Origin of the sequence: Nitrosospira sp. NRS527, assembly GCF_018406445.1 — a bacterium.
GTDB classification, from domain to species: Bacteria; Pseudomonadota; Gammaproteobacteria; order Burkholderiales; family Nitrosomonadaceae; genus Nitrosospira; species Nitrosospira briensis.
Window position 1 is genome coordinate 1,326,446 of sequence record NZ_AP024515.1, and the last position, 56,841, is coordinate 1,383,286.

58 protein-coding genes (1 of these 58 running past the window's edge) are annotated in these 56,841 nt (G+C 51.9%); 24 read left to right on the forward strand and 34 right to left on the reverse strand.

Annotated elements, in window-relative coordinates:
• The 3 genes from KJS40_RS05885 to guaB form a co-directional block, all read right to left on the reverse strand.
• Positions 1-974: the 5' portion of an ATP-binding protein gene (locus tag KJS40_RS05885; RefSeq protein WP_244859716.1), read on the reverse strand. The gene continues 1,027 nt to the left of window position 1, outside the view; 974 of the gene's 2,001 nt are visible here — the first part of the coding sequence; it begins with the start codon at positions 972-974; the stop codon falls past the left edge of the window.
• 628 nt (positions 975-1,602) lie between these two features.
• Positions 1,603-3,165, reverse strand: coding sequence for a glutamine-hydrolyzing GMP synthase (guaA, locus tag KJS40_RS05890; RefSeq protein WP_213539435.1), 1,563 nt, complete (start codon positions 3,163-3,165; stop codon positions 1,603-1,605).
• Positions 3,166-3,366: 201 nt separating this feature from the next.
• Positions 3,367-4,827, reverse strand: coding sequence for an IMP dehydrogenase (gene guaB / locus KJS40_RS05895; protein WP_090459394.1), 1,461 nt, complete (start codon positions 4,825-4,827; stop codon positions 3,367-3,369).
• A 53-nt stretch (positions 4,828-4,880) separates the two neighbouring features.
• Here guaB and KJS40_RS05900 point away from each other — a divergent pair, with 53 nt between their 5' ends.
• Positions 4,881-5,018, forward strand: coding sequence for a hypothetical protein (locus KJS40_RS05900; protein WP_213539436.1), 138 nt, complete (start codon positions 4,881-4,883; stop codon positions 5,016-5,018).
• A 286-nt stretch (positions 5,019-5,304) separates the two neighbouring features.
• Complete coding sequence (locus KJS40_RS05905; protein WP_213539437.1) at positions 5,305-5,469, forward strand: DUF2945 domain-containing protein; 165 nt, start codon at positions 5,305-5,307, stop codon at positions 5,467-5,469.
• Between the two features lie 72 nt (positions 5,470-5,541).
• Here the strand turns inward: KJS40_RS05905 and KJS40_RS05910 are convergent, their stop codons facing one another.
• The 4 genes from KJS40_RS05910 to KJS40_RS05925 all read right to left on the reverse strand — a co-directional run bounded on the left by KJS40_RS05910 (position 5,542) and on the right by KJS40_RS05925 (position 8,744).
• Positions 5,542-6,459 carry a hypothetical protein gene (locus KJS40_RS05910; protein WP_213539438.1) on the reverse strand — a complete coding sequence of 306 codons (918 nt, stop codon included), beginning with the start codon at positions 6,457-6,459 and terminating at the stop codon, positions 5,542-5,544.
• A 206-nt stretch (positions 6,460-6,665) separates the two neighbouring features.
• On the reverse strand, positions 6,666-7,619 hold the full coding sequence (locus KJS40_RS05915) for a DUF6607 family protein (RefSeq protein WP_213539439.1): 954 nt from the start codon (positions 7,617-7,619) through the stop codon (positions 6,666-6,668).
• A gap of 386 nt (positions 7,620-8,005) precedes the next feature.
• Positions 8,006-8,320, reverse strand: a complete 315-nt coding sequence (locus tag KJS40_RS05920; protein ID WP_213539440.1) for an RnfH family protein — start codon at positions 8,318-8,320, stop codon at positions 8,006-8,008.
• Positions 8,307-8,744: a type II toxin-antitoxin system RatA family toxin gene (locus KJS40_RS05925; RefSeq protein ID WP_213539441.1), complete on the reverse strand. Its 438-nt coding sequence runs from the start codon at positions 8,742-8,744 to the stop codon at positions 8,307-8,309. The genes KJS40_RS05920 and KJS40_RS05925 overlap by 14 nt, the downstream gene beginning before the upstream one ends.
• Before the next feature lie 90 nt (positions 8,745-8,834).
• Between KJS40_RS05925 and smpB the strand changes: the two genes are divergently transcribed.
• Together smpB and KJS40_RS05935 are read left to right on the forward strand one after the other, a co-directional pair.
• Positions 8,835-9,278 carry an SsrA-binding protein SmpB gene (gene smpB / locus KJS40_RS05930; protein WP_213539442.1) on the forward strand — a complete coding sequence of 148 codons (444 nt, stop codon included), beginning with the start codon at positions 8,835-8,837 and terminating at the stop codon, positions 9,276-9,278.
• An 89-nt stretch (positions 9,279-9,367) separates the two neighbouring features.
• A complete protein-coding gene (locus tag KJS40_RS05935) occupies positions 9,368-10,381 on the forward strand; it encodes a COX15/CtaA family protein (protein ID WP_213539443.1) in 1,014 nt (337 codons plus the stop codon).
• A 305-nt stretch (positions 10,382-10,686) separates the two neighbouring features.
• Here the strand turns inward: KJS40_RS05935 and ccmI are convergent, their stop codons facing one another.
• The 11 genes from ccmI to KJS40_RS05990 all read right to left on the reverse strand — a co-directional run bounded on the left by ccmI (position 10,687) and on the right by KJS40_RS05990 (position 20,000).
• Positions 10,687-11,994 (reverse strand): c-type cytochrome biogenesis protein CcmI, encoded by a 1,308-nt coding sequence (gene ccmI / locus KJS40_RS05940; protein WP_213539444.1) that lies wholly within the window; start codon positions 11,992-11,994, stop codon positions 10,687-10,689.
• Complete coding sequence (locus KJS40_RS05945) at positions 11,991-12,461, reverse strand: cytochrome c-type biogenesis protein (RefSeq protein WP_213539732.1); 471 nt, start codon at positions 12,459-12,461, stop codon at positions 11,991-11,993. The genes ccmI and KJS40_RS05945 overlap by 4 nt, the downstream gene beginning before the upstream one ends.
• Before the next feature lie 11 nt (positions 12,462-12,472).
• Complete coding sequence (locus KJS40_RS05950; protein WP_025039519.1) at positions 12,473-12,997, reverse strand: DsbE family thiol:disulfide interchange protein; 525 nt, start codon at positions 12,995-12,997, stop codon at positions 12,473-12,475.
• Positions 12,994-15,039, reverse strand: a complete 2,046-nt coding sequence (locus KJS40_RS05955) for a heme lyase CcmF/NrfE family subunit (RefSeq protein WP_213539445.1) — start codon at positions 15,037-15,039, stop codon at positions 12,994-12,996. The genes KJS40_RS05950 and KJS40_RS05955 overlap by 4 nt, the downstream gene beginning before the upstream one ends.
• A 104-nt stretch (positions 15,040-15,143) precedes the next feature.
• Positions 15,144-15,593, reverse strand: a complete 450-nt coding sequence (ccmE, locus tag KJS40_RS05960; RefSeq protein WP_025039521.1) for a cytochrome c maturation protein CcmE — start codon at positions 15,591-15,593, stop codon at positions 15,144-15,146.
• Positions 15,577-15,741 (reverse strand): heme exporter protein CcmD, encoded by a 165-nt coding sequence (gene ccmD, locus KJS40_RS05965; RefSeq protein WP_231623614.1) that lies wholly within the window; start codon positions 15,739-15,741, stop codon positions 15,577-15,579. Before ccmD ends, ccmE begins: the two co-directional genes overlap by 17 nt.
• 29 nt (positions 15,742-15,770) lie before the next feature.
• Complete coding sequence (gene ccmC / locus KJS40_RS05970) at positions 15,771-16,517, reverse strand: heme ABC transporter permease CcmC (protein ID WP_213539446.1); 747 nt, start codon at positions 16,515-16,517, stop codon at positions 15,771-15,773.
• Positions 16,518-16,611: 94 nt separating this feature from the next.
• The gene (gene ccmB / locus KJS40_RS05975) at positions 16,612-17,271 is read right to left on the reverse strand and encodes a heme exporter protein CcmB (RefSeq protein WP_025039523.1); all 660 of its coding nucleotides are present in this window, start codon (positions 17,269-17,271) and stop codon (positions 16,612-16,614) included.
• A 1-nt stretch (position 17,272) separates the two neighbouring features.
• The gene (gene ccmA, locus KJS40_RS05980; RefSeq protein ID WP_036574353.1) at positions 17,273-17,893 is read right to left on the reverse strand and encodes a cytochrome c biogenesis heme-transporting ATPase CcmA; all 621 of its coding nucleotides are present in this window, start codon (positions 17,891-17,893) and stop codon (positions 17,273-17,275) included.
• Between the two features lie 507 nt (positions 17,894-18,400).
• Positions 18,401-18,880 carry a VOC family protein gene (locus KJS40_RS05985; protein WP_213539447.1) on the reverse strand — a complete coding sequence of 160 codons (480 nt, stop codon included), beginning with the start codon at positions 18,878-18,880 and terminating at the stop codon, positions 18,401-18,403.
• Between the two features lie 181 nt (positions 18,881-19,061).
• Entirely contained in the window at positions 19,062-20,000 is a 939-nt protein-coding gene (locus KJS40_RS05990; RefSeq protein WP_213539448.1) for a DUF5996 family protein, read from the reverse strand.
• Positions 20,001-20,611: 611 nt separating this feature from the next.
• Between KJS40_RS05990 and tadA the strand changes: the two genes are divergently transcribed.
• The 5 genes from tadA (at position 20,612) to ftsB (ending at position 25,520) form a co-directional block, all read left to right on the forward strand.
• The gene (tadA, locus tag KJS40_RS05995) at positions 20,612-21,100 is read left to right on the forward strand and encodes a tRNA adenosine(34) deaminase TadA (protein ID WP_090457486.1); all 489 of its coding nucleotides are present in this window, start codon (positions 20,612-20,614) and stop codon (positions 21,098-21,100) included.
• Positions 21,100-21,579 (forward strand): L,D-transpeptidase, encoded by a 480-nt coding sequence (locus tag KJS40_RS06000; protein WP_090457484.1) that lies wholly within the window; start codon positions 21,100-21,102, stop codon positions 21,577-21,579. Before tadA ends, KJS40_RS06000 begins: the two co-directional genes overlap by 1 nt.
• A gap of 284 nt (positions 21,580-21,863) precedes the next feature.
• Positions 21,864-23,558, forward strand: a complete 1,695-nt coding sequence (locus tag KJS40_RS06005; protein ID WP_213539449.1) for a CTP synthase — start codon at positions 21,864-21,866, stop codon at positions 23,556-23,558.
• 215 nt (positions 23,559-23,773) lie between these two features.
• Positions 23,774-25,057: a phosphopyruvate hydratase gene (gene eno, locus KJS40_RS06010; protein ID WP_213539450.1), complete on the forward strand. Its 1,284-nt coding sequence runs from the start codon at positions 23,774-23,776 to the stop codon at positions 25,055-25,057.
• Between the two features lie 136 nt (positions 25,058-25,193).
• A complete protein-coding gene (gene ftsB / locus KJS40_RS06015; protein ID WP_213539451.1) occupies positions 25,194-25,520 on the forward strand; it encodes a cell division protein FtsB in 327 nt (108 codons plus the stop codon).
• 290 nt (positions 25,521-25,810) lie between these two features.
• Here the strand turns inward: ftsB and KJS40_RS06020 are convergent, their stop codons facing one another.
• From KJS40_RS06020 to KJS40_RS06035, 4 genes are all read right to left on the reverse strand, one after another.
• A complete protein-coding gene (locus KJS40_RS06020) occupies positions 25,811-26,437 on the reverse strand; it encodes a DUF1292 domain-containing protein (RefSeq protein WP_244859717.1) in 627 nt (208 codons plus the stop codon).
• Positions 26,434-27,054, reverse strand: a complete 621-nt coding sequence (locus tag KJS40_RS06025) for an SCO family protein (protein WP_244859718.1) — start codon at positions 27,052-27,054, stop codon at positions 26,434-26,436. Before KJS40_RS06025 ends, KJS40_RS06020 begins: the two co-directional genes overlap by 4 nt.
• A gap of 113 nt (positions 27,055-27,167) precedes the next feature.
• Positions 27,168-28,688, reverse strand: a complete 1,521-nt coding sequence (locus KJS40_RS06030) for a hypothetical protein (protein WP_213539452.1) — start codon at positions 28,686-28,688, stop codon at positions 27,168-27,170.
• A 1,028-nt stretch (positions 28,689-29,716) separates the two neighbouring features.
• Complete coding sequence (locus KJS40_RS06035; protein WP_213539453.1) at positions 29,717-30,277, reverse strand: YaeQ family protein; 561 nt, start codon at positions 30,275-30,277, stop codon at positions 29,717-29,719.
• A gap of 315 nt (positions 30,278-30,592) precedes the next feature.
• Here KJS40_RS06035 and nikR (KJS40_RS06040) point away from each other — a divergent pair, with 315 nt between their 5' ends.
• A complete protein-coding gene (nikR, locus tag KJS40_RS06040) occupies positions 30,593-31,045 on the forward strand; it encodes a nickel-responsive transcriptional regulator NikR (RefSeq protein ID WP_213539454.1) in 453 nt (150 codons plus the stop codon).
• Between the two features lie 79 nt (positions 31,046-31,124).
• Here nikR (KJS40_RS06040) and KJS40_RS06045 read toward each other — a convergent pair whose 3' ends face one another.
• Together KJS40_RS06045 and KJS40_RS06050 are read right to left on the reverse strand one after the other, a co-directional pair.
• A complete protein-coding gene (locus KJS40_RS06045) occupies positions 31,125-31,760 on the reverse strand; it encodes a response regulator transcription factor (protein WP_213539455.1) in 636 nt (211 codons plus the stop codon).
• Positions 31,761-31,894: 134 nt separating this feature from the next.
• Positions 31,895-33,871: an ATP-binding protein gene (locus KJS40_RS06050; protein ID WP_213539456.1), complete on the reverse strand. Its 1,977-nt coding sequence runs from the start codon at positions 33,869-33,871 to the stop codon at positions 31,895-31,897.
• 422 nt (positions 33,872-34,293) lie between these two features.
• On the opposite strand from KJS40_RS06050, the gene KJS40_RS06055 reads away from it, so the two are divergent.
• From KJS40_RS06055 to yut, 9 genes are all read left to right on the forward strand, one after another.
• Positions 34,294-35,592, forward strand: a complete 1,299-nt coding sequence (locus KJS40_RS06055; protein WP_244859719.1) for a hypothetical protein — start codon at positions 34,294-34,296, stop codon at positions 35,590-35,592.
• A 360-nt stretch (positions 35,593-35,952) separates the two neighbouring features.
• Positions 35,953-36,894, forward strand: a complete 942-nt coding sequence (locus KJS40_RS06060) for an urease accessory protein UreD (protein WP_213539457.1) — start codon at positions 35,953-35,955, stop codon at positions 36,892-36,894.
• Positions 36,895-37,242: 348 nt separating this feature from the next.
• Complete coding sequence (locus tag KJS40_RS06065) at positions 37,243-37,545, forward strand: urease subunit gamma (protein WP_025039556.1); 303 nt, start codon at positions 37,243-37,245, stop codon at positions 37,543-37,545.
• 32 nt (positions 37,546-37,577) lie between these two features.
• Complete coding sequence (locus KJS40_RS06070; RefSeq protein WP_025039557.1) at positions 37,578-37,886, forward strand: urease subunit beta; 309 nt, start codon at positions 37,578-37,580, stop codon at positions 37,884-37,886.
• 36 nt (positions 37,887-37,922) lie between these two features.
• Entirely contained in the window at positions 37,923-39,629 is a 1,707-nt protein-coding gene (ureC, locus tag KJS40_RS06075) for an urease subunit alpha (protein ID WP_213539458.1), read from the forward strand.
• A 201-nt stretch (positions 39,630-39,830) separates the two neighbouring features.
• The gene (gene ureE / locus KJS40_RS06080; protein WP_213539459.1) at positions 39,831-40,367 is read left to right on the forward strand and encodes an urease accessory protein UreE; all 537 of its coding nucleotides are present in this window, start codon (positions 39,831-39,833) and stop codon (positions 40,365-40,367) included.
• Positions 40,368-41,051, forward strand: coding sequence for an urease accessory UreF family protein (locus tag KJS40_RS06085; protein WP_244859720.1), 684 nt, complete (start codon positions 40,368-40,370; stop codon positions 41,049-41,051). It abuts the gene before it with no gap.
• 21 nt (positions 41,052-41,072) lie between these two features.
• Positions 41,073-41,726 carry an urease accessory protein UreG gene (ureG, locus tag KJS40_RS06090; protein ID WP_213539460.1) on the forward strand — a complete coding sequence of 218 codons (654 nt, stop codon included), beginning with the start codon at positions 41,073-41,075 and terminating at the stop codon, positions 41,724-41,726.
• A 125-nt stretch (positions 41,727-41,851) separates the two neighbouring features.
• Entirely contained in the window at positions 41,852-42,814 is a 963-nt protein-coding gene (yut, locus tag KJS40_RS06095) for an urea transporter (protein WP_244859721.1), read from the forward strand.
• A 288-nt stretch (positions 42,815-43,102) separates the two neighbouring features.
• Here the strand turns inward: yut and KJS40_RS06100 are convergent, their stop codons facing one another.
• The 4 genes from KJS40_RS06100 to KJS40_RS06115 all read right to left on the reverse strand — a co-directional run bounded on the left by KJS40_RS06100 (position 43,103) and on the right by KJS40_RS06115 (position 46,789).
• Complete coding sequence (locus tag KJS40_RS06100; protein WP_244859722.1) at positions 43,103-43,762, reverse strand: trimeric intracellular cation channel family protein; 660 nt, start codon at positions 43,760-43,762, stop codon at positions 43,103-43,105.
• Between the two features lie 66 nt (positions 43,763-43,828).
• Positions 43,829-45,097, reverse strand: a complete 1,269-nt coding sequence (locus KJS40_RS06105) for a M20 family metallopeptidase (protein WP_213539462.1) — start codon at positions 45,095-45,097, stop codon at positions 43,829-43,831.
• 451 nt (positions 45,098-45,548) lie between these two features.
• Entirely contained in the window at positions 45,549-45,998 is a 450-nt protein-coding gene (locus KJS40_RS06110) for a DNA starvation/stationary phase protection protein (RefSeq protein WP_213539463.1), read from the reverse strand.
• Positions 45,999-46,147: 149 nt separating this feature from the next.
• Positions 46,148-46,789 (reverse strand): NAD(P)-dependent oxidoreductase, encoded by a 642-nt coding sequence (locus tag KJS40_RS06115; protein ID WP_213539464.1) that lies wholly within the window; start codon positions 46,787-46,789, stop codon positions 46,148-46,150.
• A 171-nt stretch (positions 46,790-46,960) separates the two neighbouring features.
• On the opposite strand from KJS40_RS06115, the gene KJS40_RS06120 reads away from it, so the two are divergent.
• Both KJS40_RS06120 and KJS40_RS15455 read left to right on the forward strand, forming a co-directional pair.
• Entirely contained in the window at positions 46,961-47,146 is a 186-nt protein-coding gene (locus KJS40_RS06120; protein ID WP_280520247.1) for an aldehyde dehydrogenase family protein, read from the forward strand.
• On the forward strand, positions 47,143-47,244 hold the full coding sequence (locus tag KJS40_RS15455; RefSeq protein WP_280520248.1) for an aldehyde dehydrogenase family protein: 102 nt from the start codon (positions 47,143-47,145) through the stop codon (positions 47,242-47,244). Before KJS40_RS06120 ends, KJS40_RS15455 begins: the two co-directional genes overlap by 4 nt.
• 323 nt (positions 47,245-47,567) lie before the next feature.
• On the opposite strand, the gene KJS40_RS06125 is transcribed toward KJS40_RS15455, so the two are convergent.
• The 4 genes from KJS40_RS06125 to KJS40_RS06135 form a co-directional block, all read right to left on the reverse strand.
• Positions 47,568-48,080 (reverse strand): carbonic anhydrase, encoded by a 513-nt coding sequence (locus KJS40_RS06125; protein ID WP_244859723.1) that lies wholly within the window; start codon positions 48,078-48,080, stop codon positions 47,568-47,570.
• Positions 48,077-48,199: a hypothetical protein gene (locus tag KJS40_RS15460; protein ID WP_280520249.1), complete on the reverse strand. Its 123-nt coding sequence runs from the start codon at positions 48,197-48,199 to the stop codon at positions 48,077-48,079. The genes KJS40_RS06125 and KJS40_RS15460 overlap by 4 nt, the downstream gene beginning before the upstream one ends.
• Before the next feature lie 164 nt (positions 48,200-48,363).
• A complete protein-coding gene (gene nikR, locus KJS40_RS06130; protein WP_025039571.1) occupies positions 48,364-48,825 on the reverse strand; it encodes a nickel-responsive transcriptional regulator NikR in 462 nt (153 codons plus the stop codon).
• 209 nt (positions 48,826-49,034) lie between these two features.
• Positions 49,035-51,218 carry a TonB-dependent receptor gene (locus KJS40_RS06135; RefSeq protein ID WP_213539465.1) on the reverse strand — a complete coding sequence of 728 codons (2,184 nt, stop codon included), beginning with the start codon at positions 51,216-51,218 and terminating at the stop codon, positions 49,035-49,037.
• A 395-nt stretch (positions 51,219-51,613) separates the two neighbouring features.
• Here KJS40_RS06135 and KJS40_RS06140 point away from each other — a divergent pair, with 395 nt between their 5' ends.
• The 3 genes from KJS40_RS06140 to KJS40_RS06150 are packed head-to-tail and all read left to right on the forward strand — an operon-like array spanning position 51,614 to position 54,301.
• Entirely contained in the window at positions 51,614-52,582 is a 969-nt protein-coding gene (locus tag KJS40_RS06140) for a metal ABC transporter substrate-binding protein (protein ID WP_213539466.1), read from the forward strand.
• Positions 52,554-53,411, forward strand: coding sequence for a metal ABC transporter ATP-binding protein (locus KJS40_RS06145; RefSeq protein ID WP_213539467.1), 858 nt, complete (start codon positions 52,554-52,556; stop codon positions 53,409-53,411). The genes KJS40_RS06140 and KJS40_RS06145 overlap by 29 nt, the downstream gene beginning before the upstream one ends.
• Positions 53,411-54,301: a metal ABC transporter permease gene (locus tag KJS40_RS06150; protein WP_213539468.1), complete on the forward strand. Its 891-nt coding sequence runs from the start codon at positions 53,411-53,413 to the stop codon at positions 54,299-54,301. The genes KJS40_RS06145 and KJS40_RS06150 overlap by 1 nt, the downstream gene beginning before the upstream one ends.
• 79 nt (positions 54,302-54,380) lie before the next feature.
• Here KJS40_RS06150 and KJS40_RS06155 read toward each other — a convergent pair whose 3' ends face one another.
• Together KJS40_RS06155 and KJS40_RS06160 are read right to left on the reverse strand one after the other, a co-directional pair.
• The gene (locus KJS40_RS06155) at positions 54,381-54,878 is read right to left on the reverse strand and encodes a hypothetical protein (protein ID WP_213539737.1); all 498 of its coding nucleotides are present in this window, start codon (positions 54,876-54,878) and stop codon (positions 54,381-54,383) included.
• 76 nt (positions 54,879-54,954) lie between these two features.
• A complete protein-coding gene (locus tag KJS40_RS06160; protein WP_213539469.1) occupies positions 54,955-56,622 on the reverse strand; it encodes an alpha-glucosidase in 1,668 nt (555 codons plus the stop codon).
• Positions 56,623-56,841: the final 219 nt, after the last annotated feature.

The window sequence follows — 56,841 nt, forward strand, 5'->3', positions numbered from 1 at the left end:
TTGAGCTCCTGGCGTGACACAAGCGTTTCGTCCAAATCGGGTTCATCGTCGGACTGAAAGAAAATTCTCGTTCGCTCTTGGTTGGCGTGATCGTCGAGATATTCCCCTGTAACGAGAATGATCAGTGTATAGGGCTCCTGATCGCCATCCAGCAGGCGTTCAGGCAGCTCGGGCAGAAGATCACGCAGCTTGTTTATTGTGACTTCTCGCCCGTTCGCGCATAAGTACAGGTCGTGCCGAGAGCGGCCATCACGGTGTCGATACGCTTGTAAAGCGAAGGTATGACCGAGTACATCAAAGAACCTTTCTTCAATGTGCGATAGCACAGTCGATTGAAAGAGAGCATGAAGGTCAATGGATGCATGCATAGGTGATTCCAACACCATAGGGGGGCAGGAACGCGCTGCGAACCGGATAAGAAAATGCGCGAGGATTCGCTCGGCAATAATGGCTGGATCATGAGGCCAGCCGCCCTTATATTTGGAAGCCATGCTACGCATTGAAAGCGTGGTTCCCAGTGATTCGGTGACAGACTTAACGTCATCCGCCCCTTTCAACTCATTTGCAATTGAGAACTCAAATTCACGCAAAAAAGTTTTGCCTAAACGCTGAAAGACGCTTCGAATTTGGACACTTGAAAATACCTTCAGAAAGGTAAAGCGACCGACTCCTTTACCGCCAACCTTAACCTTTGAAAGCGTGTGTGCCTCCTGAAATGAAGCCAAATTGGCATCATCAAAGCCAACCCCATCATCCGTGATATCAAAGCCATCAAACACTAATACATCATCACCTCCTTGATGAGCCAGATCCTGTGTCGCTACTAGCCGTATGCGAACCAAGTGGTTTGAGAAACCGTTTTGGTGTTCTTCAATGGCATCAATCGCATTCGATATGGCCTCAAAAAGCGGCATCATCGCTTTGGCCTGAGATAGTTCCAGTCGATCGACCAATCCCTTTATGTTTGCGAGCATTTTTTTTTCCTTGAGTTATTTGTATTTGTCTACTCGCAACACAACATCATCGCAGCAACATCATCGCAGCTAATATTAAAAGACCGCGTAGCAAGTGCCTAGGTAAGTTATATGCCATCTACAAAGAGGTTTCGCTGCTCGGCCCTTTCATATAGGCATCGAAGGAAGCTAATTCTCCTTGGATAAAGCAGCTCCGCATGTAGTGTTCCTTACGTCTCGGTCTCCGGTAAATTCGCCGATGGTTCCAGCCATTAATCCCGTGATGTGCATACCGTCATGGTCGGCGATCTTGTATGAGAGCTCGCTGTGGGCTTGAGTTTGCTAAGGCGGTCGGTAAGCATCTTGTTTTTCTCCTGTTCGAGATGGTTTTACCGTCAAAGGCCAGAAAACCTGAAGATGCCCGAAAACCTGCATGAATCCTAGGCTTTCAAGACGATTTTTATCGTGAAGACCAAAATAGAATGAGCGGTAAAAATCTCGGTCTGAATCTGAGGTTCCCGATTTACCGTCGGCTTTATCGATGTTTCGTTTTGCTTGGGGCCATAACCAATAGATGTTGTAGGGAATTAATTAATCAATGACGTACACTATTTTCAATAGCTCTTGATAATTTGCAAACAACCTCACATCATTCCCATTCAATCGTTGCGGGTGGCTTGCCCGAGATATCGTAGACCACGCGGTTAATCCCGCGTACTTCGTTGACGATACGATTGGATATCCTGGCTAGCAGGGGGTAGGGAAGTTCCGCCCAGTGTGCAGTCATGAAGTCTTCGGTTTGAACTGCTCTCAGGGCCACCACGTATTCATAAGTGCGTCCGTCGCCCATCACCCCTACGGATTTTACCGGCAGAAATACCGTAAACGCCTGAGAGGTTTTCTCGTACCAGCCCGACATACGTAATTCTTCAATAAAGATCGCATCGGCACGGCGTAGTAATTCAGCGTATTCACGCTTTACCTCGCCGAGTATGCGAACTCCCAGTCCGGGCCCGGGAAAGGGGTGGCGGAAGACCATGTCATGCGGAAGTCCCAGCGCCACCCCAAGTTCGCGTACTTCGTCCTTGAATAATTCGCGCAACGGTTCCAGAAGTTTCAAATGCAGCGTATCGGGCAGGCCGCCTACATTGTGATGCGATTTGATGGTCTGCGCTTTTTTCGTTTTTCCGCCTGCGGATTCGATCACGTCCGGGTAGATCGTACCTTGGGCAAGCCAATGCGCACTAGGAATTTTCGCAGCTTCGCGCTGAAACACTTCGACGAATTCCCGACCGATGATGCGGCGTTTCATTTCAGGATCGCTGACGCCTTGCAAGTGCTTGAGAAACTCTCCGCTGGCGTCTATGTGGATGACTTTTACGCCCAGATTTCTGCTGAAGGTATCCATTACCTGTTCGGCTTCGTTCATCCGCAGCAGGCCGTTATCCACAAATACACAGGTAAGTTGTTTGCCGATGGCGCGATGAATGAGTGCTGCGGCTACCGATGAATCGACGCCACCGGACAGGCCCAGAATAACCTCGTCCGCTCCTACCTTGGAACGGATTCTGCCGATCGCTTCTTCCATGTAGTCAGGCATGTTCCAGTCATACCCGGCCCCGCAAATTTCGTGCACGAACCGCGCGATAATGGCCTTGCCCTGCGGGGTGTGAGTCACTTCCGGATGGAATTGTATGCCATAGAATTTTCGCGCCTCATCCGCTATGGCAGCTAGGGGCGTAGAGGCATTGCTGGCCATGGATTCAAAGCCGGGAGGAAGCTTGGTGACAGCATCACCATGGCTCATCCACACGTCGAGCGTCTGTTTGCCTGCGGTATCGGCACGGTCGTATATGTCTCGCAGCAGAGCAATTCCGTTTTTTGCCTGCACTTCAGCGTAACCGAATTCGCGCACCTTGGAATTTTCAACCGCGCCGCCCAATTGGGCGGCCATGGTCTGCATACCATAGCAAATACCCAGCACCGGGACGCCCAGTTCAAAAACGATCTGCGGCGCCCGTGGCGTTTCAAACTCTGCTACAGAAGCCGGGCCGCCCGAAAGAATGATGCCTTTCGGCGCAAAATCCCTGACAAATTGCGAACTCACGTCGTATGCGTGGATTTCGCAGTAGACGTTGCTTTCCCGGACTCGGCGGGCAATCAGCTGTGTATATTGGGAACCGAAATCGAGAATGAGTATTTTTTGATGCATAGCCTGATGGGGTGCGCCGGGATATCCGGCAGCTTCAAGTAAAGCTTGAATGGAAAGTTAAAAACGACGCGGTCGGAGTCGTGCGGAGTGCGAGAAAGGCGTATCGTTATCCACTTGCAAGGACAGGCAGCGCAGCATGAGGGGATAATTTGAATCATTCAGGCAGCGATATTTTGATGTACTACATTGCTATATCAACAGCTATTCCACACGATAATTCGGTGCTTCTTTTGTGATCTGCACGTTATGGACGTGAGATTCGCGAATACCGGCAGAGGTAATTTCGATAAACTCGGCTTTGGCGTGCATGTCGTCAATGGTTTCACAACCGAGATAACCCATGCCGGAGCGTAGCCCACCGATAAGCTGATGAATTACGGCAATAACACTGCCTTTGAAGGGAACACGGCCTTCTACGCCTTCCGGTACGAGTTTTTCGGCATTCTGCTCAGCTTGCTGGAAGTAGCGGTCGCTCGAACCCTGCTGCATTGCAGACAGTGACCCCATGCCGCGGTAGGTTTTATAGGACCGTCCCTGGAATAGCTCGATTTCGCCCGGCGCTTCGCTGGTGCCCGCGAACAACCCGCCCAACATTACAGAGTTGGCTCCTGCGGCAATTGCCTTGGCGATATCGCCGGAATAGCGAATGCCGCCGTCGGCGATCAGCGGTACGCCGGTGTTTGCCAACGCTTCGGATACGTTCTTGATCGCGGTGATTTGCGGCACGCCGACGCCGGCAACAATGCGGGTCGTGCAGATTGAGCCAGGGCCTATTCCGACTTTTACCGCATCAGCTCCGTGGTCAACCAGGGCTTTGGCGGCCGCAGCGGTAGCGATATTCCCGCCGATAACCTGGATTTGCGGAAACCTTTTCTTTACCCACTGTACCCTGTCAAGCACGCTCTGTGAATGTCCATGCGCAGTATCCACCACGATTACGTCCACGCCCGCTTCGGCGAGTGCCTCCGCGCGTTCTTCACTGCCGTCACCGACGCCAATGGCCGCGCCTACGCGTAGACGCCCCAGGTCGTCCTTGCATGCGTTGGGATGCTCGGATGTCTTGATTATGTCCTTGACGGTAATCAGTCCACGCAATTCGAAGTTACTATTCACCACCAGGACTCGTTCCAGGCGATGCTTGTGCAGCAACGTCATCGCCTCTTCGCGGCCGGTGCCTTCGTTTACCGTTACCAGCCGCTCTTTCAGCGTCATGATGTTCTTGATGGGCTGATCCAGATTGGTTTCGAAACGAAGATCCCGGTTTGTGACGATACCGACGACTTTCGATCCTTCCACTACGGGTAAACCGGATATTTTGTATTTGCGGATGAGGTTGAGTACGTCACGGACTGTCATGTCCGGCGGGATGGTGATGGGATCTTTCACTATCCCGCTTTCGAAGCGCTTGACGTTGGCTACGTGGGCTGCCTGGGATTCCGCCGACATATTCTTGTGGATAATGCCGATGCCGCCCTCCTGCGCAAGCGCGATAGCAAGCGGCGCCTCAGTCACCGTATCCATCGCGGCCGAAACCAGCGGTATATTAAGGGAGATTTCGCGGCTAAGGCGCGTCGTCAAGGCAACGTTGCGTGGTAAAACCACCGAGTGGGCGGGAAGCAGCAGAACATCGTCGAAGGTTAGAGCTTTCTCAACCAGTCTCATGGCATTGATCCTTCACAAAGCGGCATTATAACGAACCTCATGGATTGTGGCGAATGAACTATATCAAGATGGACGAGCCTTCATATCCGAAGCGGTATTCCAGACATGCCGAATGGGTACGCAGCCAAACCTTTAATTCCGAAAGTTTTGGCGGACGCGTGCAAGAGCCAGTCCTTGACGATGTGCGTTGATCGATCTATAAAACAACTCTATCTTGTCGTTATGAAGGGGTGATGTTGGCAACATGTCGATTCCGGAAGTCCTGGTGGTTTCAAGCGGTCCTTGATTCTTTAAATCCGATAGGCTGCTAGCGATTTTTTGCCCGGCCCTCCCACACAAGTGGTGCTATAACAAGTCGCGAGGCCACTTATATAACCTGTGATATACCTCGACAGACAATTCTTACGGAGGGGGAAAAATTCGAATCAGCCGCCGTCCGTTTTAATCGTAAGCATTAGCCGTAAGGAGCCAAACATCGTGATAAGCAAATTCAAAGTCGACGATCATGTCACCTGGAACTCGGAAGCCGGACATGTCAGCGGAAAGATTATCAAAGTGCATACAAAAGACGTCGCCTACAAGGGCTATACGCATCATGCGAGCGAGGATGAGCCGCAATATGAGATCAAGAGCGATGCATAAAGGGTCGGCGTTAAAAAAATAAATGCCTGAGACACTACTGGTAGTTTCACCGCAAGCACGTTCAGCGGTCGGTTACGGTCCCTCGAATGACGGACGGCCGATCTCACCGCGGGATTCCAGGCGGGCGAGCAGCAAATAAAAGTACAGCATCCCCCTCTGCCGGCCAAGCGTATCCAGGACGCTCCCTGCATCGCATGGGGCAGTGCCCGAGACGAGCGCAATATTACTTGCCACGCTGGTGTCATTGGCGGGGAACACATCCAGCCGCCCCAAGCCACGCAATAGAATGACGGCGGCCGTCCATGGACCGATTCCCTTTATCTGCCGAAGGATGGCTGCCGCATCCTCGCTCTTGCATTGCTCCAGTTTGGCCGTATCAATTCTGCCGGATGTGAGCGCTTCGGCTACGCGCCGCAATGTTGCGATTTTGCTGGCGCTGAGCCCGGTTTTGCGCAGAAGATCGTCGGTTGCACGCAAAAAGCTTTCCGCAGCCGGAAATACATACAGTGGCACAGGTATACCCTCAGCTTTCACCGATTGTCCCAGGGCAACAATCAAGCGACGCATAATCGCAGTGGCGGATGCCAGGCTCAATTGCTGAAACACAATCGCGTTAACGCAGGCTTCCCAGAGAGTGGGATAGCGGGGCGGTTTTACACCGTACATGCGCTGGACCAAGGGGGCCAGCCATGGGATAGTCGCAGCCGAATGTTCGAAATCCATCAGATCGTGATCGCAGCCGAGTATCTTGCGCACGAGCCCGAACACATTCGGCTCGTTATTCGTATCGCCCTCGATGGTGGCGGACAATGAGTTCTGCCGGTTCTGCATGACCCGGACGATCACAGGCTCTGGCGAACCGAGGAGTGCGCGGACGTATTGTCCTTCCGGCGTGAGTAGATCAACGATATTTGTCGAGAGCCGCCGAAGCACACTTACCGTAAGATCAAGCCGGTAGGGCGCTACGACGGGAATCTCGTACATTTTCATTGGTATCCCGCCCGGGAAGAAAAAAGAAAGGGAAGGCTTTTCCTCCAGTTTTGCCGCGCTTCAAATACCATCATCCTCAATGGAAGCGCGTCCAATCATTTACCTCACCAAGCTTCTTTGGCTTACTTGCTCCGATCTGCGTTTACTTGCGTGACAATATACGACTGCCTCGCAGTGTACGGCTCGACGGCCAGTCGCGCATACGCTCAGCGCTTGATAGCTGGCGCAGTTGTATTCACATGGACGAATTTGCTGAAGGCATCGTCAAGCTGCTTCTGGTATAAATTAACCTGGGGGTTTTTCATGTATGCATCCCCAAGGTCGAGCAGTGTCTTGTTAAAGTTCTCGTCGCCCGTTTGAAGAGACAGCGTTATCGATCCGTTCGCGGCGAACCGGTTAGCCCAACGTGCGCGTACCTCCGACCAGAAATCAGACGTTCCCTTCCAATAGGCCAATGCGGGCCCGAAGTCGTAACCTTCAATGCGGCGATAGTCGTTGAAGCCGAACTCACGGACCAGCGGTATGTCCTTGCCATCTTGCATGCGTATGACTTTGGTATTGTCCTGCTCGTGCGCCCAGCCTTGCGGGGTAATCGTTTGACGGTTTTCGGCATTGATCAGCTGATAATCGCTGCGCTTGGTATATTCGCGCCGGGGTAGCGGCCGCCAAGTCCGCCCGGAGGTCCAGGTCGATATCCCGTATTTGTGATTCCATTTTCCGTTGCCGGCGTACCGCGGGCCATCATTGACTTCGTAAACCAGTTGCGTCCAGGTGCCAGGTATCTCGGCCGCATTGCGCTCTTGCTCCTCAAAGCGTTGGTCGCCCACAAATACCCAATGCTTTGGCGACTCATATATCCAGTCCTGACGCCAGTGTTTAGTAATGGCGCCGCCACCCATTACAAGAATGTGTTGCAGCGAGATCCGTCTGCCGGCATCTTCGACCAGCACCACGGACTCAAAACCCATGCTGCGCTTGGGTTCTTTACGCTCATAGCCTGGTTTCAACACCACCGTCTCCTCAAACCTGAACTGGACTTCGTATCCACCCAGCATTGCAAGAATGGCACGGCGATCGCAGTTGAAAGGGTCTTCACCAGCAGCACAACCGGCAACCGGACGTTCTACTGTCTGATACTGGGATGAGCCAGATTTTGCCAAACGGGGTTGACCTGCGCATGCAGTGAGGAGCGAAAGTGTGAGTAAGCATATTGCAAATGAAAACGAGCGTGTCATGAGTTCTCCATACTGGGCCCTGTTTGTCCCATTCTCGATTTGATATCCTTTTTTCCGCCGTGGTATCTTTCTACAATATTTGACGTCGGATACCCGGCCTGATCAGGCCGGTCGGGGACGAAAATCAGGATTGTTACGGCAGCAACGCGGTGCCGGTGATGATAATGATAATAATAATCACCGTCAACAAGATGGGAAAGTGCTTCGATGGAGCGGACCCCTGAAAGCAGGGGTCCGCTTATATTCTCAAGACGTGGAAAGACGAGGCGGGAGTTATTTTTTTGTGATAATGCGGTGAAGAACTTTCCCGCTTATGTTTCCATCTTGCGGATTGATTTGAATTCTTTTGCCCGTCTCCTGCGACTCTCTTTCGGATCCACCATCAAGGGCCGGTAGATCTCTACACGGTCGCCCTCACGCAGGACCGCTCCATGTTTGACCAGCCTGCCAAATATGCCCAGTTTGTTGTGGGCAAGGTCTATTCCAGGGAAAAGATCGATGATTGCGGAAAGCTCCACAGCCTGCCTCGCTGTTGTTCCGGATGGCACGGTTATTTGCCGCATAATCTGGTTTTCCGGCAGAGCGTAGACCACTTCGATCTCAATCTTGCGCTCATGAACTCCCATAAACCTCTTCCGCACGCTCGATGAATGCGTCCACAAGATTATTGGCGATTATGAAAAATACCGGACCCACCAGTTTTTCGAGAATCATGTGCGCGAACGTATAATGCAAACGAAATTCTATCTTGCAGGCATTCTCCGCCAAAGGGGTAAAACGCCAGTGGCCATCCAGGTTTTGGAAGGGGCCGTTCAGCAGCGTCATGGTGATCAGTTCCGGCGGATGCTTGATATTCCTGGTAGTGAAGCTATGCTTGATGTGGTGATAATCGATCTGGATCGTTGCATGCGTGGTCGAATCATTTTGCGGAGTGACGGATGAACCGCCACACCATGGCAAAAACTTGGGATAGTCTTCCACTGCATCCACCAATGCAAACATCTGGCTCGCAGAGTGCCCTATCAGTACTGACTTTTCGATTTCAGCCATAAGATAAACTGCCCGGATCGAACGAGACAGTATTGAAAGCTGCTAAAATACACGAAACCCGCATGGAACTCACCCTTTTTCTTCCAATACATGAGCATTGTTCAGAATAAAAAAGCCTTTCACGATTATTTTATCGAAGAGAAGCATGAAACAGGCGTAGTTTTCGAAGGTTGGGAGGTCAAAGCGATTCGTGCGGGGCGGGTTCAGTTAAAAGAAGCTTACGTTGTCATCCGTAATAGTGAACTGTTTCTGATCGGTTGTCATATCAGCCCTTTGTTGGCAGCTTCCACCCATATCCAGCCGGATCCGGTTCGTATCCGCAAGCTGTTGTTGCATGCCGAGGAAATTAAACGGCTTATCGGCAAGGTGGAGCGTGCGGGGTACACGCTGGTGCCGCTGGATATGCACTATAAGGCGGGTAAAATCAAGCTTGAAATCGGCTTGGCCAAAGGCAAGAAGCAGCATGACAAACGCGAGTCCGAGAAACAGAAAGAGTGGGTGCGCGACAAACAACGTCTAATGCGCGCGAAATAAATCCTCGAATCCCCTGGTTTGAAAAATCTTTAGACGGCGATTCATTCGTCATCGTTAATTTCCGCATACAGTTAACTTCCAATTTTATCATGCACAAACCCATTGCTATTTGGTTGCTTGTTTGCTGCGCTCTGGTATTTGCCATGGTGGTCGTCGGCGGCGTTACCCGGCTCACCCATTCCGGACTGTCCATTGTCGAATGGCAACCCATCGTCGGCACCATGCCCCCGCTCGGCCAGAGCGATTGGGACGAGCTTTTTGAAAAATACCATCAGACGCCTCAGTATAAAAAGATCAATGTCGGCATGAGCCTGGAGGAATTCAAAGGCATTTTCTGGTGGGAATATTTTCACCGTCTGTTGGGGCGAGTCATCGGATTGGCCTTTTTTGTGCCCTTCGTATATTTCCTTGCGAGAAAAGCAATCGACCGGCCATTGGGTCTGAAGTTGGCCGGCATTTTTGTTCTCGGAGGTCTGCAGGGCGCAATGGGCTGGTATATGGTAAAGAGCGGACTGGTGGATAACCCCCACGTTAGTCAATATCGACTGACAGCTCACTTGGGGCTTGCTTTCGCCATCTATGCCGCTATGTTTTGGGTGGCATTAGGGCTACTTTATCCGGTTGGCACATCATTAAGCAGCAGCGGATTAGGCGGCTTACGCCGTTTCTCGACTGCGCTGACCACCCTGATATTCATAATGATTTTATCGGGAGGTTTTGTGGCGGGTATCCAGGCGGGTTTTGCCTACAATACTTTTCCCTTGATGAATGGCCATATCATTCCACCCGAAATATTCATGCTGGAACCATGGTACCGAAATTTCTTCGACAACATGGCAACGGTTCAATTCGATCATCGCCTGATAGCCTGGATGCTCGCGATCCTTATTCCAGTTTTCTGGCTTAAATCCAGGAAATTGCCACTTTCAGGTTCGGCTCGCCTCGCATGCACGTTGCTATTGGTTATGCTTGGCATACAGATAAGCTTGGGAATTTCCACATTATTGCTTGTTGTCCCTCTGCCGTTGGCTGCAGCTCATCAAGCGGGAGCGGTGCTGTTGTTAACTGCAGCGCTCTGGGTAAATTACCAGTTACGTCGCTAGCCGATAGATGTTGCAAGCCTGCTTGCGGCTGCCTTTGGGTTGCTGCAGGCAATAGAGAATCGCTGACGAACGTCAGGGAAGTGATGGTGCTTTACGGCTGAGGAGCTTTACCAACGAATGGGGTTGGGGACGAACAGCTAATTCTCGTGGAGAAAGCCGGACAATACCAGAGGGATAGGGCGGCAGTAGGCGAATTGCTTCGCTACTGCCGCCCTACAATACCTTGTGCATCTTACGCTTAGACGTTCTGCGTCCAGCAGAGGCCGGGGAAACCCATACCTTGGTTGAACAGTTTTCTATCCCGGCTAGGGTAGCTGCTGATCAATTACAACATTGATACCCTTGTCGCCAATCCTGACGGGCTGGCTGAAACCTTGCAGATCGCCGCTTTGTGGCATAGGTGAGCCGGATTTCGAGATTCTGGCGCCTACCACCATTTCATCCGCAAAACTGGAGAGCTGCACGCCGGATCTGGCCATCGCATCGCTCAGCGAAAAAGTCGCTGGTAAATCTTTGACCTCCAAGCGCAGGGTCGCCAATGGCGCTTTTGGCCCCACCTTGGCGCGGGCAAAGATATACAGGCTATCGTTGGGCGAACTCTTGCCAGCGAGTGCGGGGCTCAACGTAACCTTACCGGAAAGCGTGCCTGACGAAGTCGAAGCTGCTGTACCCGCAACCGGTTCAGGCTTATTGGCAGGAGGAGGAGTCCGGTTGCTGGATGGCTGATCCTGCGTGCTTGCCATTAAACTGCCTTTTCCTGATGCCAGGGATTTCGCTTCTGCGATACTGTTTTTAACCGACTCCGTCAACTCCGACTCGGAGGGTGGAATAAGCGCCAGTAGTTTTTCCCAATAGGCGGCGGCGTCCTTGAATCTTCTTCTCTCAAACTCAGCCGTGCCGGCCAGCGCCAACGCCTTGGGGTTACCGGGATCCAGACGCAGTGCTTTATTGATCAGTTCGAGAGGTTCCCCCAACAAGCTGCCATTATTTGTCATTGCCAAGATGTCAGCATAATCCGTAATGACCTGGGAGTTGTCCGGGCTCAGGGCAAGCGTCTTCTCATAAGCATCCTTTGCTTCGTCGAAGCGCTGCATCATTGCATAGGTTCGTCCCAGCATGAGCCAGCCTTCCGGGTCATCAGGCTGGTTTTTGAGCCGCTCTATGAGGTTTTCCAGTACTGCTGAAAAATTTGGATGACCTTCCTCCGCGGACATGGCGGCCTGCTCGATCGGTGGCTGTGGTAATAAAGCCTTTGTATTGCCCAACCAGAGATAAAGCGAAACCGCCAGCAGCGGCACGGCAAGCGTTGTTAATGTGATGGTGGCAACATTGCGATTCCCGCCTGTTGCCGCTGCCTCCATAACTTCGCCGTCGGGAATATCCTGCAGCATCCGCTGCTGTAATTCGCGTTTGCTTTGTTCGTATTGCTCATGAGTCAGAATATCATTGCGCAAGTCGCTATCGAGTTCGGCCAGTTGATCGCGGTAAATGCTGACATTGGTCGCGTCACGCGCCACGCCAGTCTGGCGATTTCTTTTACTCAACAGCGTAGGAAGAACGAACAGCAAGGCCCCGACAATAAATATGCCGGCGACAACCCAAAATGACGTCATGCGTTATTACCCTTGCTTTCCTTTAGCAGGGACTCAGCCTGCTTGCGTTGTTGTTCGGATAGCATTGGTTCTTCAATCTGATTGCGGCGGCGCTTGAGATAAACGACCAGTAGTACTGCCCCAATCAGAAGAAAGATAAACGGACCGAACCATAAGAACATGGTCGAAGGCTTGACCGGAGGGCGATAGAGTACAAAATCGCCATAACGTGCCACTAGAAAGTCGACAATCTCCTTGTCGCTTTTGTTTGCATGCATCTGTTCGCGGATTTCGCGCCGCAGGTCATTGGCAAAATCAGCCCGTGAACCCGCCAGGGATTCATTTTGGCATACGAGGCAGCGTAGATCTTCGGACAACGCGATCATGCGCCGCTCGATCTCGGGATCTTCAGCCACCGGCGCTGCTTCCTTGGTCCAGCCGTAAGGCACCAGAAGCATCAGGGCGAACAACAAGGCGAGCTTTTTCATACTGACAAAACTCATCCCTGCAACTCCTTCACCAGCGGCAGAATTTTTGTTTCAAGTGCTTCCACCGTTACTGGACCAATCTGTTTGTAACGGATGACTCCGTTTTTATCGATGACATAAGTTTCCGGAACGCCATATACACCATAATCTATGCCTGTCCTCCCTTCCGGATCTCTGGCGCTAGCGGTATAGGGGTCGCCGAATTGCCTGAGCCACTGCAAGGCGAGGTCACGCTCGTCCTTGTAGTTGAGGCCGTAGACCGGGACTATTCCCGACTTGGCCAGCTCAACCAATACCGGATGCTCCTCGCGGCATGAGACACACCACGAAGCCCATACGTTCAGAAGCCATACCTTGCCAAGATTGTCTTTGGACGTCAGCATCTTTTCCGATTCGTGCAATTGCTCCAGGCGGAATTCAGGGGCCGGTTTTCCAATTAATGGCGAAGGAACCTGCCGGGGATTGAGATTCAGGCCAATAAGCAGAAACGCGACAAGGACAATGAATGCCGCCAGCGGCAGCAGGAAACGCGTCATGCCTTTCCGCTCCTGGTAATCAAAGGCGCAGGGGTGGCTGTTCCGGGCTTGCCACGCTTGCCGGCTTTGCCCACTGCTTTTTTGTCGTCAACAGGCTCGCGCTGTTTGCGTGGCGAAAGACGATAACGCCGATCGGTCACAGCCAGGGCGCCGCCAAATGCCATCAACAGACATCCGAACCAGATCCAGTCGACAAACGGTTTATGGTAAACACGCACCACCCATGCGCCGTTTTCCAGTGGTTCGCCCAGGGCAACATAGAGATCACGCAGAATACCGGTATCTATCGCTGCCTCGGTCATAGCCATTCCCGATGCGTTGTAGACGCGTTTTTCCGGTTCCATGACGGTCACTTTTTTACCGTCACGCAATACATCCATATTGCCGATATCCGCTACGTAATTCGGCCCCGTTCCCTTCTTTGCACCGTTGAAATGGAATGTATAGCCTCCTACTTCGACGGTATCGCCGACTTCCATGCGCACGTCTTTCTCGGTTTCATAACCGCCGACGAGCGTTACCCCGATAACGAACACCGCTATGCCCAGATGTGCGGCATGCATGCCGTAATAACTGCGTGATTGCGCGGCAAGTTTCGCGAACAAACCCTTCCTGCTACTGCTTTGCAGGCGATGTACCAGGCTGACAATGATACTGGCAATGACCCAGAAAGCCAGCAGCAGACCGAAACTTACGAAAGGTTTCCATTCGCCCATGACGAACGGCATCAATAGGGCGGTCACCACACTGATAACGAAGGCCCAGCGCAGACGTATCGCAAGTTCAGGCAGGTTTGCCTGTTTCCAGCGGGCGAGGGGACCCACGCCTATCAGAAAAATCGCTGGTGTCATCAATGGGACAAATACTGTTTCGAAGTAGGGGGGGCCAACCGATAATTTGCCGAGCTCAAGCGCATCCATGATCAACGGGTAAAGCGTGCCCAGCAGGATGCTGCCCGCTGCTACCACGAGCAATAGATTGTTGGCGAGCAGCATGGATTCTCTGGATACCAGTTCAAACTTGCCGCCCAATCCGATCTTTGGCGCACGCCAGGCAAAAAGCAGCAGTGAACTTCCGATGACGATAACCAGAAAAGCCAGAATGAAAATGCCGCGTTTGGGATCGGTTGCGAATGCGTGAACGGAGGTCAGTACGCCCGAGCGAACCAGGAATGTACCGAGCAGGCTCAAGGAAAACGCGCATATGGCCAGCAGTACGGTCCAGCTTTTGAAGCTGCCGCGTTTTTCTGTTACCGCCAGGGAATGAACCAGTGCCGTGCCAACCAGCCATGGCATGAAAGAAGCGTTTTCCACCGGGTCCCAGAACCACCAGCCGCCCCATCCAAGCTCATAATAGGCCCACCAGCTTCCCAGCATGATGCCGATAGTGAGAAACAGCCAGGCGACTGTAGTCCACGGGCGCGACCAACGCGCCCAGGTTGCATCCATTTGCCCGCTGAGCAGCGCGGAAATGGCGAAAGCAAATGCGACGGAGAAGCCTACATAACCCATATAGAGCATGGGTGGATGAACGACCATGCCCGGATCTTGCAGCAGAGGATTGAGATCGCTTCCCTCCATGGCGCCCGGCAACATCCGGTCGAAGGGGTTCGAGGTGAAAAGCATGAACAACAGGAAACCTACGCTCACCAGACCCATGACGCCGAGTACCCGCGCTACCATCTCATTCGGCAGGTGACGGCTGAACACGCTGACCGCGACCGACCAGGTCGCCAGCATTAATGTCCACAATAACAGGGACCCTTCATGCGAACCCCATGTTGCGGCAAACCGATATTCCACCGGCAGTTTCGAATTCGAATTCTGAGCGACGTTTATAACCGTGAAGTCGCTGTTGACGAATGAATAGGCAAGGCAGAAAAATGCGATGAGGACAAACACAAACTGTCCCTGAACCACCGGACGGGCCAGCGCAATCCATGAGGGAATGGCGCGGGCTGCGCCGATAATGGGCAGGGTACCTTGTATAAGCGCCAGCAGCAGGGCGAGAATCAGAGCGAAGTTACCAAGTTCTGGAATCATGGCTAAGGGTATCGGTTATGGTTTATGGATTTGGAATCGGAACTGAGGTCAGGTTTGAAGTTCAGGAAAGTTTTCCCGGCCTGCCCGGCCTTGCACTATCCGTGCTATTGCATCAGCACGGTTTTACGTGCCTTGTCCGCCTGATCGAGGGCACTGGCGGCTTCCGGCGGCATGTAATTTTCATCGTGTTTCGCAAGCACCTCATCTGCGCGAAAAACGCCATTCTGCGCGAGCTTTCCCTGGGCTACCACGCCCTTGCCTTCCTTGAACAGATCGGGAAGGATGCCCGTGTATACGACCGGGATAACCTTTGCGGTATCCGTTACCACGAAGTTCACTGTCACGCCATCATGCTGCCGCTTGACGCTTCCTTCCTCCACGAGCCCGCCGATGCGAAAGCTCTTGCCTACCGGCGCTTCGTTGTTTGCTACCTGGGTGGGACTGAAGAAGAAGACCAGGTTGCTCTGGAATGCATTCAAAACCAGTATCGAAGCAACGCCTAATGCAGTCACGCTTGAAGCGATAATTGCCAGTTTTTTATGACGTGGTTTCATTTCCCTTCTCTTGTTTAGTTGACTGATGAATCAGACTGAGATGTCTGAGCAAAGTTCGCTTGCGGTTAAAAACCAGAACAATTTCTCCGACAATACAGAGAACCGACACCAGATAGGATCCCCATACGTAGAATCCATATCCACCCATATCGAGAAAATCGGCCACGCTCGTCCAGTTCACGAAGCCACCCCTGCCCCTTGTAACTCACCTACCCACGCCGTGTGGCGCTCGCGTTCCAGAATGATTGTCCGCGTGCGGATCAGTACCACTGCGATCGCATACATCCAGCACGCGATCGACATGATGAGCATGCCGGTCAGCATGGTGGTAGCCATTTTCGGCGATTGCGTCACGCTGACGGAGGCACCTTGATGCAAGGTATTCCACCACTTTACGGAGAAATAGATGATCGGTACGTTCACCACCCCTACCAACGCAATCATTGCGCCGGCTTTGTCGGCGCGGCGCGGGTCATCTATTGCAGCCTGCAACGACATGAAGCCGATATAGAGAAACAGCAGGATTAATTCGGATGTAAGCCGCGCATCCCATACCCACCACGCTCCCCACATGGGCTTGCCCCACAGTGCGCCGGTCCATAAGGCAAGAAAGGTAAACATTGCCCCTGTCGGGGCGATCGCGGTGGCCACCATGGAAGACAGGCGGGTATTGAATGCGAGGCCGATACCGGACCACATCGCCATTATCACATACAGGAACATTGACATCCAGGCGGCAGGGACGTGAATGAAAATGATGCGATAAGCTTCACCCTGCTGAAAATCGGTCGGCGCAACAAAAAAACCGATATAAAGCCCCACCGCGAACAATACAATCGCGGCAACGGAAAAAATCGGGATCATTTTACCGGCAAGAAAATAGAAACTCGCCGGAGAGGAATATTTGAACCAGTTAATCGCCATGTCAAAAAATACTGAACTCCATATTCGAGGTTTTGCGCCTCAAGTGCTTAGCCTTAAATTTTAACCTAAAAACCTTGAATTCAGAATTGGTTTTTTATTCCATCGAAATCCGCAATGACACAGCCGCCGTCCAGGGCGCCAGTGCCAGAGATGCCAGCAGAAAAGCGCCCAGCAGCGACATATGCGCCGCAGCTCCCAAACCCGCCACGCTCGATTCCACTGCGCCGGCGCCAAATATCAATACCGGAATATATAGCGGCAGCACCAGCAGCGACACCAATACACCGCCCCCTCTCAATCCCAAAGTCAGCGCCGCACCAATGGCGCCTATCAGACTTAACACCGGGGTTCCCAGCAATAATGAAGCTGTCAGCACCTGCAACGCATCCGCCGACAAATCATATTGGATGCCCAGCACCGGCGCCATCAGCACAAGGGGTACACCCGTCACCAGCCAGTGAGACAGCGCCTTGCCCAGCACCAGCAGGGACAGTGACTGGGGCGACAGCAGCATCTGTTCCAACGTGCCATCCAGATAATCGCTGGAGAACATCCGCCCCAATGACAACATCGAAGCCAGAAGTGCGGCAACCCAGACGACGCCCGGCGCCATGGTTCGGAGCATACTCATCTCCGGGCCCACGCCGAGGGGAAAAAGGCTTACCACGATGATGAAAAAAAACAGTGTGGTCAACACATCTGCCCGCCGTCTCATCGCGAGCAGAAGGTCGCGCTGGATTATCCAGAAAAACATGTCAGGCGAGCTGCAACCGCTGGGTTGCAGAGGCAGTTATGTCGATCTCCTGGTGCGTCGTCATCACTATCATACCGCCGTGTTCCAGGTGCCGCTCCATTAAACCCTGCATCAGCTTCACTGCGGCGGTATCAAGCGCCGTCAAAGGCTCGTCCAGTATCCATAACACGGTATTGCATACCATCAAGCGCGCCAGCGTTACCCTGCGCCGCTGGCCTTGCGACAATACCTTGGCCGGCAATAGCTCGCGTCCGCCCAACCCCATGTGTTGCAGCGCTTCATGAGCTTTATGTTCATCGATCTCCGCACCTGCCAGTGCGCTGGAAATACGCAGGTTCTCGATGGCGGTCAAATCGTCCTTTACGCCGCTTAAATGGCCGAGATAAGTCATCGCGCCATAATAGTCTCCGCCTAGCGAACGAATTTCAGCGCCATTCCAGTGAATCTCCCCTTGGGCAGGTAGCGCCAGACCGCACAGCATGCGTAGAAGGCTGGTTTTTCCGCTCCCGTTGGGGCCTTGAACCTGCATCAATCCACCTGATTCGAGGGAGAAATTGATATCCCTGAATAATCTGCGGTCACCGCGCACGCATGTCAGGTTGTGTCCTTGCAGCGTTGGCATTGTCGAAGCAAAAGACCGGCATTATAGCGTATCGACGCGAACTTACACGATTACGACCGCAATGAAGAGATGCGAATGCCGCTTTGCTTCGAAATAAAGGGCTCAGAGCATGAAGATGCTCTCGGAAAACCACCCGAACTGTGGATAATGAAGGGATGAGTTAGGTATTGGTATTGGACCGTGGGGGTGAGTTGGTGTCAGGAGGTCTGGCAGCCTGTCAGACTTAAAGGAAATCGGCTGCAAAAGCGTCTGGCTGGTTCATATTTCGCCGCTTTTTCGGCCAATAGAATAACTATTGGCCATCAAAATCCGCAAAATCTGCCCTCAGCCAGTCACTTTTTCGCTGCGATTCTTCAAGTCCGACAGGCTGCTAGGCGGCGCGATGTGCTTCGCTTTTGGTATCGCTACTTTGACTCCTACTAACTCTGCCCAACCACCATGCGCAAGGCACATGTGCCTTGCGCATGGTGGTTTATTCCCGCGTATCCATTGCCCATACCGCTCAGACTAGGTATCGGCGCCGCCTTGCTTGAACATCGCCGCGGCACGCTGCTTGATTTCATCCAGGGAGAGATCTTCCTTATGAGTCGCAAGGAACCAGATATGCCCGAAGGGATCTTCCAACGTGCCTGTCCGATCACCGTAGAACTGATCCTGGACCGGCTTGATGACTTTGGCGCCCGCACTTGTGGCTTGGGCAAACATTGCGTCCACATCCTTGACATATAAATGGAGGCCCACCGGAGAGCCAGCCCCCGGTTGCGAAGTACGGAACGCGCTTTCACAGCCGAAATCGTCAGCCAGCATAATTCGGGAATCGCCGATTTGAATTTCGGCATGCCCGATTTTCCCACTGGGCGCGCCCAATCTATATAATTCCGCTGCGTTAAATGCTTGCGTGTAAAATTCGATGGCCTTGGCCGCGCCGTCAATCATCAGGTATGGCGTTAATGTATGGTAACCATCGGGTATGGGTCTGGTTGTCATATTTGCGCTCCATTTTTTTCCAGGATTCCAAATTGTGGCGGTATAAATATCCCCGGTACGTTATCCCTGTACCGCCACTCGTCAGATAACCAATAAAATCATCGGTTAACCAATAAAATTGATTGGCTGATTTCGAGTGTAGAAGATTATCATAGCTGCGTCCACACCATCGTGTTCCGTATCACGTGGACGGCATGTTGCGCTCCAGCGCCAACCGGTCCCAGTGCGCCAGCGTGGCGGCAGCATCGTAAGTGGTCTGAAGAAATGAGAGCAGCGCCTGTGCCGGGTTGTCAGTCGTTCGCACAGCTTCGTAGGGAAGAATGAATTCCCCAAGCTTGTCGTGGAAATACGCAGCTTTTGGCTGAACAGGATATTTACCGAAACCGGCAGGGGTGGGATAAGCATAGGCGTAAAAGGCAGCTTCGCCCAAACCTGTCCCCGGCCAAAAGCCCGCGCTCGACACCTCATGAGAGTAGGCCTCTTCCATTATCCGGTTAGCGACATTGGGTGCCCCGCCCGGATGCTTCGGTGCGGTTCGCCCCGAAAACCGGGTCACAGCGAGATCAAATCCGCCCCAAAATAAATGCACCGGGCTCACCTTGCCGATGAAGCGGGCGCAGAAATCCTTGAAAACCCTATCCACATGCACGAGCGCATGCCAGAATCGGGAAACGGCATCGGCATCATAGCTCGTATGTTGAGTATCTTTTTCGAATGGTATGGCTACTTCCACCTCAACCGGCCGGGCGAAAATCTTGACCTCGATACCCAACTCGGCGAGTGCTTCCATTATCTTGCGGTAGAAGCTCGCGACCGGCATGGGTTCCAGCATAAGCGCGCGATCCGCGCCTTCCGAGGTGGTGATGCGCAATACGTGGGCAATAAAGTCGAAGTCGATGGCAAACGTGAACTTTCCGTAAGGGATGGGTGAGGTCGTAAGGCCGCGCGTCGTGATATAGAGGGTAGAACCCCAGCCGTGGTTGATATCCGGAGAGAGCGCCAATCGTATCTTGCCGACAACCTGTGTCCACATGTGGAGCGTAGTGCAAGTGTCCTGCCAGTCCTCCAGCGCGGACAACCTGGGCCAATTATTCGAGTCAGCGATATAATTAGAAGTCATGTCGTCTCCTGTCGATGCCGGTGCTAAAGGTCCACTGCAGGGCAAGGACCGCACGTTCCGCCCTCGTGATCGTAGCATCCACATTCTCCGGTTTCTTCGTTGCACACCACTGTAATCACGAAAGGACCATTAGTGCCCGCCGCGCCTGAAGACGATATCCGAAATTTTGTCCAGGACACGGGCGTGCCGTGCAAGCGATTCATTATCGTGCTCATCTCTTGCACGTTTCCGGTAATTTTTTCAAATAATCGAGCCATACGAACCCGATCTTGACCCTTGAGGGGCTTCAATTTTTTTTGCACGGATTGAGTAGATTGCACGGGTTGCGCCGGTTGTGCTGATTGCTCAGATTTCGCAGGTTTTGTGGATTTCGTAGATTTAGGCATACTCATCTCCTGAAAGGTTATTCAAGGTTTACCGGGACCGCTTGACCAGTATTAACTAACATTATTATTTTCATAGACTATTTTGCTTCAAATAGCAAGAAACCCTGGTAGCCGCCTCCTCTATTGCATAATGCCCAGCATGCATTACAAGTAGTACGATATGAAATATCAAGGTGCATTCTTACCCGCCGAGAATTTTTACGGTAACCTGATACGTGAGCAGTCATGAACAATAATGATTCCGACTTCATGCGCGCTGCGCTTGAGCTTGCAGCACAGGCGGAAGAGGCAGGCGAGGTGCCGGTGGGCGCCGTGGTGGTGAGCAATGGAGTCATCATCGGACGTGGTTACAATTGCCCAATCTCGGCAGCGGACCCAACGGCGCACGCGGAGGTGATGGCGTTGCGGAATGCGGCAAAAAATGTGGGTAATTACCGTTTGGCGGATTGCACCCTTTATGTAACGCTGGAACCCTGCGTCATGTGTGTGGGCGCAATTTTTCACGCCCGTATCGCGCGGCTGGTTTATGGCGCAGTGGACCTTAAGACAGGGGCATGCGGGAGCGTGATCGACTTGCCGGCGGAGATACGGCTTAACCACCATATGCAGGTGACCGGGAATATTCTGGCGGAAGAGGGAGCGGGAAAGTTGAAGCTTTTTTTTGGGAAACGCCGCAAGACAGCAGCGAAACGCCATGCTGATGAGAGTTGCTGATGAGAGTTGTAATCAGTATTCCATCACAAGAGCTTGATCTATGGGCCGAGAATCAGAATATCATCCGGAAATATCAAATTTCTTCAGCCGTCAATGGGGTAGGGCAGGAGTATGGCAGTTTTTGCACTCCGCTTGGCAAGCACATCATTCGTGCCAAAATCGGAACGAGCCAGCCGATCAACACAGTATTTATCAGACGCCGGCCCACCGGCGAAATCTATACCCCTGAACTAGGTGCGAGATATCCAGGTCGCGACTGGATTCTCACCCGCATTCTCTGGCTTTCCGGCTGTGAACCGGGCTTTAACCGTATGGGTAAAGTCGATACCATGCGCCGCTACATTTATATCCATGGGAGCCCGGATAGCGCAGAAATGGGCAAACCCGGTTCCATCGGCTGCATCCGCATGCATAACCGTGACTTACTTGAATTGTTTGACCTGGTGAATGCTGGAACAGAGGTTGATATCAAAGGCTGACGTTCTGGTTTGGAATCCGGGAGCGTATGGCAGGGAAACCGGGGGGCGGTTGAAACTATCTGGCAGCCTGCCGGACAGGAACGTCACCCTTTCCGCTCCACTGGCAAAGTTATTGCGCCTCTGGTTTTTACTCCCGATGAATCAGATTCGACCGGACACACGTGCTGTAATAAAGAGCGCGTCTAATTACACCGCTGAGCTATCAAGCTGTTTTTCCGGTAAAAGCCGCTTTACCATTGTCGCCAATTTGTTCGAATGAACCTTTTCCGGTATCATAAGCAGCCATGACAAAGTATGTATTTGTAACAGGTGGCGTAGTATCTTCCTTGGGAAAAGGCATTGCTGCGGCCTCGCTTGCAGCTATCCTCGAAACTCGCGGTATCAAGGTTACGATGCTCAAGCTGGATCCCTATATCAACGTGGATCCGGGAACCATGAGTCCGTTTCAGCACGGAGAGGTGTTCGTTACGGAGGATGGGGCGGAAACCGACCTCGACCTTGGTCATTACGAGCGTTTCATTACCGCGCGCATGAGCAGGCTCAATAATTTCACTACCGGTCAGATTTACGAGAGCGTAATAAAAAAAGAACGGCGGGGAGATTATCTGGGTGGCACGGTGCAAGTCATTCCGCACATCACCGATGAAATCAAGCTGAACATCAGGGCCGGGGCCGCCAATGCACAGGTAGCCATCGTCGAGATCGGAGGGACGGTTGGGGACATCGAGTCGCTACCATTTCTGGAAGCGATCCGCCAGATGGCGGTGCAGCTCCCTCGCGAGGATACCTGCTTTATCCACCTTACGTTACTGCCTTATATCCCATCCGCGGGAGAATTGAAAACCAAGCCAACCCAGCATTCTGTAAAAGAGTTGCGTGAAATCGGCATTCAGCCGGATGTGCTGCTATGCCGTGCTGACCGCGCGTTACCGCCGGAGGAACGCCGCAAGATCGCACTATTTACCAATGTTCGTGAAGAAGCGGTGATTCTGGCGCTGGATGTAGACAGTATTTATAAAATTCCGGCGTTGCTGCACGAACAAATGCTGGATGAAATCGTCTGCCACAAGCTGAATATGCTCGCCAAGGCGGCAGATCTGGGCATCTGGAAAAAACTGGTGCACGCGTTGGAGAATCCTCAACGAACAATAGAAATCGCGCTGGTCGGTAAGTACGTGGATCTGACGGAGTCATATAAGTCGCTATCGGAAGCATTGATTCATGCGGGCATTCATACCCAGAGCAAAATCAAGATCCATTATATGGATTCTGAAATTATCGAAAAAGAAGGAACCGATTGCCTGAAGCACATGGATGGGATATTGGTTCCCGGTGGTTTCGGCAAGCGTGGGGTGGAGGGCAAAATCATGGCTATCCGCTATGCCCGTATCAACCGGGTCCCTTATCTCGGCATCTGCCTGGGCATGCAATTGGCTGTAATAGAGTATGCCCGTGACAAGGCGGATATGGAAGGCACGCACAGCACCGAATTCAATCCCGATACGCTTTATCCCGTAATTGCCTTGACAACCGAATGGCGCACCCGCGAAGGTCATCTTGAAGTTCGGAGCACAGAGTCGGGCCTCGGCGGCAGCATGCGCCTGGGCGGGCAGGAATGTTTACTCAAGGAAGGATCGCTTGTCCGGAAAATTTATGGGGCGGATAAAATCATCGAGCGCCATCGTCATCGTTATGAAGTCAACAATGAGTATATTCCCCGTCTGGAACAGGCTGGACTGCGCGTGAGTGCTGTATCGGCAGCAGACGGTTTATGTGAAATGATTGAATTGCCGGAAGCCGAGCATCCCTGGTTTGTCGCCTGCCAGTTCCATCCAGAATTTACTTCCACTCCCAAAGCGGGGCATCCGCTGTTCACGGCGTTTATCGAGGCAGCTGCCCGTTTCGCGGGCAAATGCACGGCAGCCGAAGCTTTAACGCACAATAAATCGAAAGACACCGCCATAAGCGCCAACCAATAAATTCGGTCTTGTCCCTGATTCGGGGCACAATTTTTCTCCCCAACTGAAGACCCACGTGATGTAAATCAAAATAAAAATTGGAACCGTCCGATATTCGGGTTCAAGCAAATAAGTCAGTGGTGACTTATTTTTCCTCAGACCATCGTTCGGCAAGCTGAATACCTAGCAAAACAGTTTTCGATAACTTATAAATAAATGACCCAGGGAAAAATAGCATGAGTGCAATTGTAGATGTCATCGCCCGCGAGATTCTTGATTCACGCGGAAACCCAACCGTAGAAGCGGATGTATTGCTTGAATCCGGCGTGCTCGGACGAGCGGCCGTGCCTTCCGGCGCATCCGTCGGCACTAGAGAGGCGGTCGAATTACGCGACGGGGATACTCAGCGCTATTTTGGCAAGGGCGTGCTGAAAGCGGTGGAAAATGTGAATACCGAGATTTCCGAAGCTGTGATGGGTCTCGACGCGATGGACCAGGGTTTTATCGACCAGACGCTGATCGACCTGGATGGCACGGGCAACAAATCGAGACTCGGCGCCAATGCGGTTCTTGCGGTGTCGCTTGCGGTGGCAAAAGCGGCAGCGGAGGAGTCCGGGCTGCCGTTATACCGATATTTGGGTGGCGCGGGGCCAATGGCCATGCCTGTCCCCATGATGAATGTCATCAATGGTGGTGCGCATGCCAATAACAATATTGACATGCAGGAGTTCGTGATAATCCCCCTCGGCGCGCAGAGCTTTCGGGAAGCCTTGCGCTGGGGCGCTGAAATATTTCATACCCTGAGAGGCATGCTCGACAGCAAGGGCATGCATACTGCCGTGGGCGATGAGGGCGGGTTTGCGCCCGATTTGGCTAATAATGAAGCCGCGCTGCAACTTATTGTGGAGGCCATAGAAAAAGCTGGTTATATACCGGGCCCGGATGTGGCTATCGGGCTGGATTGCGCCAGTTCCGAATTTTTCAAGGATGGCAAATATCATTTGGCATCGGACGGCTTGAGCCTCGATTCGGGGCAATTTGCCGATTATCTCGCCACATGGGTAGACAAGTATCCTATTCTCAGCATTGAAGACGGCATGAGCGAGCACGACTGGGATGGGTGGAAGCTGCTTACCAGCAGGCTCGGAAAGTCCGTGCAACTGGTGGGGGACGATATCTTCGTGACCAATGCCGGCATCCTGAAAGAAGGCATTGCGCAGGGTATCGCCAATTCCGTGCTTATCAAACTCAACCAGATCGGGACGCTTACCGAAGCCTTTTCTGCCATAGAAACCGCCAAGCGTGCAGGGTATACCTCAGTGATTTCGCATCGTTCCGGTGAGACCGAAGATACCACCATTGCCGATATCGCCGTTGCTACCAATGCGCTGCAAATCAAGACCGGCTCGCTTTCCCGCTCTGATCGCCTCGCAAAATACAACCAGTTGCTGCGTATCGAGGAAGATCTTGGCGATGCCACCAACTATCCCGGGCGAGACGCGTTCTATCAACTAAGATAATGGCTATCCAGGTTTCGATATCTCGATTCAGCCGGGCTCGGACATTGATTTAGCTTATTCTGGAATTGAAGGCGGCGCCCATGCAAGAAAAGGATCGCCGCTTTTACGATAAAGGATGGTCTCTAGGGGTATCCGGGTGAAAGTACTGGGCTTAATATTCGCTGCCCTGATTGCTCTGATGCAATACCCGTTATGGCTGGGCAAGGGTAGCTGGCTCAAAGTATGGGAAGTGGATCAGCAGGTCATCACGCAACATGAAATCAACCAGAAACTGAAAATGCGCAACGCTGCCCTGGATGCGGAAGTGCGCGACCTCAAGCAGGGGTACGACGCCATTGAAGAGCGCGCCCGCAGCGAACTGGGCATGATCAAGCAGGATGAGACTTTTTTTCACATACTGGAAGATGGCAACAAAAATACTTATGCCGATGGCAAGGCCGGGGAAGGACACCCTGAGCAGTAAACGTCGCCGGAAAAATAAAGTTCAGATTTCCAAAGACCTGGCTCTTGAGGTGGTGGAAGAGGCGTTTCTATTGGTAATACCAATCTTCGCGGATTTAAGAAGGATGACCTCGCGCGGCAAGCGGACTTGGAATTGACCGGCTTGCGCTGGTTGCCGGATAATCTCAAGGTGAAGCCAAGCCCTGAGATCTAAAGAAAAAGAACTGCAAATCTTTATTTTAAGGTTTGCAGTTCCAGGATTCGCGGCCTGCCTTTTTTACCCGCAGATGCCGGGAAATAGAAAAGAGAAAATCACTGACTTGATCGCAGCCGTTGTGGCGTGCAAAGTTTGTTGAGCAGGGTAACGGCGGAGAATGTGTTGCGACCATCACGGCCTTTGCCTGCCTGATCGTATATCTCAGTGATCTCTACAATATTCCCTTGCATGTGTGCCTTGACCGTATAAGCATCGAAATCAAAATCTTTACCAAAATTGACCCAGTCGACAGGCAGAACAAACTCTGCTCCGTTGACTATACGCTTGGCATTCAAATCTACAGGCACGGCATTTCCACGCGACATTTCCAATGCCTGGGGCAATACAGTGCTGTCATGCTGCAGCACGCTTTCATACATTAGAACCTTATCGCCATCTTCTTGATTTATCGGAATGAGGAAACCATAAGTTTTCCCATTCAGTATGCGCAGCAGGAGGTGATCCCCAGCTTCCCCTTTTGTCCGTTCCCCCCTGGTCTTGACTTGAAACACGAGATGATTATCCGCGGAAATATCGGTTGCCACGGATAGAATGTCGAGCTCCGGAGAAAGCGACTTATCCATGAACGATACGATGACACGGGGATCGGCATCGATCTGCATCGCAGATGCGGTGAGAGAGACGATTATCAGTATTGGAATGAGTACGACAGGCCAAATCATGACTCGAACAGGGCCTTATTCTCACGAAATATCTGCTCCATTTGAGCTGCATCCTTCAGCGCATCGAATATCACCCTGATATTTCCTCTGGAGTCGATTAGAAATGCGGTAGTACTATGATCTACCTGATAATTCTGCATATTTCCTGGATTTTTTGTGTAAAAAGCGGTCTCGACGCTGAAAGCGGCCTTGAACCGCTCCAGCGCTTCACCTTCAAAACGCAAATAGGCAAGATCCGACCCGAAGGCTTTGATGTAGCGTGAAAGAATAGCGTTAGTATCCCTGTCTGGGTCCACCGTGACGAAGATTCCGTTCAGCTTGATCTTCTCAGCCGCGGCTGCATTGACGAGCATGGATAGATTGGCGAGAGACGTGGGGCATACATCCTTGCAATGCGTAAAACCGAAAACAACCAGTTGCCACGGCGTATCCTTGTCCGCCTGTGCTTGTTTCAGTTGACCGATAATTTCCGGTCGCAAAGGTATCGGAGAGGTCGGGATGACAGTCGCGGCTTCGATGCCGGCGTGGGCAAACAGGAGAAATGCTGTCAGCACAGCTGGAAAATAACGCTTCCGGAATGCCCCTGATTGGATTTCTTTTATATATTTCAACTTCATATCAATTCGCGATCATCCTGGTTGCATATCAGAAGGGGGGCCCATCTTGTTCAACCCCAGGATAAATCCCGGGAAAAACAGATGAGCCGAGTATAAGGCGGGATAACCGGAAATTAGCGAAGGCCTCCCGCGGCAAATATGCCGTGTGGCTTCACCAGACCGTCACTCGGCCCCCAAACCTTGGCGACAGTATCGGTTTCTGTATCAATCTTCAGCACATAGCCCGAAACCCAGCTTGCCACCAGCAAATGTCGATGGTCTGGCGTTGGGCTGATCGTGTGGGCGACGGCGTATCCCTTCGGTAGTTCAAAGCCGGGTCGAAGCCGCTTGATGAATCGCGGTTTTTCTCGATCGGTTAAATCGAACACAGAAATGTAACCATCGTTTCCGAACGTGTAATCAAGAGTATCTTCCTCTGCGATATAGAGTTTTCCGTTCACCACCGCAATATCGGATGCAGAACGAAACACGCCATGACCATTCGCATGATTGGTGTACTTGACTATTTCCTTTGCGGTTCCCTCCTGAGTATCAAGCAGCCACACACTAGGCGGAATGATATCTTTCGTGGTTGAAGGAGTCAGGGAAGTTTTGTCCAGTTGCATGGACGCGGTGACAGCGTAGCGCTCATCCAGCCAGTAGACGAAATGGGTGAAAGCCGCATGCTTTTTCTCGTTGCCCAGCATGATCTGACCTACCGTCTGCAGTTCACCGGTTTCCCTGTTGGGTTTGTATATATCGATGATGCTATTGTCAAAAAAGTATCCTGTCCCAAGACCGATGGTTCCAGATCTGTTGAAATTTACCCCATGCGTCTGCTCGGTGTAGCCAGGTATGACGATAGGATCAAAACTCACAAACTCGTTCGTTTTGTAATTGATCACACGTATCCTGTCCGACGTAAATTCCGTAAAGTAGAGGAAATCGGAGTAGGGGAGCAGCGTGGGACCATGAATCTGGGTTCCCCTGCCTATCAGCCAGTTGGGAATGGCCTGGACCTTGTTGACTGGTGTGACAAACGGCAACTCGGAGGGATTATTTGGGGAATCAGCTGCCAAAACCGCATTCACGGTTAACGAGGCCAAGCGTGTATCCCAATTGATCTCGTTCACGGTCAAGGCGATGATATAGGAGGAATGGTCCTTCGTATTGTCGGAAGTGATATAAATCCTCTTCCCTTCGGGCATCACGACTGTGTGCTGCAAGGGAACGTTTCCAGGCCAACCGGGGAGCGTGGTCGGGTCTATGATAATCAACTTGTCGTTTTCGTAGTTGAAGAGATAGATCATTCCGTTGTGGTAGTCGATTGCGGTGGCGACGGGCTGTATTTGATCGTTATAAACATCAGGATGTTGACCGAGCGACAATGATTTCGGGCCATCTTTTCCGCGCCGGTGGTCACGTCCCTTATCCGCGTAATCGTCATCGTCGGCAAACGCTTTGCCATTTTTTTCACGCAGACTGTCGACCCTTGTCCGCATCTTGCCGGCGTTGGTGCTCGAAAGGTCATTGCTTGGTGAATTGCCTTCTTTTAAGGGAGAAATATGATCTGTTGCTTGGATTTCGCCGACCGATAGTGTCAATATGCATGAAGCTACCAGTGGAGCTAGAAATATTTTTTTTATTGAAGTCATTTGAATCCCTTATACGATTTGATAAATGATGATCTGGAATGACGCTGTTCCCTTCATTAAGGAATCCGGATTGCAAAAACAGCTTCCTCCGTTTTTATGCAGCCCTTAGCAAGGCCGTCATTCAGCAGTTTCTTTTTTAGATTATGGAATCGCTCGATATAGTTGAGGATCTCTGGTCTGAAGCCCGTGTCCGATACAATATCGCGCGATCGGTCAACTCCAGGTTGGGCTGGAAGCCCGGGTGGATAAGTACTGAAGACCTCCTGTCAGTAAAAACGGGTCCAAAAGCAGCCAACCAGATACCTCCTGGTGGCGCAGGTCACTCTAATGCATTAAACAAAAAGTTGAGATGGGAGAAAGGGGCTGTTTTATGTGTCTTCTTTTTATTGACTACTCAATAAAAATATCGTAGCTCTGGAACCCACGGCAACAATCTCGGCGTGACAAATGCATTAGACTTCAACAGTCGGGCGGCTTTGAAATTTTCAATGACCGACTGACTTTCATAAGCCCGATGCAGACAAACGATAGTTCCGCCAGCGTGGTCTACATATCTACGATCGGTGGTGCTCTCACAACATCAATGCCCACTCCCCCTATGCGTCGCAGAACTTGGTTCAACGCAGGAACGAACCCTGTCCTGACTGCGTAACGTCGCAGGGAGCCATGGAAGTAATAAGAATTTTTTTCGCGTCTGCGAAAATTTATTATTGTGTCTGTGAAAAGGAAGGTCGACGGAGCAGAACCGTCAGCCTGGGGGTAATAACAATAGGAAAGTTTTGCTGATGCCGACAGGTTTACGGAGAGTGCCCTGTTGGCCGCGTTTGTTATCCAGCTTGTTCCACTGCACCGACGTCTACGGGCATGAGTGTCATGAGATCGTTACTGAAGATATCACTTTTACCGCCACCGTATAAGGCCTGAAAATGCCTTGCCCGGCAGGTCTATGGAGCGGGAATTTTCCATTTTAGAGGTGCCGATTCGGGGGCAGGTCATTTACTGGACTTTGCCAGAACGGCCTTGGACTACTATCGGGGGTGCGTCACCGGCAAGCTCTTCAGATTTACCAGTTCAAACAACGTTGATTCATTCCCATCGGCCAGCCAAATCTGCCTGTCCTGAATCGTGCAATTCAAACGCATGTTACGTTGCGCCTGCTTTGCGATGGCCTGGCTGGCTTCCCTTGGTAAATTGTTCACGGTCAGGTTCTTGATCTGCTCGAGTTTGCTGCGGCATTGGCTCCACCAAGTGTCGGCGATGCGTCCACCATATGTATAAACGCATACCTGATTGGCACGACCACAGGCTCTGCGAATGAGTTTTTCATCCGGGAGACCCACATCTATCCAGAGCTCGATAGCGCCGGTTAAGTCTTTCTGCCAGAGATCGGGTTCATCACACGTGCTCAATCCATTGCCGAAAGATAGTGATTCATGGGCGTGCAGCAGAAAGGCCAGCAATCGCACCATCATGCGTTCATCGGTTTCCGATGGGTGGCGGGCGAGGGTGAGCGCATGGTTGTGATAATAATTCCGATCCAGGTCTGCGATTTGCAGATCGGCCTTAAAAATGGTTGCTCCAAGAGCCATATAGATATAAGTCGTTGTGTGATTGGAGCTACCTGATGTTTTATCAGCAGAACCATCAGGCCGTCGCGTTAAGCGCCATCTTCGGCATGCTTGCTGGTGTCTCTAATTCTACACACTTGCCAACTGATCTTCGTAACGCCTGGAAGCCTATCATTAATCGTGTAGGGAATCCCTGACAAGGCATTCATTTATTCCTACATCGTATTTCAGTGTTCCCCGACAGACGTCCCCTCATCAGTATGATATTTTTAATCCGATTGCAAGCCAGTCCTACCTTAGGACACCAGAGCGAACAATATCTTGGAGCGGGTAAACATGGAACGTCTCACTATATCGCTTAATAATCAGCTCGCGAAGCAGTTTGATTCTGTAATGCACAAGCGCGGTTATTTCAATCGCTCGGAAGCCATGCGTGACCTGATACGGGATCTACTCGATACCGTCCGCCTGGAAGAACATGTCGAAGATCATTGCGTTGCCACGCTCAGCTATATATACCCTCCCGAACTGGCCAGCTGCATTACTGCGACACAACACAGACATCATGACCTTATTGTATCCACGATGGATGTACATATCGATCACGACAATTGCCTGGAAGTAACCATCCTGAGTGGAACTATCAGGAACGTAAAAAAATTCGCCAATCATATTATTTCGATGCAAGGGGTGCAGCATGGCAAACTGCATCTTTTACCGGTTGAGATCGCCCAAGAGAGCTATTCTTCTGATTCCGTACCGCATGTTCATGGCAATGTTTTTGCGTGATGAATGAGATCGGCCGCATGAGCAAGCGCTCTATGAGCAAAGCGGCTGGGAAGCGCTTAATATCAAAATAACATGCCGGTTATTCCAGCAATTTATGTTCGGTTACATAGCGGACTAACTGAGCATTGTTCTGCATATTCATTTTTTCCAGAATACGGGCGCGGTAAGTACTTACGGTTTTTGCGCTTAATGCCAGTCTTTGGGAGATTTCGGCCAAGGATACGCCCGCGGTGATAAGTTTGAGAACGTCATATTCCCGATCGGAAAGCGTGGAATGCAGCGGTATTTTCGATGTCGGGCCCAGGTCGAACAGCAGTTTCTCCGCCAGTTCCGGATCTATGTATTTCCCTCCATTTGCCAAACGGCGGATCACGGATATCAGCAGATCGGTCGGACTGTTCTTTGTGAGATAAGCGGATGCGCCCGCGCGTATTGTTCTGATCGCATATTCATCCTCATGGTACGTGCTTAACATCAGTACCTGATACTTTGCATCATCGGCCATTATCCGTTTTAGTACTTCTAGTCCATTCAGGCCCGGCATGCTGACATCCAGCACTGCCACATCCCATTCGCCACGGCGCATTTTCTCCAAGGCATCGAGTCCGTCTGTCGCTTCTTCGACGACTCGGATGTCCGTTGTTTCGGCAAGAATCCGTTTCAGCCCATCCCGAAAAAGCCTATGGTCGTCAGCAAGAAAGACTTTGATTGTCATGTGTATTCTATCGGTCTTATCGGTTCCAAGGAGGCCAGCTCTATTTCACCCGCGGTATATAACAGAAGGCTTTTTTATTGAAGATCGCAACGATATGAGCTGACTGCTTTTGCAGGGCTCCCGTGAGAGAGCCATTATGAAATTCCCACATTTCGCTTTATGGGCAAACGCACGCTGACCACGGTTCCCTGCTGCGGAATACTGGTAATATCGATATCCGCCCTCAGTACCGTCGTCCGCTCCCGCATTCCAAGCAGGCCAAATGATTTTTTCCGGGCGACGTCCGCGGAATCAAATCCTTTCCCATTGTCGCGTACTTCAACAATAAGATCATCTGCATCCTGCGACAGGGTAATTTCGACCTGACTTGCTTCGGCATGGCGTGCCACATTGGTCAAGGATTCCTGCACGATTCGAAATATCGCCACCGTCTGATCTTCATCCAGATCGATCGATGTCTCCATCAAATGCAACATGCAGCTTATGCCGCTATGTTTCCTGAATTCATCGGTCAATTTTTTAATGGCCGATACGATTCCCAGCCCCAGCGAGGCCGGACGTAAATGCTCAGCCACATTGCGCACACTCTGATCCGCTTCATCCACCAGTTCGGCCATGTTACGCCTGATGGTTTCCATTTTCCCGCTTCTGTTATCTTCCACACCACTTAGCAGCGAAATTTCGAGGTGCAATGCCGCCAAAAGCTGACCCAGTTCATCGTGAATTTCGCGGGCGATGTATTTGCGATCTTCTTCCCGCATCTGCTCCACGTGGGCCGCAAATTCTCTTATTGCGGCGTCCCGCACCCGAAGCTCCTGCTCTACCAGAACACGTGCTTCCGCCTGCTCATGTTCCAGCCACTTCCCCAGATCATCCCCAACTACGTCAATAAGATTCTGTTCTTCCGGCAGCAAAAAAGGCTGGTCTTCACCATAAAATACATCTATCCAGCCATATGCCTCGCCGTAGACCATTACCTGCTTTCGTCGTATACATGTATGGCTCCTGTCATACCGATCGGATACAAACCGCTTGCCGTCAAGCTCGATTCTGATACTGGTAGTGTGAGGAAATTGCATCGCCGCAATCAATTGCACAAAAATAGTCCTGCAAACCTCCTCCAGCGACCCTGATTCCATCCCGCGACGGATCGCATAAAAACAGTTGATCTCCTTTAGTCGCTCGCGTAAGGATTCCTCAACCCGCTTTAGTTTTGTGATTTCATGTTCGATGGCTTCCGCCATGGTATTGAAATCAGAGCCGAGCTTGGCGATTTCATTATGCGTGGCGATGTCGCAGCGGGTGGAATAGCTGCCCCTTGCGATACTGCTTGCCTGGCGGCTGAGATAATCGAGCGGACGCAGGATATTGCGGCGCATGTAGACAGCGGCGACCGCGACGGCGAGTAGCGCGGTGCAAAGTAGTCCAAGTATCAGCAGGATTTGCTGATGGAATTTTGACTGTAAATTTGTCAGTGTAGTTTGAGTGCGATGATCCAGTTCAAGCATGAATTGGCTGATCGGCGCCATTATTCTGGTTTTCTCCGCCGTATAACGCTCTCCGAACAACAGTTCAATAGCGAAATTTCGATCAGGCGTGCGAGGTATGGTGAAGTTTCCATATCCGTCGTCGTATAACCCTTTTATGGCAGCAAATGCCTGTTTTTCCAGGTTGACCAGATTGTCGGAATTTTTCTGGGATTGCCGCAGCAGATCCAGTTCTCGTTCACTGAAACCTTCACGCCGCATCAAATCCAACAGGGAAATGGCATTCCCGAGCGTACTGGGTAAGGAGGGTCTGCTCACATTCCAGTAGGTGACCGGGTGATTTTCCTGGGGGCGTTGTCGTTTGCCATTACGGATGTCGAGGATTTCGAAAAAAGATTGCTCGTAGACTGGATCACCGGTGATGACATAACTCCGAGCCATCTTGGTAAGATCTTCGGAACTGCGGAATAACTCGTTTGCGAGCTGTAGAGATCTGTTTTTCTGATGCTCTGCTCCGGTGATCTCATCCAGCGTACCCAGCGCCTGTGAAGAAAGCAATATCAGCAGGCTTAGGCTTAATACAGTGACGATAAGACAGAAATTGATGAAAACACCTATTCGCACGCTTCTCCTTTTCGTTTTGTTAAATCACACTCGTTTTTTTTTGCTTTCCGGGCTTGCAGCAAAGCTCGGCTTAGCCCGCAAATCTGGCATTGTTTGTACTGGTTTTGTTTTATTGACGTGGCTTCTTCCCCTCAGGGACTTGTATTAGATCGTTTGTTTTCGCCGTTTCTAATTGATAGGCCCAGCCATGTTTCCCATTTATTTAGAGGAGTGGCTGGAATTCTTTGAAATAATTCGTGCTTAGCTGCGCTGTTCAGCCGGGATCTGTAAAGTATAAAAGAAAATCTTCTTACACAAAATTTGTAGTTTGTGGATATTTTTTAATGACTCCCATTAAAAAGTCCTGCATGATCATGCTGATCGGGGTAATAGGCATGAAGGAATTTCAAGAATGAAGAATTCTGAAAAAACGGAGTTACAAAATGGCCAGCTATGAACCATCAGCTGAGAGCGCTTTATGGAAAGACTACCTTCGGAAGAAACGGCAAAATTTCTTTGCTCAAGTAGCACTCCTCGCGGTACTGGTGGTTGGTTTTCTGCCTTTATCTCCCGAGGCAAATGCCATAGATTTGATGCCGAGCAAGCCGAAGTGGGCTATTGATGAGACGAAATGGGTGACCGTTGGCATGGGGTTCCGCGGTTCAGGGATATGGGCGGAAAATCGTGATTACAGGAATGATTTCAGCATCGACAATGCTCGTGTGTACGTAAACGGGCAGGTTCATCAATATGTCAAGTTCGAACTTAACACCGACTGCTTTTTCTGTAATAACACGCATTCGGGCGATAGCCCGAAGATGCAATACAATATTCTGGATGCAATAGGAAAAGTCGAGGTTAACCGATATGTCAATATGTGGGGCGGGCGCATGCTGGTGCCCACGGAACGGGGCGAATTGAGTGGTCCGTTCTTTCAAGCAACCCACGATGCTTTCAAGACGCCGTTTTTCTCGCAGGACTTCAGCACTAAATTTGGTAGCGGCGGGGCGGGACGCTATGGCCGTGATGATGGCGGCACCTTCTGGGGCAGTGTCGAGCCCGGCTTCATCAAAGGAACGCTGAGCTACGCCGTAGGCGTTTACCGGGGCCTCCAGTCTTCCTCTACCATCGGCCCCAACCAGGGAGATGACGTGCTATGGGCCGGACGATTCACCTACAATTTTCTGAATCCCGAAAAGAATCCTGGTTATTACACCAGCAGCACCTACTTTGGTAAAGCCGGGGATATTCTTGCGCTTGCTTTCGGCACCTCATATCAGCGAAATGGAGCCGGGTCGTTTGCCAATCGCAGCGATTTCCTGGGTCTTGTCGGCGACATCCTTTTTGAGAAAGTCCTGCCTAAAAATATGGGCGTAGTCACTGTCAACGGAGAATACAAGCAGTTTTATGCGAATTATGCTCCTGCCGCTTTTGCCGATCCAGGTTGCTTTTGCATGTTCGACGGAAAATCCTGGACCGTCACCGGGCTTTACCTGATACCGGTCAATGTGGGAATTGGAAAATTTCAACCCTATGGCAGATTTACCAGCGTTCAGCCTAACCATAGCAGTAATCGCGAGGAAATCGAGGGCGGCGTGAACTACATCATCGATGGTTTCAATGCACGTATCTCGGCCTATTACCAGCATGGCGATCTCCGCACCAAGGGACTTAACTACGCGCCCGACGTGGTGGGTGAGAAGGTTGATGTTTTCAAATTATCCTTTCAACTGCAAATGTAAAGCTCGGCAGCGCGCCTTACCGAAGGCTGAGTTCGATGATGATTTGGTATCGGTCGATTGGTACAAATAATTGCTTTCCATGCAGGGCGCATTGGTATGCCCCGTTACCATGCCCGATTCAGGCAAGAGCGTAAATTGTATTAAAAAATGCTTAATTTTCATACGCTTATTTTGGGAGATTTTTTCGCTCAGCTATTTACTTTGCACGCAAGCGGGTATATGTTTGTGACACTATTGGGAATAAAGTAAAGCCTTTCAGCTGTTTTTGGGACATGGTGTTGCGCCTCATCTCGCCAGTTAGACCGGTGAAAGCGGGTGGGTTTAACCTTTTGATGGACATTAATCAATAGCAACCAAAAAATGCACTCGATTTCTCATGCGGAAGGTCTTCATATTCAGCAAGACCGCATTCCATTCTCCAATCGTCCGGCTCTGCAAAAGGTTTTGACTCAACCGACGCCAGAGGGATCTCATGTGCCGTTGCTAGCGCGGTTGTCCCTCGGATTTGCGGATGATGCGGGCACTACCCGGTTGATGGGTCGGGAGCACTTCGGCCCATTGCTGGTGCAAAAGCCGCTTTACCCCGAAGGTCGCGAGGTCTGCCAGGTAGTAATCATTCATCCACCTGGCGGTGTGGTGGGAGGAGACGAGCTGGAGATTGTTGCCAAGGTTGGCGCATCCGCGAATGCGCAAATTACCACACCTGGCGCAGCCAAGTGGTACAAAGCCAACGGCCATGTTTCGCAGCAGAATATCAGACTCGATGTGGGCGTCGGCGGTTCGCTCGAGTGGGTGCCCCAGGAAACGATCTTTTTCGATAATGCCCATGTAGAGCTTGACCATTACGTGTTGCTGGAAAAGGACGCGAGCTATATCAGTTGTGAGATCTTATGCTTTGGGCGTACCGCGTTCGGCGAGTCATTCAGCGGCGGCCAGATCAGGCAGCGCACCCGCATTCATCGCGATGGCAAACTGGTCTGGTTCGAGCAACTGCGGTTACTGGGCGGCAGCCCGGCCATGAAAGCTTCTCTGGTTCTTGCTGACAGCACGGTCTGTGCAACATTGATTGCAGTAGGCAAAGCGGTGCCCGGCGCATTGCTGCACGAAGCGCGCGAAGGTGCCAGTGCCATCGCGAATGGTGCAGGCTGTTTTGGCATCAGCCAATCAAAACAGATAGTGGTTGCGCGCTACCTCGGGGATTCCAGCGAAACCGCGCGGCAATTAATGTTGCATGCCTGGGGATTGCTTCGTCCGGCGATGCTGGGCCGCCAGCTTGCAGTGCCACGGTTGTGGAATACATGACAATTGCCGTTTTCCTGGAAGCGGCTTTTTTTTCGCCCCGAAAGGTTCAGATTTATCCTGAATCCGGTAGTTGAACGGGGTGAAGTGTACGGTTTTTGGGGTGCAGGGCAAGCCGCAACGACGCGGAATGGTCGTTTCATTCCAAGGAGTTGCAACGCAGCCATGTGCCGCAAAAACCGTGCAATTCACCTCGTAGCGCCCTCACCCGGAAGGTGAGTGTCAAATAACATGGAATATTGTTATTAATCATAACACTGATCTATTAAATAAGCGGTCAACTATCGGATTCAGGATTATTGTAGTGCTCAGAGAATTAGCGACAACCATTAATTTACCGAGGAGGAAGCAATGGACCTTACACCCAGAGAAAAAGACAAGCTTCAGATATTTACTGCGGGGCTGCTGGCGGAACGGCGCAAGGCGCGTGGTCTGCGGCTCAACTACCCGGAAGCGGTCGCGCTGATCACCTGTGCGGTGCTGGAGGGAGCGCGCGACGGTAATACCGTCGCGGAGCTCATGGCCGCAGGCACTCGCGTACTGACCCGCGCCGATGTGATGGAGGGAGTTCCCGAGATGATCCCCGATATCCAGGTCGAGGCCACGTTCCCTGACGGCACCAAGCTTGTGACTGTTCACAATCCGATTCCTTAAGAAACCAGGAGATTATTATGGCCAGAACGCCAATGGTACCCGGTGAAGTATTTGTGCAACCCGGCGATATCGAGCTGAATGTCGGTAGAAAAACCAAAACATTAAAAGCCTCGAACGGGGGAGACCGCCCAATACAAATCGGTTCACATTTTCACTTTTATGAAGTCAATTCCGCAATGAAGTTTGACCGGGAGGCTGCCTATGGCATGCGCCTGAATATCATGGCGGGCACGGCCGTGCGTTTTGAGCCAGGCCAGGAGCGTACGGTTGAGCTGGTTGAACTCGCGGGAGACAGGATCGTCTACGGATTCAACCAGAAAGTGATGGGCAAGCTGAAATAACAGCGCACCGCCAATAATCTACTGAGGAGCATAAAAATGACTTTTAAAATTTCCCGTCAGGCATACGTTGAAATGATGGGTCCCACTACCGGTGATCGTCTCCGCCTGGCTGATACGGAACTCTTTATCGAAATCGAGAAAGATTTCACCACGTATGGCGAAGAAGTGAAATTCGGCGGCGGCAAGGTGATTCGTGACGGCATGGGCCAATCTCAGCATAATCATGCTGATGTCATGGATACCGTCATTACCAATGCAGTCATTATCGATCACTGGGGCATCGTCAAGGCGGATATCGGCCTGAAGAGCGGCAAGATTGCCGCGATCGGCAAAGCGGGAAATCCTGATATCCAGCCCAATGTCACGATGTTCATCGGTGCAGCTACGGAAATTATCGCCGGCGAGAATCTGATTGTCACAGCGGGCGCTATCGACAGCCACATCCACTTCATCTGTCCGCAGCAGGCGGAAGACGCGATGATGAATGGCACGACCACCATGCTGGGCGGTGGTACCGGCCCGGCGGTCGGCACAGCTGCTACCACGTGTACACCTGGCCCCTGGCACATCCATTCCATGCTGAGAGCATCCGACGGCATGGTGATGAACACCGGTTTTTACGGAAAGGGTAATGTCAGCCTGCCGACTCCCAATGAAGAGCAGATTTTGGCGGGAGCCTGTGGCCTCAAGTTGCACGAAGACTGGGGTACGACCTATGCGGCCATCGACAACTGCCTTAATGTTGCGGACAAATACGATGTGCAGGTCGCTATCCACACGGACACCATCAATGAAGGCGGTTATCTGGAAAACACGGTTGCCGCATTTAAAGACCGGACCATTCACACTTTCCATACCGAGGGTGCCGGGGGCGGTCACGCGCCCGACATCATAGCGGTCGTCGGCCAGGAAAATGTGCTGCCGTCATCCACCAATCCGACACGTCCCTATACGGTCAATACACTGGACGAACATCTGGATATGTTGATGGTATGTCATCACCTGCATGCCAACATTGCGGAAGATCTCGCCTTCGCGGAATCCCGCATCCGTAAGGAGACCATCGCGGCCGAAGATATTCTTCATGACATGGGTGCCATTTCGATGATGTCGTCGGATTCGCAGGCAATGGGCCGCATCGGCGAGGTGGTCCTGCGTACCTGGCAGACCGCGCATAAAATGAAGATACAGCGCGGCACGCTGCAGGAAGACAATTCCAGGAGCGATAATTTTCGCGTCAAGCGCTATATTGCGAAGTACACCATCAATCCGGCCATTACACAGGGCGTTTCGCATGCGATTGGTTCGGTAGAAGTAGGCAAATATGCCGATCTCGTCTTGTGGAGACCCGCGTTCTTCGGCGTGAAGCCGTCCATGATCCTGAAAGGCGGAATGATTGCGGCGTCTTTGATGGGTGACCCGAACGCTTCCATACCTACCCCGCAGCCGGTACATTACCGATACATGTTCGGCGGATACGGTGGTGGTATCAAGACATCGTGTTTCACCTTTACGTCACAAGCGGCCATCAACGCAGGGTTGATCAATACCCTGAAGCTGGACAAGAACCTGATTGCGGTCAAGAACACGCGCAATTTACGCAAGAAGGACATGATCCATAACGGGGCAACACCAAAGATGGAGGTCGATCCCGAGACCTATGAGGTGCGGGCCGATGGGCAATTGCTGACGTGTGGGGCGGAAGATGTCCTGCCGATGGCGCAGCGGTACTTTCTGTTTTGATAAGGTGATTCCCGTTTTTACTGGGGAATTGCCGGGCAGACCGGATGGGGTCGGATGTAGGATTCCACGCTGATCTGCGCTAGCCAGAGCCAAAAGGTTTTTGTTACCTCTTGAAGGATAAATCTTAGGAGCCACCCCCACTATTTATTACCGACACCGCGATAGATAGTAACAATACAAAATTTTTTTTGAGGCCTGTAAATGCTTACATTGAACGCCAGAACGCAGCATGCGGACTCGATTTCCGCTCAGCTTGTCCTACCCTACGAATTACGCGAAAACAGCCGCTTGCGCACGAAGCTTGCTTCGGGAGAGGAAGTCGCCATTTTTACCGAGCGAGGCACGGTGCTTCGCAATAACGACTTGCTGAAGAGTGACGATGGCCGCGTGGTGCAGATCGTTGCGGCGCAAGAACCGACCTACCGGGTTACCTGCAATACTTTGCATAATCTATTGCGCTGCGCTTTCCATTTAGGGAATCGTCATACACAGACCCAGGTGGGTGAGGATTTTTTACGTATCTATCAAGACAGTGTGTTGAGAGAGATGCTGTTGGGGCTCGGTGCCACGGTGGTTGAAGAAAATGCACAATTCGAGCCGGAGTCGGGCGCCTACAGCGCGGGTGGAGGGCATCATCACGACGATGATGGCCACGGTCATTCACACGGTCATGGCCCATTAGCCCCGATTCCAGCGCATCAGAAAATTCACCGCGCGACGGACTCGAAAGTAACTTAGATGACGATGGAAAGCCCGATATTGCTTCGATTGCTGCAATTGGCGAGCCCGTCGCTACCGATCGGTGCCTATACCTATTCGCAGGGATTGGAAGCAGCCATCGAAACCGGCGTGGTCAAGGACGAGAGCTCGGCCCGTGCCTGGATCACTGAGTCGCTTGCTGTCGTCGCGGACTTTGAAGCGCCGGTACTTTGGCGTTTATTGAAGGCTTTTTCCGCTCGGGACATGGCGGCAGCCACATATTGGACGGAGTGCTTCATTGCGGCGCGTGATACCGCCGAGTTCCGCGCCGAAACAATTCAGATGGGATATTCTCTCGCCAAGCTGGTGGCAGATCTTAAACTCGCGGATGACGAGCTTCTGAAGATATTGACGAGCCAGCCCGAGATTCCTCTGCCTACGGCGTTTGCCTGTGCCGCGGAGGCACTGGCGGTACCGCATGAAGCCGCCTTGCTTGGAATGTTGTTTTCCATGATTGAGAATCAGGTGTTGGCCTGCGTGAAGTCTGTTCCGCTTGGACAGGTTTCGGGTCAGCGCCTTCTGCTTTCCCTGCATCCCGTTCTGGAAGACGCGTCAAATCACGCGCAGCACCTCGCGGACGATGAGTTGTCCAATTGGGCGCCCGGTCTGTCCTTATTATCCATGCAGCATGAAGTTCAATACAGCCGGATCTACCGGTCCTGAATCATTTACTGGAAATAACAAATGACAAAATCATCAAATCCCCTGCGCGTCGGCATAGGCGGCCCCGTTGGTTCAGGAAAGACGGCCTTATGCGAAGCGCTTAGCAAGAGAATGCGTGATCGCTATGAAATGGCCGTCATCACCAATGATATCTATACCAAAGAAGATATGGAGATTCTGTTGCGTGCTGATGCGCTACCCGCCGAGCGTTTGATGGGTGTCGAAACCGGCGGTTGCCCACACACGGCGATAAGAGAGGACGCATCGATCAACCTGGAAGCCATAGCGCGCATGACCGCCGACTTTCCTGACCTCGATCTTATCCTGGTCGAGTCCGGAGGCGACAATCTTGCCTCGACTTTCAGCCCTGAACTTTCCGATCTTACCATCTATGTGATCGACGTTGCCGCTGGCGAAAAAATACCGCGCAAGGGCGGGCCTGGTATTACACGTTCCGCCTTGCTTGTTATCAACAAGATCGATCTTGCACCTTACGTCGGTGCGGATCTCGGTGTAATGGCCCGCGACGCGAAGAAAATGCGTGGAGACCGGCCATTTGTCTTTACCAATTTGCGTACCGGAGAAGGTGTTCAGGAAGTCATCGATTTCATCGTAAAACAGGGGTTGCTGGAAGAAATGAGGTCTCGAAATACAGATTCGACGGCGGTTAGCTGACGAATTGCTTCTATTTGCTTTACTTACGCAATACATCATCAGAATTATCAATAGATGGCCGTGCTTTCCATGTAACCGCAACGCAAAGAAATACAGCGATCACATAAGAAAAATTCTGGAGGTGAATGATGGAGTGGTCACTAAAAATAGATGCGGCGCTGCCCCGGCCGCTGCGCATAATTTTCAGAGGTGTCGGGCAAGTATTTTTTTGTTGTAACGCAGTGACTGGATTTATCTTTTTGCTGGCACTTTTTATCGGCGGCTTGGCCGCGGGGGCTGCGGCTACCGTCGGCGTGATAAGTAGCACCCTGGCGGCTTACGTTCTCGGCTTCTCCGAGGATGATATTGACGCGGGACTATACGGATTCAACGGGACGCTGGTAGGTCCGTGCCTTTTTCTATTCCTGGAGCATTCACCGCAGCTCTGGCTGTATGTCGTGCTTGCCTCGATATTATCGAGTATCGTGCTGGCCGCGCTCATGAGAATTCTTCATCCCTATAACGTTCCAGCCTCGACCTCGCCATTTGTCCTGACCTGCTGGATGTTCCTGGTTGCGGTATACGCGTTTGACAGCTTTACACGGGGTCCGATTTTACCCTCGCCCGGTATTCCCACCATCGTGACGGGTGTGGGGACGCTTCCAGCGGAAATATGGTTTATCGCACTCGCAAAAGGCGTGGGCGAGGTCATGTTTGCGGATAGCGTTATTGTCGGTATCCTGTTTTTAGTGGGTATCGCAATAGTTTCATTGCGGGGAGCGCTGATGGCGGTGGGTGGGGCAGTGGTAGGTGTGATCATACCCATGCTTTTCGGGGCAAATCAGAACGCAATTGAGATGGGGCTGTATGCGTTCAATCCAGTCTTGACCATGATGGCGATCGGCTGGGTTTTTCTTAAACCGAGCGGCAGAAGTGCTGTATTGGCCATATTGGCGGGCATACTGACGGTGGTGTGCCAGGCTGGGCTTGCCAGTTTTCTTACGCCGATAGGTTTGCCGACGCTCACATTCCCATTTGTTCTGGTCATGTGGATGTTTCTGTTTGCTGCCGGAATGTCCAAATATTGGTCAGCACCTTCAGCCAAGTAACGATGGGGGAGGAGGAACGGCGGAGTTGGCTCCCCGTATTCCTGAACCTCTTCCTCATACTCTTCCCAACTCACCAGATGATTGCGATAGTCGTCGTACTCGCCACTGTGCTCCACGTATAAATCGCTCGACTTTAACCCGTCCATCACTGCCAAAAAGACAGCCAGTTCGAAGTATTTACGATAAAAATTCGATGAACCCTCGGTCTGGCGTTTCCCAAATATCAATGCGCCATTTGTCTGGCATCCATTCCAGAGACAGCTCGGTGATGCCACTTTTGTCGACCGACTAACGATCCTTCCGATTTTCCGCAGCGTCGATTTTCGCGCCCGGATGTTCGGGCGGGTGGGCGATCGGCAGATGCCAGCCGTGTCGGATGGCCGCCAGGCGCAGGCCAAAGCAGAGAGCTGCACCGGCGCATGTCGTTGCAGCGGACGGAAGTTGCAGCGCATCGCCAATCACCACCATGGCCGCTCCAGCAAGGGCAGCGACGGCATAAATATCGGATCGCAAGACAACAGGAACGTCAGACAGGAGCACATCGCGCGCCATACCGCCGCCGACTCCAGTCAGCATGCCCAGCAGTGCCGCCATGACCGGATCGAGACCGAAGCCGATGGCCTTCTGCGCACCGGAAACGCAGAACAGCGCTAGCCCGGCGCCATCGAATATAAGTACGGGATTGCGCAGTCGATTAATGGAGGGATACCAAAAAAACGTGAGCACGCCGGCAAAAAGCGAGGCCGCCAGATAGCGCCAGTCGCTGATTGCCGCGGGCGGGATTGCGCCGATCAGCAGATCGCGGAAGATCCCTCCGGAATTGCCTGCGGCAAAGGACAGCACCAGGACTCCGAAAAGATCAAGCCGGCGCTTGACACCGGCCGCCGCTCCGCTCAGCGCAAAAACGAAGGTGCCGGCAAGATCGAGCGCCAGCACGAAAATCTTCATTGCAGCATCCACGTCAAAAGCAGCGGAAGCAAACACCTTACGGCCCAAGTCCTCTGGCGCCGCGGCTCATGTTGAAAGCCAGGCCAGCGTGCCAACGACCATCGTTTCCACGCCGGTCTCCAGGGTCGGATGCATCACTGGTGCAAAGTACGGACTGTGGTTGGTTGGAATTTTGTTGATTTCACCCGCGGCCTTGGCTTTCGCGTAAACGTCGGGATCGGTGCCGCCGACGAACCAGAACATGGAAGGGACGTCCCACTCGGTTCCGAACAACCCGAAATCCTCGCTCGCCGACGCCGCCTCGACTTGCCGCATGCGGTCGGCTGAGAAATGCTGGCGGAAAGCATCGGCGACGCGCGCGCTCGCATCGGCATCGTTGACCCCAAGCGGGTAGTGGTCCAGCATCGTAATCTCCGGCAGCTTGGGAGCTCCCGAAGCTGCAGCCTCTGCATTGGCGATACGTTCGATGGCGGCAAGCACTCGCTTGCGCACGCCCGCATCGAAGGTGCGTACGTTCAGCTTGATGACGGCATCGTCGGGTATCACATTCTCCTTCGTACCCGCCTGCAGCGCGCCGATGGTAACGACAGCGGCCTCGGCAGCAGCAAGCTCGCGCGAGACGATGGTCTGCAGGCGCATCACCGTCGCGGCAGCCATGACCACGGGATCGATGCTTGCCTGCGGCATCGATCCGTGCGCGCCACGCCCAAACAGGCGGATCTGCAGGCTGTCGGCAGCGGAAGTGATAGTTCCGGCACGGCCACCGATGTTGCCAGCCGGTCCGACCATGACGTGTTGGCCGAGCACGACATCCGGCTTGGGAAAACGGTTGAATAGTCCGTCGTCGATCATGGCCTGGGCGCCTTCCGCGGTCTCTTCGGCCGGCTGGAAGATCGCCATCAACGTGCCGCGCCATGCGTCGCGTGCCTGCGCGAGCAGCGTGGTCGCGCCGACGAGCCAGGCAACGTGCATGTCGTGGCCGCAAGCGTGCATGACCGGAACTGTTTTGCCCTCGCGATTCGTGGCCTTGGCCTTGCTGGCATAGGGAAGCCCGGTCATTTCCTTGATGGGTAGCGCATCCATGTCGGCGCGCAGCATGACCGCCGGCCCGTCGCCGTTGCGCAGCAGTCCCACGACACCGATCTTTCCAACCCTACTCGTCACGTCATACCCAGCCGCGCGAAGCCGGTCCGCGACCAAGTTTGCAGTCCGCGATTCCTGCATCGACAGCTCCGGATGGGCATGCAAGTCGGTATATAACGCCTCCAGATCCGGCAGCAGGCTCTGCAGCCCGGCAAGTGCCTTTCCAGAAGAGCTCGTGGGTTGCATGTTCATGCTCGAATTCCTTCTTCAAAAATTGCCGTTAGACTTGCAGTGCGAACCGCGCCAAGCGCCATCTATAACATTATGCTCCATTTTTTAGTCGACGAAAGCAGACCAGGACGGGATAAGGTGCATGATTCCTGGAAAGCCGGAGAACGGTGCTCCCGTCGCGCGATCCACGTTTTGAATCATACGGTTAATCGTGAGAAACGAGCGGTCAACTGCCGGATTTGGGTTCAAGGATTATCGCTGTTCAATAAACGTGAATAAGCTCATCTGGAAATGTGTGCAGTGACAATACGTGCGCTCATTTCCAAATCCTTTGAATCATTAATACTTATACTTACCCCGAATGCGGTTATTGACCGCTTATTTTCCTGCTAATGTCCGGTTGCATCCCCTCGGCGGCTGGCCTCGAACAGGAACCAGGTGCGCCGCTCGGTTTCGTCGATCCAGACTTTGATCAGGCTGGTGGTGGCAATATCGCGGTGTTCTCGCAGACGTTGTGGGCCTCGCGCAAGCGGGCAGCAAGTGTCTTGTTGTCCTCACGCAATTCGGCAAGCATATCCAGCGGTTCGACGTAGTCGGCATCATTGTTCAGTATGCGCTGACTATGAGAGATGTGGCCGATCGACCTGAGCGTGGACCCGCCCACCTTGCGGATGCGCTCGGCAATGGGATCGGTCATTGCGAAAAGTTGGTCGCCCTGTTCATCCAGCAGCAAGTGGTAATCCCGGAAATGCGGCCCGCTCATGTGCCAATGGAAACTCTTGGTTTTCAGGTAAAGCGCGTACACATCCGCCAGGATGGTGTTCATGGCTGCCGCGAAATCTTTGGTCGCCGCCGCTTCGAGGTCGGTAGCGGGTAGCCAGGGGCCATTTTTGGAGATTGAGGTTTTGCTTCTTTGCAGCAATGGATTTTTTCATGTTTTTTCCTTGGTTGTTGAGGGTTTCTGATTACAGCTTGGTATTGCTCCGGCTCATAAACAAACAAATAAATGAATCAGGATGAGACCGTGCTAACCCGGCCTGCAAGGATCATCGCCGAATCTTCCTTCCGCTATCAGTACCCGACAGTGAAGCGCTGCCGAATGTGCGCGGGGTGTTCCAGTTCGTCGATCATCGCGACCGCATAATCCTCAACCGAGATGCTGCTCTGGCCGCTGGCATCGAGCAGGAGCTGATCGCCTCCCAAGCGGAATTTGCCGGTGCGCTGGCCCGTCTGCATATTTGCCGAAGGGGCCAGATAGGACCATTCGAGTTGCGGCTCCTTTCGCAATTGCTCCAGCGCATCAATCGTTGCCAAGGAGCCCGGCCTTATCCAGCCCGGAAAGCCGGGGCCGTCCACCACGCGCACGCCTGGCTTGACCTCCAGGCCGCCGGCCCCGCCCACCCAGAGGACACGCCGGATACCGGCCTTCTTTATAGCCGCGATGATCGATGTTGTGCCGCGCACCTGGTCGTCGTAGAGGTCTGGATTCTTCCAGCCGGGATTGAAAGCGCTGATCACCGCATCATGCCCGCTGAGCAAGGCCGCAAGAAGTGCTGTGTCATACACATCCCCGGCTTTTGCGTTGAGCCGATCCCGTTTTTCGAGCTTCTCGGGGTGGCGCACGATCGCGGTGACTGAATGCCCTCTGTCGAGCGCCTCTTTCAACAGCGCGGAACCGACGAAACCCGTTGCTCCCAATAGTGCTATTTTCATATCGTTCCCCTTTCGGTCAGGTTCGACGCCGGTCAGGTTGGGCGCTATTTCAGAATGGATAGATCGGCCACGGACGATCAGCATTAAAGTTATTTATAGCATAGCCGAACAACGAGCGATGAATGGAAGCGGCCGCCCATACTCGGGGTCATCAGCCCATGGAATTTTCCGATGTATTTATCCTACCGTTCGATTGGGTCCGCGTTGGCGCTTGGCAATGGCGTCGCGATCAAGCCGACGGAGGATACGCTTGTTACGGTCAGGTTGCCGATCGCAAGGATTTATGAGGAAGCGGGGTTGCCGCCCGGTCTTCCGAATGTCATTATCGGAGACGTGAAAGAGATAGCGGAGACGTGAAAGAGATAGGCGATGCATTCATCTTGCATCCGATACCACGCCTGATTTCTTTTACGGGTTCGACCAAGGTTGGCCGACATATTGGACACTCACGATGAGCGGTCCGCAAAAGAAACGCGTCGCGCCTCGTTCCAGTTGCTTTGGTGTAGGCGTATAACCTTCGTGTGCAGCATATTTGCGTCGAGTTGATGCATGTTTATGAGTAAGCCTTATTTCAATTTCTTCTGGTGTAGATTTTTCGCGTGGCGCGTGTGCCGTCAGTTTTTTGGTCGAAAGTAGCTCGGCGTAATCGCTAATCCTTTCATGCAATTCCGAAAAGCAACAGAAGCAGATTCGGTTGATCCGCTTGCTGGCAGGCCACGTTTTTGTAGTCAATTCCCAGGTGAGATTTTTATACCGTAGGTTCCCGCATACAAATCGTTCAGGCCACCAGTGTAACCTCTCTCGTTTTCAGGCTGTATACGCCGCCCACCACAAGAACTTTCCCTTTCGCGACCAGGCGGCTCAAAGTCGGCGGTTGTTTTCTCAGCTTGTCCACATTGCGAATGACGTTCATTTTAACCACATTCTCAAAGCGCTCCCCTGGCAAGGTTGCAGCTGCCCTGACTGCTGGCGCCAGCGCACTTGCCATGGATTGAATATGTCTGGGAAACTGTGTGTTGTTGTCAACGGAATCAATGGCTGCCCGGACAGCGCCACAGCTTTCATGACCAAGCACCATGATCAGCGGCGTATGCAATACAGCTGCCGCATACTCGAGAGTCGCCACAAAATCCGTGGTTAAATAATTACCGGCCACCCGAGCCACAAACAGATCGCCGCGCTGCTCATCAAAACAGAACTCCGGACCAACCCTCGAATCGGAGCAGCTTAAAATGCTGGCATAGGGATTCTGCCCGCTGACCAAGGCTGCTCGATCATTGCTGAAATTCAAGGGCGTGATTGCCCGGCTACATAACGTGCATTTCCCGCCACTAATCGTTCCAATGCCGCATCGGGCGTCATCACATTTTCGGGCAAGGGCGGCATTTTGACTTTTGCAGCGAAAGCCATTTTTCCAGTTGCCCCGGCTATACTGCACCGAGAGCAGAGGCTGCGACCCGCTTCAGAAACTAGCGTTTGCTTGAATCCTGATGAAGGTTGGCGTTCTTTTCGTCGCACATGACCGCGATATATTACAAGTATTTCCACGGCTGTGAACTGATCTTATCGAATGATCAGGTCAGCGGATTGCTGTGAGTATGCGGCGCGGAAGCGTGCGAATGCCTTTCTTGCCTGATTTCGACCGGCACCATGTGTAGCTTGCCATGCCGAACGCCGCGCGTAGCCATGACAAGGTTGGCAAAATCTTTGACGCTCTGAATCGTGCCTCGCAGAATGACCACTTCGAGACAGTTATCATGGTCCATGTGCACATGCATGCTGGACAATGTAAGGTCGTGATGATCGTGCTGTATCGAGGTAACACGGCTGGCAAGATCGCTTTCGTGGTGATCGTAAATATAGCTGAGTGTGGCGACGCAATGCCCCCCACCTCCTTTTTCCAGCCGAGCGGTCTCCAGTTGGTCGCGTATCAGGTCGCGCATCGCCTCCGAGCGATTGGTATAGCCGCGCGCGCGTATGAATTCGTCAAACTGTTCCGAGAGCTGGTTATCCAGCGATATGGTGAGTCGTTCCATATTTCTTACTCAAGAAGGAGGCGATAACTTTAACCCAGATAAATTCATTAGGCGGCTCTGCGAGCCTACGCAAGTGCTGGCGGCCATTTTCGCCGCATTTTTGCTACCTGCGCGGGGTCCATAGACCAAGCTATGGTCTTCTCTCAACCGGCAAAACTGTCTCGCAACCTGCCTCGCCATCATCTCGCGTCCGAATGAATTATCTGGGTTTAAAATTGATACATCAAGCTGACGCGGAACATACGCGATTCAATAGGGTGGAACACAATACCGTCTTTCGCTGTGGACGCCGGGCTTGTCTGGTAGCCATAATAGTAAGCGATATCGTAGTTTTTGGCGTTAAGTAAATTCAATACATCAAGCTGGATTTTAAATTTTCTACGCATCTCATACCCTGTCGAGAGATTGACGATAGTTGTGCTATAGGGGGCAACGGGATTGTTGGTATCTACCGTCACATTGCCGAAATGGCGCACCCGAAGGGTAGTAAAGAAATTATAAGGTAAATTCAGGGTTGCACCCGCGCTGATCGTACGCCCTACTGCATTAGGAATGTGAAATCCATATGCCTGATTTGCAGGATCACTGGCCTGATTTAGCTGAGCCTGGTCATAGCGTGCATGAGTAAGCGAAAAATCGGCATCCAGGGTCAGCCAATTAACGGGTTTGTAGAAATTGGCCCACTCAATACCGTAGCGGGTGCTTGCGCCGCTCATTTCCGTGGTGCCCGCATCGCCGCTAAATACCAGTTCCGAGGCCGAATGCAAATACCAGATTGCCAGGGTGGATTTCAATCCTTTGATGGCCTCGGTACGGAAACCGACTTCCGCACCCCTGGCCCGCACCAGCCCATTGGCGGCCAATTGAGGCGCAAAATTATTGTTGCCTATCTGATTGGTATTTACAGTCGCGGTTACGCCACGGGCGTCGTTGGAATGGTAGCCTTCGCCAGCATTAAGGTAAATTTCGGAGTCGTACCAGGGGCCGAGAATAACGCTCAGCTTGGGGCTGAACAACCCGTCGGTCTTGTTGCCGGAATTTTGCGGGACGGTGAAGGCATGTACGTCGAAATTGAATATATCCCCACGCAGGCCTGCAATAGTCCTGAGTTTGGGCAACCAGTAAGTCTGGTTTTGCAGATATAGGCCGATACTGGTTTCAGTGAGCTGATCTCTGCTCACATTATGATAAACGACTCCCCGGTTCGAGTTGTTCAGCAGCACGCGATTCATGTCATTACGTACCTGCACGCCTAGCGTATTAATCATATCGAAACCGGCCACCTTGTTGAACCAGCTTTGCTCGGCCCTGCCGCCGAAATAGATGCGGGATTCCCTTTGATTCATCTGGTCACTTGGAATTATTCCTCCCGGAAGTACGATATTGTCGGCGACCGAGTTGATAAAGCCACTGAAATTGGAGGTAAGATCAAGGTCGTATTTAACCAGATAAAAGGATGCGTCCCGCCGATAGTCCTTCTCTTTTTGCCACCAGTCACCATGAAGCGTATAGCGCCCGGTTTTTCCATTATCGGTGGGGTCTATATTGCCGAAGCGGTTTATCAAGCCATCATTAACCGCAAACAGCGGTATCTGATTGGTGGCACGCCAGTCAGCATGGTATGCCTTAATGCCTACACTCATACCCCAGTTACCTTTGTCGAGGCTGTATTTGAGCATGCCGTTGAACTTGAGGGCATGCTCGGCCAACACCCAGGGGCCATCATAAGTATTCGCATCTACCGCATAGAGCAGATGACCATCCCCCATTCGGTTTGAATTGGCTGCCACCCCACGGTAAAAGCCGAATGATCCACCCGTGAACTTGGCGAAACCTTGAGGGAGGGAGTTGAAGGTTGTCATCTTGGCATGTCCGGCTGCGGAAAAATTCCCTTGATCCGCATAGTAAGGGCCCTTTCCATATTGAACATTGTCTATCAATTCCGGAATAAGACCGTTCAGATCCATGTAACCCTGCCCGTGGGCATGGCTAGGCAGATTAATCGGCACACCGTCCACAAACGTAGCGAAATCGGTACCATGGTCAAGATTGAATCCCCGCAGGAAATACTGATTGGCTTTACCATCGCCACTATGCTGGGTGGCAATCATGCCGGGAATGAACTCGACGATTTCACCGACCCGTGAAAGCGAACGATTTTTAATCTGCTCTTGACCGATAAACCCCTGCGATGCGGACTGGGTTTCGCCGATAAGGCTGGTGCCACGTTCTTTTCCCAGTACTACGACCTCCTTCAGCTTGACTACAGATACCGCGTGTTTTGACGAGGTTTCAGGTTTGACGGTAGCGGCATCCGCGGCCTGCTCTGCGTAAGCACTGCCGCTACTGAAAAAAAGAGGTAAAGCCGACAGGAATAAGCGTGCGATCAACATACCCACGCCGCGCCAGGGAAATGTCGCTGGCAGGATCGCAAATTGCAGGAAATGAGGTTAGCTAAAACAGATGTTTCCCGAGCGTGCGCGCTATGTGAAACGCAATGTATGCCCGGATGAGTGCATCGACCCGGTTTCGTGACAGGCATTTGCGAACTCTCGCAAATATTTACTTGTTTTTGTGTCATCCCCTGCCAGGAAATGTTTGAAGCTGAATTAGAGCGAGTTGTATGAATATTTCGTAAATCTTCATACATTAAATCATGGCGGCGATTTTTATGTCAAGCGTTGTAACTCCCTGTTTCTCTGTGTATGAAATATTTATAACTATTCATATCCATCATGAAAAGTTAAACTAGCAAGTCACTCGATATCCTGAAAAATTGGGAATTTCCATGAATGGATCGATCCGTCCTGCCATCACATTTTTATCGTTTCTGCTAATTCTGGCTTCATCCAGCACAGTCCATTCCTCAAACTCGAATAGAAAAATCAATGTTGTCACCACCGTCGCTCCTATCACAAATATTGTCCAGAATGTCGGTGGTGCTTATACCGAAGTAATTGGCATTGTTCCGGATGGAACCGATTCGCATACCTTTGAGCCTGTTCCCACGGATGCGAAAATATTGCAGTCGGCCGATATCATCATCGTAAATGGCCTGGACCTTGAATTACCCACCGTGAAGTTGGCGGAAAAGGTGAAAAAAGCGAAAACCCCGATCTTGCGACTGGGTAATCAAACGCTGCGGAAGGAGGAGTGGCGGTATGATTTCAGTTTTCCCCGCGAGTACGGGCATCCCAATCCGCATCTGTGGCCGAATATTGCATTGGCGATGCGTTATGCGGAACTCGTCCGGGACAAATTGATTGAGTTGGATCCGACGCATAAGGAGAATTATCTTGCGAACACCTCGGTCTATTTGGCAAAGCTCCAGAAATTGGACAATGCAATCTTTAATTGCGTCGGGACCATTCCGGAGAAGAACCGAAAACTGGTCACCTATCATGATTCGTTTGCCTATTTCGCCCCTCGCTACGGCATGAAGGTCATCGCAGCCATTCAGCCTTCCGATTTTTCCGAGCCGGGTCCGCAAGAAATCATTCATATCATCAAGCAGATAAAAAAGGAAAAGGTGCCCGCCATTTTTGGCTCCGAGGTTTTTCCCAGCAAGGTCATGGAGCAAATCGCGCGTGAAACCGGCGTAAAGTTCATTGATCAGCTTTCGGATGACGAACTGCCTGCTCCACCCAATAACTCTTTTATAGGCATGATGGCAAATAACATGGCCCTCATGGCCGAATCACTAGGCGGCGATCCTGCTTGCATCGCAAATGTCGACACAAGCAATATCAATCCCTGAGCCAATCCCTGGGATCCCCGGGTCAACCCCTGGGCTGCGGCCAAATCTCGCGGTCAGGCTGGGCGGTGTTACCGCCGCCTATGAACACAATGTGGTATTTGCAAATCTTTCGCTGGAAATTCCTGCGGGTCGGTTTGCAGGTATTGTTGGGCCCACCGGATGCGGCAAGACAACGCTGCTGAAAACCATTCTAGGAACGCATCCCGTTGACTCAGGCAATGTGCAATTGAACGGGGATTGCATAGGGAACGTGAAGCCGGGCACCATAGGTTATGTGCCACAGTTGGGAAGCGTGGATTGGAGCTTTCCCGTCACGGTGGAAGAAGTGATCATGATGGGTCTCTACACCAGCAAGCGCATCTTGCCTTGGTCCAGCAAGGAAGAGCGTGAGCGCATTCATGAACTGGCCCACAGACTCGGCATTTACGGTTGTCTGCACCACCATATCGTGAATATTTCCGGCGGCCAGCGCCAGCGCGCATTCCTCGGACGTGCGCTGGTCAATAACCCGAAGCTTCTGGTGCTGGATGAACCCACCTCGGGTGTCGATATCAAAACCCAGCATGAAATATTGCATCTGCTAAGCGATATCAACAGCGAAGGCATCACCATTTTGCTGACAACGCATGACCTCAACGCAGTGGCTTCACACCTGCCATGGGTAATCTGCTTCAACAACGGTGTGGTGGCGCAAGGCCAGCCACGCGATATTTTCACCAACGAAATCCTTACGAAAACCTATGGCGGCGATATCGTCATAGTGAAGCACAACGGGTACTTCCTCATCGCCAACAGCACGCCGCTAAACCTTATGGGTGAAGGCCGGTAATGGAATTCTTTCTATTCCTTCTAGAGCCGCTGGAGTATGAATTTTTTCGGCACGGCCTTCTGGCTGGGCTGATGGTAGGCGCCTTATGCGGCTTGATAGGCGTATACGTAATACTGCGCGGCATGAGTTACGTGGGTCATGGATTGTCGCATGCGGCATTTGGCGGTGCAGTGGTAGGGTTTACGCTAAATCTTAATTTTTATGCCGGTGCAGGGGCCATGGGCCTGCTGGCTGCGGTAGTCATCAACCAGATCACAAAAAATAACAAGATCAAGCCAGACGCTGCCATCGGGATTGTCACCACCGCGATGTTCGCCCTGGGTGTGGCTATCGTCAGCAAGTCGCGTAGTTTTAATCAGAGCTTCGAGGCGGCTCTGTTCGGTAATATTCTGGGCATAACCGACCAGGATTTAGTGATTATCGGATTGGTGACCGTTGTGGCCATGATCTCGATGTTTTTCATGTATAGGCCGTTGCTCTTTTCCACGTTCGATAACGAAGCGGCGCGAATATTCGGTATCAAAACGGGCACTGTTCAATTGGCGTTTTCGATTCTCCTCACGCTTTCGATCATCGCGTCCATGAACGTAGTCGGCGTTACCATGATTGCCGCCACGCTTATTGCGCCTGCAATGACGGCCCGAATGATGACTGACAGCTTCAGCCGCATGCTGATTTATTCGGTTCTGATAGGGGCCGTTACGGGCGTTACCGGGATGTACCTGAGCTATATCCTGAATATTGCCTCTGGCGCCGCCATTGTCCTGTTTAGCGCCTTGTTGTTCTGCTTATCACTGCTGCTCAAACCTGTCCGTAAGAAACGCATGTTGCGCAGGCGCTTTCAGCATCACAGCCGTTTGGAAACCCTTAAACCTAAATCCGGCAGTTGACTGCTCGCGCTGCGCCAGCATGCTGCGATTTCCGATGGGGCTGAAGAGGCGCTACGGGCGCAAATTGAATAAGCGTGCATCAATAGGAGATCGTTCCGTCTGCCTCCATTTTTCCGTTGCCGGTCTTGATATCCTGGCTCCCCTGTAACTCCACGCTTCCGTTTGCTTCTGAAAATCGTCCCGTTCCGCCTGTGATCTGGAACGTGGCATTGGAAAAGGAATATACCGGTATCGTATCTGTCGGAATAAGAGAACCGCTATAGTCGCCGCTAAGCTTATCGCCATTCGCCGTGGTGATGGTCAATTTGCCGATGAACGCGTAATGGTTGTCCATCGGCGTAATGCAATCGCTCGCTGCAATCGAAACCTTGCCCATGTGCGTGCTTTTACCTGTACCGGTCGTCGTGCCACCGAATCGGGAGGGGCAGTCTGGATTGAGCCCCGTTTTTTCTTGCGTTACCACGCTGATCTTCAAGGGCACGTTCGTTGGACCTGCCAAGGCGATTAGCGGTAGTGTCAAGCCTGCAACGGCAATGACAGAAGTTATGGTTCGCTTCAAGGACGAGAACGACGGCATGATAACCAATGCTGGCTCCTTATTTCTAATTTGTAAGAGAAAGTGGAAATTAGCGGCCGATTTTAGTCTAAGGAAGCTAGTCCAACAATACCACTCGTCCTTCAAAAGGCTGTAATTGGTGTGCGTCGCCTTGAAGATGTGTCGAAAGCAGCATTCTGGGATGGTTTGTCGGGTTTTTTTGCGCGTACCGGGACATATTCAGTACTACCCTATATTTTTTTTCGCCGAAAACGCGATCGTATGCGAGAATTTTTTTATTGCATAAATCGTGCGCAATCTCAAGACTTCCCGCATGTAGTGCGGGTGTTTCGTTTCGAAGGTGAATCACTTTTTTATAAAAATTAAAGAGCGAATCGGAATCCGCCATCTGCCTGTCAACATTTATTTCCTTGAAATTTTCAGCGATTGGCAGCCACGGCTTTACTGAATCGGCACAGAAACCGGCATTCGGTTTTTCGTTCCATAGCATGGGCGTGCGGCATTCGTCGCGATTGAGAATTTCAGCGCTCTTATCCACCAGGAACTGGGGAACCCAGTTATGCTGAATGGCAATAGCGTCTTTTCCCTGTTTTAGCGGAATTCTTACTCTGGGTATACCGATTTCATCCCCGAAATAAGTGAACGGAATGCCTCTGCATGTGAATTGAAATAGCGCCAGCAATTTCGCTTTTGCTACACTTCCCCCTAAACGGCTGATGATGCGCGTGCGGTCATGGTTGGCAAAGACGAGCGTGGGTATCAGGGGCTCGGGAAAATGCTCTTCAAATGTCAACAGCATTTGGCGGTAGTTTTCCGCCTTGAACGGCGTTGAAATGGCCTTGAAAAGGAAAATGGCGTTCAAGCCATTTTTGCCGTTGTGATAGCAGAACCGGTTGATCAGCGCTTCGTCCCCATGCGATTCCCCTATCAAGACCCTCCTGGGATTATCGAACTCATCCACTACGTTTCTCAATTCTGTAGCAAATTCGAAGCTTTTTTCATGGAGAAAATTATTTTTCAGGTTTTGAAAAAAAATGGATAGCGATTTATCCGACGGGGTCAATCGAAAACTGGGCGGATTGCTGCGGAGTTCAGCGTCTTCATAAATAGCACTTATGATATCCAGCCGGAAGCCGTCCACCCCTTTTTTCAGCCAGAACCGGACGACATCAAACATGGCTTGCTTGACTTCGGGATTGTGGTAGTTCAAGTCGGGCTGAAAAGGGAGAAAGGCCGTGTAATTGAACTGCTTCCGTTCAGGGTAATATGTCCAGGCTTTGTTGCCGGCCATCGCGCGCCAGTTGTTGGGCGGCTTCATACCATTCCTGCCTTTCCCATCTTTCCAGATATACCAGTCCGCTTTCGGGTTGTCGCGTGAGCTTGCCGATTCCTTGAACCAGGCATGCTCATTGGAGGTGTGGTTCAACACCAAGTCGAATACGAGTTTCATTTTCCTACGATGCACCTCTTGCACCAGCTTTTCAAAAAGCGCCATATCGCCATACTGTGGAGAAATGGAAAAATAGTCGCTGATATCGTAGCCGAAATCTCTTTGCGGACTTTCCGTAAAGGGCGAAATCCAGATTGTTTCGTAACCGAGGTCTTTAAGGTAATCAAGTTTTTCGATAACACCCGGTATATCTCCGATGCCATCACCATTGGTGTCGAAGAAGGAGCGGGGGTAAATCTGGTAAACGGTGGTTTTTTTCCACCATTCGCCATCTGGATCATCGGGAAAGATGGAACTCTTGAAACTGCCTGTCATAGCTGTTTGGAATAAGTTTCCCATAAGAATTATTTACGAATTTAGCGATACCTGCCTTTCGGAACTGAAAGCCTGGGTTGATCTATTCGAAGGGAGCAGGATTATATGGGAGCAGGATATATAAAGGGCGAAGGATATACGGGTAGACTTGGGATCTCCGGTCTCGCCGAAACCTTGATCAGGAAAGAAGGGGCAGCGCAGTTCGAACACCGGCCGAAT

Excerpts from the sequence above, each read along its gene's own strand:
- guaA (WP_213539435.1), bottom strand. The coding sequence starts at position 3,165 with ATGCATCAAAAAATACTCATTCTCGATTTCGGTTCCCAATATACACAG.
- guaB (WP_090459394.1), bottom strand. The coding sequence starts at position 4,827 with ATGAGACTGGTTGAGAAAGCTCTAACCTTCGACGATGTTCTGCTGCTT.
- KJS40_RS05900 (WP_213539436.1), top strand. The coding sequence starts at position 4,881 with ATGAACTATATCAAGATGGACGAGCCTTCATATCCGAAGCGGTATTCC.
- KJS40_RS05910 (WP_213539438.1), bottom strand. The coding sequence starts at position 6,459 with ATGAAAATGTACGAGATTCCCGTCGTAGCGCCCTACCGGCTTGATCTT.
- KJS40_RS05920 (WP_213539440.1), bottom strand. The coding sequence starts at position 8,320 with ATGGGAGTTCATGAGCGCAAGATTGAGATCGAAGTGGTCTACGCTCTG.
- KJS40_RS05925 (WP_213539441.1), bottom strand. The coding sequence starts at position 8,744 with ATGGCTGAAATCGAAAAGTCAGTACTGATAGGGCACTCTGCGAGCCAG.
- smpB (WP_213539442.1), top strand. The coding sequence starts at position 8,835 with ATGAGCATTGTTCAGAATAAAAAAGCCTTTCACGATTATTTTATCGAA.
- KJS40_RS05935 (WP_213539443.1), top strand. The coding sequence starts at position 9,368 with ATGCACAAACCCATTGCTATTTGGTTGCTTGTTTGCTGCGCTCTGGTA.
- ccmI (WP_213539444.1), bottom strand. The coding sequence starts at position 11,994 with ATGACGTCATTTTGGGTTGTCGCCGGCATATTTATTGTCGGGGCCTTG.
- KJS40_RS05945 (WP_213539732.1), bottom strand. The coding sequence starts at position 12,461 with ATGAAAAAGCTCGCCTTGTTGTTCGCCCTGATGCTTCTGGTGCCTTAC.
- KJS40_RS05950 (WP_025039519.1), bottom strand. The coding sequence starts at position 12,997 with ATGACGCGTTTCCTGCTGCCGCTGGCGGCATTCATTGTCCTTGTCGCG.
- KJS40_RS05955 (WP_213539445.1), bottom strand. The coding sequence starts at position 15,039 with ATGATTCCAGAACTTGGTAACTTCGCTCTGATTCTCGCCCTGCTGCTG.
- ccmE (WP_025039521.1), bottom strand. The coding sequence starts at position 15,593 with ATGAAACCACGTCATAAAAAACTGGCAATTATCGCTTCAAGCGTGACT.
- ccmD (WP_231623614.1), bottom strand. The coding sequence starts at position 15,741 with ATGGGTGGATATGGATTCTACGTATGGGGATCCTATCTGGTGTCGGTT.
- ccmC (WP_213539446.1), bottom strand. The coding sequence starts at position 16,517 with ATGGCGATTAACTGGTTCAAATATTCCTCTCCGGCGAGTTTCTATTTT.
- ccmB (WP_025039523.1), bottom strand. The coding sequence starts at position 17,271 with ATGTTTTTCTGGATAATCCAGCGCGACCTTCTGCTCGCGATGAGACGG.
- ccmA (WP_036574353.1), bottom strand. The coding sequence starts at position 17,893 with ATGCCAACGCTGCAAGGACACAACCTGACATGCGTGCGCGGTGACCGC.
- KJS40_RS05985 (WP_213539447.1), bottom strand. The coding sequence starts at position 18,880 with ATGACAACCAGACCCATACCCGATGGTTACCATACATTAACGCCATAC.
- KJS40_RS05990 (WP_213539448.1), bottom strand. The coding sequence starts at position 20,000 with ATGACTTCTAATTATATCGCTGACTCGAATAATTGGCCCAGGTTGTCC.
- tadA (WP_090457486.1), top strand. The coding sequence starts at position 20,612 with ATGAACAATAATGATTCCGACTTCATGCGCGCTGCGCTTGAGCTTGCA.
- KJS40_RS06000 (WP_090457484.1), top strand. The coding sequence starts at position 21,100 with ATGAGAGTTGTAATCAGTATTCCATCACAAGAGCTTGATCTATGGGCC.
- KJS40_RS06005 (WP_213539449.1), top strand. The coding sequence starts at position 21,864 with ATGACAAAGTATGTATTTGTAACAGGTGGCGTAGTATCTTCCTTGGGA.
- eno (WP_213539450.1), top strand. The coding sequence starts at position 23,774 with ATGAGTGCAATTGTAGATGTCATCGCCCGCGAGATTCTTGATTCACGC.
- KJS40_RS06020 (WP_244859717.1), bottom strand. The coding sequence starts at position 26,437 with ATGATTTGGCCTGTCGTACTCATTCCAATACTGATAATCGTCTCTCTC.
- KJS40_RS06025 (WP_244859718.1), bottom strand. The coding sequence starts at position 27,054 with ATGAAGTTGAAATATATAAAAGAAATCCAATCAGGGGCATTCCGGAAG.
- KJS40_RS06030 (WP_213539452.1), bottom strand. The coding sequence starts at position 28,688 with ATGACTTCAATAAAAAAAATATTTCTAGCTCCACTGGTAGCTTCATGC.
- KJS40_RS06035 (WP_213539453.1), bottom strand. The coding sequence starts at position 30,277 with ATGGCTCTTGGAGCAACCATTTTTAAGGCCGATCTGCAAATCGCAGAC.
- nikR (WP_213539454.1), top strand. The coding sequence starts at position 30,593 with ATGGAACGTCTCACTATATCGCTTAATAATCAGCTCGCGAAGCAGTTT.
- KJS40_RS06045 (WP_213539455.1), bottom strand. The coding sequence starts at position 31,760 with ATGACAATCAAAGTCTTTCTTGCTGACGACCATAGGCTTTTTCGGGAT.
- KJS40_RS06055 (WP_244859719.1), top strand. The coding sequence starts at position 34,294 with ATGGCCAGCTATGAACCATCAGCTGAGAGCGCTTTATGGAAAGACTAC.
- KJS40_RS06060 (WP_213539457.1), top strand. The coding sequence starts at position 35,953 with ATGCACTCGATTTCTCATGCGGAAGGTCTTCATATTCAGCAAGACCGC.
- KJS40_RS06065 (WP_025039556.1), top strand. The coding sequence starts at position 37,243 with ATGGACCTTACACCCAGAGAAAAAGACAAGCTTCAGATATTTACTGCG.
- KJS40_RS06070 (WP_025039557.1), top strand. The coding sequence starts at position 37,578 with ATGGTACCCGGTGAAGTATTTGTGCAACCCGGCGATATCGAGCTGAAT.
- ureC (WP_213539458.1), top strand. The coding sequence starts at position 37,923 with ATGACTTTTAAAATTTCCCGTCAGGCATACGTTGAAATGATGGGTCCC.
- ureE (WP_213539459.1), top strand. The coding sequence starts at position 39,831 with ATGCTTACATTGAACGCCAGAACGCAGCATGCGGACTCGATTTCCGCT.
- KJS40_RS06085 (WP_244859720.1), top strand. The coding sequence starts at position 40,368 with ATGACGATGGAAAGCCCGATATTGCTTCGATTGCTGCAATTGGCGAGC.
- ureG (WP_213539460.1), top strand. The coding sequence starts at position 41,073 with ATGACAAAATCATCAAATCCCCTGCGCGTCGGCATAGGCGGCCCCGTT.
- yut (WP_244859721.1), top strand. The coding sequence starts at position 41,852 with ATGATGGAGTGGTCACTAAAAATAGATGCGGCGCTGCCCCGGCCGCTG.
- KJS40_RS06100 (WP_244859722.1), bottom strand. The coding sequence starts at position 43,762 with ATGAAGATTTTCGTGCTGGCGCTCGATCTTGCCGGCACCTTCGTTTTT.
- KJS40_RS06105 (WP_213539462.1), bottom strand. The coding sequence starts at position 45,097 with ATGAACATGCAACCCACGAGCTCTTCTGGAAAGGCACTTGCCGGGCTG.
- KJS40_RS06115 (WP_213539464.1), bottom strand. The coding sequence starts at position 46,789 with ATGAAAATAGCACTATTGGGAGCAACGGGTTTCGTCGGTTCCGCGCTG.
- KJS40_RS06120 (WP_280520247.1), top strand. The coding sequence starts at position 46,961 with ATGTATTTATCCTACCGTTCGATTGGGTCCGCGTTGGCGCTTGGCAAT.
- KJS40_RS15460 (WP_280520249.1), bottom strand. The coding sequence starts at position 48,199 with ATGGCTTTCGCTGCAAAAGTCAAAATGCCGCCCTTGCCCGAAAATGTG.
- nikR (WP_025039571.1), bottom strand. The coding sequence starts at position 48,825 with ATGGAACGACTCACCATATCGCTGGATAACCAGCTCTCGGAACAGTTT.
- KJS40_RS06135 (WP_213539465.1), bottom strand. The coding sequence starts at position 51,218 with ATGTTGATCGCACGCTTATTCCTGTCGGCTTTACCTCTTTTTTTCAGT.
- KJS40_RS06140 (WP_213539466.1), top strand. The coding sequence starts at position 51,614 with ATGAATGGATCGATCCGTCCTGCCATCACATTTTTATCGTTTCTGCTA.
- KJS40_RS06145 (WP_213539467.1), top strand. The coding sequence starts at position 52,554 with ATGTCGACACAAGCAATATCAATCCCTGAGCCAATCCCTGGGATCCCC.
- KJS40_RS06150 (WP_213539468.1), top strand. The coding sequence starts at position 53,411 with ATGGAATTCTTTCTATTCCTTCTAGAGCCGCTGGAGTATGAATTTTTT.
- KJS40_RS06155 (WP_213539737.1), bottom strand. The coding sequence starts at position 54,878 with ATGCCGTCGTTCTCGTCCTTGAAGCGAACCATAACTTCTGTCATTGCC.
- KJS40_RS06160 (WP_213539469.1), bottom strand. The coding sequence starts at position 56,622 with ATGACAGGCAGTTTCAAGAGTTCCATCTTTCCCGATGATCCAGATGGC.